The sequence below is a fragment of the Thermus igniterrae ATCC 700962 genome (assembly GCF_000376265.1).
Taxonomy (GTDB): Bacteria; Deinococcota; Deinococci; order Deinococcales; family Thermaceae; genus Thermus; species Thermus igniterrae.
On the sequence record NZ_AQWU01000056.1, the window covers coordinates 1 to 41,094 of the forward strand.

A 41,094-nucleotide genomic window follows, 5' to 3' on the forward strand; every position below is an offset into this window, starting at 1 on the left:
GAGGTGCGTACCGGAGGCTTTTGGGGCGGCGGTGGGAGCTGGAGACGGTCTTTGGTCTGCTGAAGGGGCCGATGGGGCTGGTGGGGGCGGTGGGGAGGGTACGGGGGCTGAAGGCGGTGGCCCTGCAAGTGGAAGCTTGGGTGATGGCCTGGAGCGTGGTGGCCCAGCTTCTTGGGCAGGCGGGTCTGCCCATCACCCGGGTGTTGCGGGCGGTGGCGTGAGGTGAGTACGCAGGTGAATATCCGAAAAGGGGGTAAAAGAAGTATAAAGGTCCCTCCAGAACCCCCTAGAGTTTGGCCAAGGCTTTCTCCAGCCGGTTTCTCGCCTCCTCGGCTACGGGTTTGAGCGCCTCCTGGGTTTCTGTAGGAAGGACCCGGAACATCTCCCTGGGATCCTGCAAGAGGACCTCCACGCCCTCTGGCCCCTCCTTGAGCACCGCATTGCAGGGGAGGAGGAGGCCGATATCGGGTTCGGCCTCGAGGGCCTTAGCGGCCAGGTTCGGGTTGCAGGCCCCCAGGATCAGGTAAGGGGGCCTTTCCAGGCCCAGGCGGGCTTTTAGGGTGGCGGCCACATCGATCTCCGTGAGGATGCCGAAGCCCTCTTCCTTTAGAGCGGCCTCCAGCCGGGCCCGGGCCTCGGCCAGGCTGGCTTTTAGGGTTTTCCTTAGGTCCGTCACGATACCCTCCTTACCTAAAGTGTAGCGGAACCTGAGGGAAAAGGCCTTTCGTGAAAGTTGTGTTGAGGGGTTTTGGGGGGTATAGGAAAGGCCCGGGCCCCGCCCAGGGCAGCTGCCCCGGGCAAGGGCCCTACCGGGATCACTCTCCCAGGAAGAAGCCGTGCCAGGTGTGGACCCAGACCTCCCCTGTGTAGGCGTTCACGGAAAGCATGCCCTCCACCTCCTTACGCCCGAAGTCAAAGGTGTAGTACCCGGGGAAAGCCCCGGCTTCCAGGACCCGGGCACCCGGGAGGTAGCCTTTCAGGAAGGTTTCGGCCAGCTTCCTGGCTTCCTCCACAGAGAAGCGGACAGGAGTCTGCACGGGCCCGCCCATCATGCTGTAGCGGGTGTTCCACATCATGTTGGGGCCAGGTTCCGGGGAGACTACCCCGGTGTAGCGGTCGGCGATGAGCTCAAAAAGCCCCTGCCCCTTCTCGTCCACCACCTGGGCATAGTAGTTTTGGCTGAAGACCATGAAGTCCTTAAGGCGTGCCCCCGGGTAGATGCGCTTGGCGTAGGCTTCCATCCGAGCCTTGGCCTCTTTCTGGGGGATGGGCTGGGCCTCCGGGGGGTAGACCGCCATCATGCCCATCATCCCGTGGCCGCCCATCATCCCGTAGCCCATCATCCCCGGGCCGTACTGGGGGCCGTAGCCCATCATCCCCGGGCCAAAGCCCCCCATCATGCCCTGGGTGAGGGCAAGGCCTAAAAGCGCGAGGGCCAGAACTCCTAAAGTTAAACCGTAGCGTTTCATGCTGCACCTCCCTTTTCCAGTTCCTTCCGCAACCTTTTGTAGGTTTCCTCGTCCAGCTCGCCCCTGGCGTACCGGAGGCGCAGGGCTTCCAGGGCCGCATCCTTTTTTGGCTCCCCGCTTCCCCGTTCCCAGGCCCGAAGGCCCAGGTACAGGAGAAGACCCAAGAGGGCCAGCACCAGGAGTATGCTGAGAAGCCCGAAGAACCACCCGAAACCCATACCGCCCCAACCCATCATGCCCACGATCCACCTCCACCTGTACCCTAGGCCGGTATTGTTAAGCTGGCATAAAGGGGCTTTACCGGCACTTAACGTTTGGCCCTTAAGCTGATGGGCATGCGAGGAGGGCTGCTGGTGCTGGGTCTTGCCGTCCTGGGCCTGGTGGGGTTGGCCCTGGGAAGCGGGCTACTGGAGGAGGTTTCCCGAAGCCTTTACCGAACGGCCAACACTCTTTACGCTCTCCTGGCCCCCTGGGTGGATGGGCTGAGGCGGGAAGTGGGGGTTCCTTGGCTTTCGGCTTTCCTTGTTGGGGTCTTGGCGGCCTTTGCTCCCTGCCAGATCACCACCGGGGCCAGCGCCCTGGCCTATCTGGCTCCTTCCGCTATTCAGGGAAGGGTCTGGCCCAGGTTTCTGGCCTTTCTCCTGGGGAAGGCCCTCACCTACCTGGTGCTTGCCGGAGTGGTCCTCTTCTTGCTGGGCGGGTCCCTGGACAACCCCGGGGCCATCTTCCGCCCGGTGCGGCTGGCCCTTGGGCCCTTCATGATCCTGGTGGGCTTGGGCCTTTTGGGGGTGGTGCGCTGGCCCCTGGCCTGGGGGGTGCCGGAGGGCGTGGGGGCCCGGGTGGGAACGTGGGGCGGGCTTCTTGGGCCCCTAGCCCTCGGGGGGGTTTACGGCCTGGCCTTCTGCCCCACCCTCTTCTGGCTTTTTTTCGGTCTTTTGCTTCCCCTGGCCCTGGCCTCGCCCCTGGGTTTCCTGCTCCCCGGTGTGTTTGCCCTGGGGACGGGCCTCCCCTTGGGTTTGCTGCTACTGCTCTTCGCCCGCCTGGGCCGGGGCCAAGCCCTTAAGGGGATGCGCCATCTGGGGAGCGCGCTTTTGAGGGGTGCAGGAGGGGTCTTCGTGGTGCTGGGGCTTTTGGATACGGTGCTTTACTGGAACCTCTAGCATGGGAGGCAAGGGCATGAAGAGGGGCTTAAGGGCTCGGTTTTTCGCGGCGCTTCTTCCCGCTCTTTCCCAGGGGCACGCCAGGGTAAGCGAGCCCTGGCGGAGGAAACTCCTGGGAGGCCTGGCGGGCACGGTGCTGGAGATCGGCCCGGGAACAGGGATTAACCTGGCCTACCTGCCGGATGGGGTCTACTGGCTGGGCCTCGAGCCCAATCCCCACCTGCACCCCTGGTTGGAAACGGCCTTGCGGCAGAGGGGAGTCTTGGGCGAGGTGCTGCTGGGCCAGGCGGAGGAGATTCCCCTGCCGCAGGAAAGCGTGGATGCCGTGGTGGCCACCTTGGTCCTCTGCTCGGTGGAGGACCCCAGGCGGGCGTTGGCGGAGATCCTCAGGGTGTTGAAGCCCGGGGGGCGTTTCGTCTTTTTGGAACATGTGGCCGCTCCCCGGGGTTCCGGCCTGCGCTGGGCCCAGGACCTCCTCTGCCCCCTATGGGCCTTCTTGGGGGATGGCTGCCACCCCAACCGGGAAACCCTGGCCCTTATCCGGGAGGCCGGGTTTGCCCGGGTGGAGGCAGCGTCCTTCGCTTTGCCCCTTCCCCTGGTGGCCCCCCATGTGGCCGGGGTGGCCTGGAAGGAATAGCCCTTAGCGCCCCCGCCAGAGGGTGCCCCTTCCGTCCACCCAGGCCAGCAGGCCCTCCTCCTGGGGGTGGGCGGCCAGGGCCAGCACCGTACCCTGCCAGAGCCTGCGCCAGCCCACTTCTGTTCGTTGCCATATTCCAAGCTGCCCTCCTAGGTACAGGGTGCCGGAGGGGGAGAGGGCCAAGGGTCCAGGGGCGGGGTCCGGGGTGGGGATGGGGCGGAAGCTCCTACCCCCGTCCTCGCTCAGGAAGAGCCCTCTTTCCATAAGGGAGGCCCAGATGCGGCCCTTTTGGTCCACCAGGAGAAAAGCCATCCCGGCCTTGGGCAGGCCCTGGGCAGGCAACTTCGTCCAGGTCTGCCCTCCATCCTGGCTCTGGAAGTAGCCGTAGGTGGCCTCGAGGGTGTAGTGGACCTCGGGCTTCTTGGGATTTACGGCATAGGCGTGGAGGTCCAAGGCGGGAAGGCCCTTGGGCTTTAGGTCGCGGAAGCGCTTGAGATCCTGGCTTTCCGCATAGATCCAGTGCCCGGCAACCAGGAGGCGCCTGCCGTCCCAGGCCAGGTTCATGGCGTCCCAGTCCCGCCGCCGCACCAGGTCCTGGGGGGTGCTGTTATTCCAGAGAACAATGCCGTCGTGGTGGCCCAGGAGCAAGGCTCCCGAGGGGTGCCATAAAAGGGCGTGGACGTCCCGGGTAGGCACCGGGCCCAAGGAGGTTTGGGCTAGGGCAAGGCCCAGGGTGAGAAGGAGGGCGAGAGGGCGCATGGCGTTCTACCGCGAGGCAAGGCGGAAGCCGGTCAGGCAGGTGGGGCTTTGGCTGAAGGTGGCCACGGAGCCGGTGGCCGCCAGGTTCCCCCAGCGGATCTCCAAGGTGTAGCGGCGGTTGCGGGGCAACCAGAGCTCAAAGAACCCGTCCTTCCCCGATCTGACCTGGGTCTTGAGCACCTCCTTTTCCCCCTCCAGCACCCGCACCAGAAATACCTCCTCCTGTAGCTCCCCGGTGCAGCTGGAAAAGTAGTGGACCTGGCAGGGGTGGGTGCGGCTGACATAGGGGGCCACCGCCAGGAGGAAGCGGTCCTTGAGGGCCACCTGGGCCTTGCGACCGTCCGGGAACTCGAAGAAGAAGGCCTCGGGGGTCACGTAGCTCACCACCCTTTGCCCTTCTTCCCGCCACCGCTTGGCCAGGGCCAGGGCCTCTTCGGGCCCCAGGCCCTTGAGGGCCTCAGGGCTAGGGGCCTGGGCCAGACCTAAAGCCACGCCGAGGGCAAGCGCCAGAAGCTTCTTCATGGCACCCACCCTAACCCTTCCCCGTTAAGCCTGTGTAAAGGGGGAGGGTGAAGCGGAAAACGCTTCCCTGGCCTAACCGGCTTTCCACCCAAATCCCCCCCCCCATGGCCTCCACCAGGCCCTTGGCGATGGTGAGGCCCACCCCTGTTCCCCCGTCTTGGCGGCTACGGGAGGGATCTATACGGTAAAACCGCTCGAATATGCGGGAAAGGTGCTCCTCGGGAATGCCAGGACCCGTGTCCTCCACGCTGAAGACCACCGCCTGGCCCATGGCCTCCGCCCCAAGCCTCACCTTTCCTCCCTCTGGGGTGTGGCGAAGGGCGTTGGAAAGCAGGTTGGCCAGCACCTGGAGGGTCCGTTCCTCGTCGGCCCAGACCAGGGGGAGGGAGTGGGCCACCACCTCCAGGGCCACCCCCTTGGCCTGGAAGGCGGGACGGAAGCGCTCCGCCGCCTGCTCCAGGAGGCCTTTGGGGTCGAGGGGCTGGGGATGAAGCTCCACCGCTCTTGCCTCCACCTGGGAAACCAGGGAGAGGTCCCGGACCAGCCGGCTCATGGCCCGCACTTCCTGCTGGATCCTTTCCGCTGCCTTTTCAGGCTCCATGACCCTGTCCGCCAGGGCCTCGGCGTAGGCCTGCAGGGCGGATAGGGGGGTCCTGAGCTCGTGGGCTACGGTGCCGATGAGCTCTACCCGGCTTTGTTCCACCTTTTCCAGGGCCTCGGCCAGGCGATTGAAGTGGAGGGCCACCTCGCCCAGCTCGTCCCGTTCTAGGGTAGGAAGGCGCACCCGGTACTCCCCCTGGGCCATGCGCCGGCTGCCCTCCGCCAGAAGCCTAGCGGTGCGGGAGAAACGCAGGCTGGCGAAGGAGGCGGAGAGGGCGGCCCCAAGCACGGATAGGGGGAGGGCGGAGAGGAGGGCGGCGGTGAGGGTGGAGCGCAGGCCCTCCTCGAGGTCCCGTCTCAAGGCCTCGCCCATCATGAGCCCCCCCATCATGGAGAGGGCGTGGTACATGCGCTCCACGTGTCCCCGGTAGAAGGAGGGAGCCAGGGCTTCGGCCAGGAGGAAGAACAGGAAAAGGGCCAGGAGGGCCACCAGGAGATGGCTGAGGAAGAGCTTAGCGAAGAGGCGCATCGGTTTCCCGGAAGCGGTATCCCACACCCCGCACCGTTTCAATGAACCGGGGGTTTTCCGGATCGTCCATAAGCTTTTTTCTCAAGGCGGCGATGTGCACGTCCACCACCCGGTCTATGCCCGGGAAATCCGGCCCCCATACCTTTTCCAAAAGCCTTTCCCGGGTGAAAACCATGCCCGGGTGCTGGGCCAGGGTGAGGAGCAGGTCAAACTCCAGCTGGGAGAGGGGAAGGGGTTTGCCCTCCAGGTAGGCCTGGCGCTCCTTGGGAAGGAGGCGCAAGGGGCCGTAGCTGAGCTCCTCCTTGAGGCCTGCCCGCCTGAGGAGGGCCTTGACCCGGGCCACCACCTCCTTGGGGCTAAAGGGCTTGACCACGTAGTCGTCGGCCCCGAGCTCCAGGCCTAGGACGCGGTCCTCCTCCTCCCCCTTGGCGGTGAGGATGAGGAGGGGAAGCTCGGGGCGCTCCCTTCGCAGGATGCGGGCCACCTCCAAGCCCCCCACCTTGGGGAGCATCAGGTCCAGGATGACGAGATCGGCGGTGGGGAAGAGCTCCAGGGCTTTCTCCCCGTCCTCCGCCACGAGGACCTCAAACCCGGCCCCCTCGAGGTAGGCCCCGAGGACCTCGAGGAGGGCCGGGTCGTCGTCCACCAGGAGGACCTTCATGAGAGGTCGCGCTTCATGCGCTCGAAGGTTTCCTTGTCAATCTCCCCCCGGGCGTAGCGCTCCTTGAGGATTTCCAGGGCCCGGTCCTCCTGCTTGGGGGCCAGGGTCCGCACCACCAGGTAGACCCCCAGGATCAGAAGGGCCAGGAAGAAGAGGGGATAAAGCCAGCCCAACCAGCCCAAGCCCCAGCCCATGTGGGGGCCGTAGCCGTACCATCCGTGTGCCCATGCCATCATGCCGCACCTCCTTTTCCCAGGTTAGGGGGTGGCGGTTAGTCCCCGGTAAGCCCGGAAGCCCCGAAGCCGCAGGGAGTTGGTGAGGACGAAGAGGCTGGAGAGGCTCATGGCCGCCGCCGCTAAGGCGGGGTGGAGGAGGAGCCCGGTGAGGGGGTAAAGGGCCCCCGCGGCCACGGGGATGAGGAGGACGTTGTAGGCATAGGCCCAGAAGAAGTTGAGGTGGATGGTGCGCAGGGTCCTGCGGGCCAGGAGGAGGGCGTCCACCAGCCCCCACAGGTTCCCCGACATCAGGACCACGTCCCCGGCCTCGAGGGCAATCTCCGTGCCCGTGGCCAGGGCCACCCCCACATCCGCCCGGGCCAAAGCGGCGGCGTCGTTGATGCCATCCCCCACGAAGACCACCCGGCGCCCTTCCTTCTGGAGCTTCTCTATGGCCGCCACCTTCCCCTCGGGCCGCACCCCGGCCAGCACATCCCCGATGCCCAGAGCCTCCGCCACCCTGCGGGCGGGAAGGGGGTGGTCCCCGGTGAGGAGGACGGGGGTGAGGCCTAGCCCCTTCAGGGCGCTCACCACGGCCCGGGCCTCGGGCTTGGGGGGGTCAAACACCTGGAAGGCCGCCAGCAACCCCCCCTCCTCCGCCAGGTAAAAGGGCGTGGACCCTTCCTCGGCCAGGGCCTGGGCCTCGGGGGGGAGGCTCAGGCCAAGCCGCTCCATGAGGGCCTGGTTGCCCAGGAAAAGCCGCCTCCCCGCCACCACCCCCTCCACCCCCTCCCCGGGGAGGGCCCGCACCTCCTTGGCCTCCGGCAGGGGAAGGCCAGAGGCGGCCTCCAGGATGGCCTTGGCGATGGGGTGGGTGCTTCCTGCTTCCAAGGCGGCGGCCAGGCGCAGGGCCTCCTCCTGGGGCAGGCCAAAGGGCAGGACCTGGGTGAGGGTGGGCTTGCCCAGGGTAAGGGTTCCCGTTTTGTCCAGCACCACGGTGTCCGCCCGGGCCAAGCCCTCCAGGGCCGTGCCCTTGCGGAAAAGGATCCCCATCTGCGCCGCCTTTCCCGTGGCCACGGCGATGGCCGCCGGGGTGGCCAGGCCCATGGCGCAGGGGCAGGCGATGAGGAGCACGGAAAGGAGGGCCACGAAGGCGTGGGAAAGCCCGGGCCCCCAAAGAAGCCAGAGGAGGAAGGTCAGAAGGGCCACCAGGAGGACCAGGGGAACGAAGACCGCGGCGATGCGGTCGGCCAGCTCCTGCACCTTGGGCTTGTGCCCCTGGGCCTCCTCCACCATGCGGGCCATCTGGGCCAGGACCGTGGCCTCCCCCACGCGGCTAACCCGCACCAGGAGGAGCCCTTCCCCGTTCACCGTGCCCCCCACCACCTCGTCCCCAGGGCCTTTGGCCTTGGGGATGGGCTCCCCGGTGAGCATGGCCTCGTCCACGTGGCTCTGGCCCTCCACCACCACCCCGTCCGCAGGGATGCGCTCCCCAGGCAGGACCCTGACCAGGTCCCCGGGGATGAGGGCCTCCGCGGGGATTTCTTTCTCCCCGGCTTCCTGCACCACCCGGGCCGTCTTGGGCCTCAGGGAGAGGAGCTTGCGGATGGCCTCCGAGGCCTTGCCCTTGGCGCTTTCCTCCAGGTGCTTTCCCAAGAGGATCAGGGCCAGGATGGCCGCCCCGGCCTCAAAGTAGAGGTGGCGGGCCGTCTCCGGGAGGAGGAAGGGGAAGAAGAGGGCAAGGAAGGAGTACAAGTAGGCCGACCCGGCCCCCAGGGCCACCAGGGTGCTCATCCCCAGGGCGCGGTGGCGCACCTCGGCCCAGGCCTGGCGGAAGAAGCGCCGGCCGGCGTAGAGCACGGGAAGGGCGGTGGCCGCCTGCAGGATGGGGGGGAGGTGGGGGAGGGGCAGGAGCATGGGCCCCATGGCCAGGAGGAGGGTGAGGAGGGCAAAGGGCAGGGCCAGGAGAAGGTCCTTGCGGTAGAGGGGTTCGGCCCTGGGGGCTTCTTCTTGGGCTTCCAGGGGCTCATACCCCGCCTCCCGGATGGCCTGGCGCAGGCGGGCCAGGCTCACCGTGTCGGGCAGGTACTCCACGAAGGCCTTTTCCGTGGCCAGGTTGACGCTGGCGGCAAGCACCCCGGGAAGCCTCTGGAGGGCCCTTTCCACCCGTGCCACGCAGGCGGCGCAGGTCATGCCCCGCACGGGGATTTCCGCCCGGGCCACCACGGGCTCGTACCCCGCCTCCTCCACCCGCCGCAGGACCTCCTTGAGGTCCACCCCCTCCCCCAGGCGCAAGAAGGCCTCCTCGGTGGTGAGGTTGACCAGGGCCTCCTCCACCCCCTCCGCCCGCTTCAGGGCCCTTTCCACCCGCGCCACGCAGGCGGCGCAGGTCATGCCCCTTACCCCAACCCTCACCTCAAGAGCCATAGCCTGAAGGCGTGCATCTCCTGGGCCTGGGCCAGGATGATGTCCCGGGCCAGGTCCAGCACCCGGCGGTCCTTGGCGGTGGGGAGGATGTTGAGGGCCATCTCCACCGCGCCCTTGTGGTGGAGGAGCATGAGCTCCACGAAGGCCCGGTCGGGGTCCTTGGCGGCTTTGAGCTCCTTGAGCATGGTGTTCATCTCCTGCTGCATGCCCCTATAGGCCGCCTGGTCCAGCCCGCCCAGGCTCACCAGCCAGCTCCGCATGAGGGCGATTTCCCGCTCCTGGTCCTTAAGGATGGCCTCGGCCCAGGCCCGCACCTGCTTGTCCTTGCCCACCTCCAGGACGTGGCGGGCCATGGCCAGGGCCCCCTCGTGGTGGGCGATCATGCCCGAGAGGAAGGCCCGCTCCCCCGTGTCCTGAGGGGTGTGATGGGCGTGCTGGGCAAGGCTTGGCACCAGGAAAAGGAGGATGAGGGTAAGCAACCGCATGGCTCTTGCACCTCCGAGGTCAGGATGGGGGGATAAAAGCTACCGGTACTTGAGGGCCTCCATCAGCTCCTCCACGATTTCCTCCACGTCCCCCCGTTCGTGGGCGGTGGCCACGTGGTCCCGCAGATGGGCCCTTAGGACCATCTCCCCCACCCGGTCCAGGGCCCCTTCCACCGCCTTAAGCTGCTTCAGTACGTCCACGCAGTAGACGTGGGGGTCTTCCAGCATGCGCAGGATGCCCTCCAGGTGGCCCTTGGCCGACAGGAGGCGTTTTTTGGCCTCCTCCCGCACCCTGGGGTCCAGGTGAAGGTGCCCGTGGGGCATGGCCCTAGCCGGCCACCTGGGCCCGGTACCCCTCCTCCGCCACCGCCTGGAGGAGGGCCTGCGGGTCGGCCTGGCCCTCCACCCAGGCTTCCCCCTTTTCCAGGCTCACCTCGGCCTTTTCCACCCCCGGCACCCGCAAGAGGGCCTTCTTGACCGCCATCACACAGTGGTTGCAGGTCATGCCTTCCACCTTGAGCTTGAGCATCGCCTTCACCTCCTATCCCACCCCACCTGGGGTGGGGTTTGGCCTCAACTTAGGCCTCCAGGTGGAGGGTGTCAAGGGGCGTGAGCCCAAAGGGGAGTTAGGCTAAGGGGGTGGGCGCCAAGGGCGGCCTTCAGGCCAGGATTTTCGCCGGCTTGCTTCCCGGCCTGGCCCGGGGGCATGCCCGCCTGAGCTGGGCCTGGCGCCAGAGGTTGCTGGCGGGCCTACGGGGCACGGTCCTGGAGATCGGCCCGGGGACGGGGGTGAACCTGGAGGCCTATCCCCAGGGGGTTCGCTGGTTGGGCCTAGAGCCCAACCCCTACCTGCACCCGGGGCTTGAGAGGGCCCTCGAGTCCCGGGGCTTCCCGGGCCAGGTGCTCCTGGGCCAGGCGGAGGCCATCCCCCTGGAGGCGGAAAGCGTGGACGCGGTGGTCTCCACCCTGGTGCTCTGCTCGGTGGCCGACCCCAGGCGGGCCCTTGCGGAGGTCCTGCGGGTCTTGAGGCCCGGTGGACGCCTGCTCTTTCTGGAGCACGTGGCGGCCCCCCGGGGTACGCCCCTCCGCGCCCTCCAGGACCTGGTGGTCCCGGTGTGGAGGGCCTTGGGGGATGGCTGCCACCCCAACCGGGAAACCCTCCGCCTCATCCAGGAGGCAGGCTTTGCCAGGGTGGAGGGGGAGGCCTTTCGCCTCCCCCTGCCGGTGGTGGCCCCCCACGTGGCGGGCGTGGCCTGGAAGGGCTAGAGGTCCAGGAGGACCGTATCCCCCTCCAGCCGGGCGGGGAAGACCCGGATGGGCCTGGGGGCGGGCAGGGTGCCCCGGCCCGTGCGCAGGTCAAACCGGGCCCCGTGGCGGGGGCAGACGATCCTCCCGTCCTCCACCTCCCCCTCGTGCAGGGGGCCGTCGTCGTGGGTGCAGACGTCCTCCAGGGCGAAGACCTCCTCCCCGGTGTGGAGGAGGAGGATGGGCTTCTTGTGCTCGGGCCGCCGCACCACCAGGCGGCCGTTGACGAACTCCTTAAGGGTGGCTACCGGGGTCCACATGGCCTCATGCTAAGGCAAGGCGCCGAACGGCTTCCCGTCCGGCGCCCCGGGGTCTAGGGCCTAGAGCCGCACCTTTTCCTCAATCACCGCCTCAATGTGGTTCCGCAGGGCCTTTAGGGGGATGCGGGTGAGGACGTCCGCTAGGTGGGCCTTCACCAGAAGCTCCTGGGCCAGGGTGCGGGGCAGGCCCCGGGACTGGAGGTAGAAGAGCTGCATCTCGTCCACGGGGGCGGTGGTGCTCCCGTGGGTGCAGCGCACGTCGTTGGCCCCGATCTCCAGCTGGGGGATGGAGTCCACCCGGGCGGTGGGGGAGAGGAGGAGGTTGCGGTTGGCCTGGTAGGCGTCGGTCTTCTGTGCGCCCCGCTCCAGGCGGATGAGGCCGGAGAAGACCGCCCGGGCCTCGTCCTTCACCGCCCCCTTGTAGAGGAGGTCGGAGCGGGTGTGGTGGTCCACGTGGTGCTGCAGGGTGTAGTGGTCAAAGTGCTGGCGCCCGTGGCCGAAGTAGAGGCCCAGCATCTCGCTTTCCGAGCCCGCTCCCAGGAGCTCGGAGGCCACCTCGCTCCGGGCGTAGCGCCCCCCCAGGTTCACCACCAGGTCGTTGAGGCCGGCGTCCCGCTCCAGGAGGGCCCGCTGCCGGTGGAAGTGCCAGACTCCCTCCCCGAAGGTCTGCACGTGGGCGTGGCGCAGGCGGGCCCCGGGCCTCAGCACCATCTCCGTGGCCGAGAGGTGCAGGGTGGGAGGGAGGTCGGGGGAGAGGTACTCCTCAATGTAGGCGGCCTTGGCGTTGTCCTCCAGGAAGAGGAGGCTCCGGCCCGCCGAGGCCTTTTCCCCTTCCAGGAGCACCTTGAAGACCCCCAGGGGCTTTTCCACCTCGAGGCCTGCCGGCACGTAGAGGAAGGCCCCGTGGGTGAAAAAGGCGGCGTTCTGCGCGGCGAACTTGTCCTCGGTGAACACCCCCTGGAAGAGGGCGTTTTCCACCTTGTTGGGATGGCGCTTCAGGGCCTCCGCCAGGGAGGTGAAGACCAGGCCCTTGGCCAGAAGCTCCTCGGGGACTTCCGCATAGACCAGGTCCGGCCCCACGAAGACCAGGAAGCCGGAGACATCGGTCTTCTCCAGGCGGCGCCGCACCAGCTCGGGCAGCTCGTCCCGGGAAAGCCTCAGGCCCCTGGGGGCCTCCACTTCCTGTTCCAGGGGGGCCTCGGAGAGGTCGGTGTAGCGCCAGGCCTCATCCTTCTTGGTGGGGTAGGGGAGGTGGTGGAAGGCCTCGAGGGCCTTAAGCCGCTTGGCCAGCACCCAGGCCGGTTCCCCCAGGGCCTGGGAGAGGGTTTCCACACGCGTCTTGTCCAGTACCTGCATTGGGCCTCCTTGCACAAGGGGGCGGCGAACGAGGGACGCCCGTCCGCCGCCCGGAGGGGGGTCTAGCCTACGGACCCCTCCATCTCCAGCTCAATGAGCCGGTTAAGCTCCACGGCGTACTCCAGGGGGAGCTCCTTGGCGATGGGCTCAATGAAGCCCCGCACGATGAGGGCAGCGGCCTCGTCCTCCTTCAGGCCGCGGGACTGGAGGTAGAAGATCTGCTCGTCGTTGATCTTGGAGACCGTGGCCTCGTGGCCCACGTGGGCGGTCTCCTCCTCAATCTCAATGTAGGGGTAGGTGTCCGTGCGGCTTTCCGGGTCAATGAGGAGGGCGTCGCACTCCACGTTGGCCTTGGCCCCCCGCGCCCCGTCCAGCACCTTGACCAAGCCGCGGTAGCTGGCCCGGCCCTCTCCCTTGGAGATGCTCTTGGACACGATGGTCCCCGAGGTGTGGGGGGCGGCCAGGACGATCTTGGCCCCGGTGTCCTGGTGCTGGCCCGTCTTGGCAAAGGCGATGGAGAGGATCTCCGTGCGGGCCCCGGGCTCCAGGAGGTAGCTGGAGGGGTACTTCATGGTGACCTTGGAGCCCAGGTTGCCGTCCAGCCACTCGTGGAAGGCCTCCCCGTAGACCAGGGCCCGCTGGGTCACCAGGTTGTACATGTTGGTGGACCAGTTCTGGATGGTGGTGTAGCGGCTCCGGGCCCCCCGCTTCACCACGATCTCAATCACCCCGGTGTGCAGGCTCTCCGTGGAGTACATGGGGGCGGTGCACCCCTCGATGTAGTGCACCTCGGCCCCCTCGTCCACGATGATCAGGGTGCGCTCAAACTGGCCGAACTCGGGGGTGTTCACCCGGAAGTAGGCCTGCAGGGGGAGTTCCACCTTCACCCCCGGGGGGATGTAGACGAAGGAGCCCCCGGACCAGGCGGCGGAGTTCAGGGCGGCGAACTTGTTGTCCTCGGGGGGCACCACCGTGGCGAAGTACTCCTTGAAGAGGTCCTCGTACTTCTTCATCCCCTCCTCAATGGCCACGAAGATGACCCCCTGCCGCTCCAGCTCCTCCTTGACCCGGTGGTAGACCATCTCCGAGTCGTACTGGGCCCCCACCCCGGCCAGCACCTTGCGCTCGGCCTCGGGGATGCCCAGCCGCTCGTAGGTGCGGCGGATCTCCTCGGGGATTTCCTCCCAGCTCCGGGCGTCCCGCACCTCGGCGGGCTTGACGTAGTAGACCAGGTTTTCCAGGTCCAGGCCGGAGAGGTCCGGGCCCCAGGTGGGCATGGGCTTCTTCTGGAAAATCTCCAGGGCCCGCAGGCGGAACTTCAGCATCCACTCGGGCTCGCCCTTGTGGTAGCTGATGGCCTCAATGACCCGCCGGGTGAGGCCCCGCTCGGCCACGAAGACCGGCCTGACCTCGTCCACGAAGTGGTACTTGTACTCCTCCCCCAGGGTCTTCAGGTCAACCTCGCTCATGCCCCCTCCTTTACCCTCTCCCGGAGCCACTCGTACCCCTTGGCCTCCAGCTCCAGGGCCAGCTCGGGGCCGCCCTCGGCCACCACCCTGCCGTCCATCATCACGTGCACCCGGTCGGGCACGATGTAGTTCAGGAGGCGCTGGTAGTGGGTGATGACCAGGGCGCCGAAGCCGGGCCCCCGCATGGCGTTCACCCCCCGGGCCACCACCTTGAGGGCGTCAATGTCCAGGCCGGAGTCCGTCTCGTCCAGGACGGCGTAGGTGGGCTCCAGGACCAAAAGCTGCAGGATCTCGTTGCGCTTCTTCTCCCCGCCGGAGAAGCCCTCGTTGAGGTAGCGGGAGAGGTAGCCCTCGTCCCAGTCCAACAGTTCCAGGGCCCGCTTGACCTTGCCCCAGAACTCCGCCACGCCCACCTCGCGCCCCAGGCGGGCCTGGAGGGCCAGGCGCAGGAAGTTGGCGATGGTGACCCCGGGGACCTCCACCGGGTACTGGAAGGCCAGGAAAAGCCCCTTGCGGGCCCGCTCATCGGGGGAGAGCTCCAGGATGTTCTCCCCGTCCAGGAGGATCTCCCCCCGCTCCACCGTGTACTCCGGGTCCCCGGCCAGAATCTTGCCCAGGGTGCTCTTGCCGGCCCCGTTGGGGCCCATGAGGGCGTGCACCTCCCCCTTGGGAACCACCAGGTTCACGCCCTTGAGGATGGTCTCGCCGTCAATGGAAGCCCAGAGGTCGCGGATTTCCAGCTGGTTCATGCTTTTGCCTCCTGGTGCCGGGCCGGATGCTTACTGCGACCCGTTCGCAGTAAGAGTATAGCCCCTGGCCCTCCAAAAGTATAGTGGTTTAGTCGGGATTTGCCAGGTGGAAGCCCAGGGCCTCGGGCAGGGCCAGGGGGCTTTGGGGAAGCCAGGCCTCCAGGTCGGGGCAGAAGCGCCCGAGGGCCCGGCCCAGCTGCAGGCGGAAGGGCCGGGGCAGGTGGCCCTGCCGCACCTCTTCCAGCTTGTGCCGGGCGGCCTCCCGTTCCCCCAGGCCCAGGAGGGCCAGCACCTCCACCGCCCGGGCCTGGGCCTGGAGGCCGGGGTCCTCCAGGGGGGGTAGGGCCACGGTCTGGGCCAGGGCCTCCCCAAAGGCCCCTTCCCGGGCCAGGGCCTCCGCGTAGGCCAGCCGGGCCTGGGCCCTGAGGTAGGGGTTTTCCAGCCCCAGGAGGGGCCTGAGGAGGGCCTTGCCCTCCCTGGGGGGGAGGAGGAGGGCAAGCAGGCTCACCGTGTCCAGCCTCAAGGCGGTGTAGCGGTCGGTGGCCTCCTCGGGGATTTTCTCCAGCAGGTTTTCCAAAATCCTCTGGGCATGGGGGGCGCTAAGCCCTCCCAGGAAGGGGGCGCGGTAGGGCTGGCCGGCCTCCAGGAGGAGGTAGGTGGCCCCCAGGCGGAACAGGGTGCGCAGGTGGCGGTAGCGGGCCTCCTTGGGCCGCTCCTGGGTGGTGCGGAAGTAGGCCTCGGCCCGCTCCAGGAGGCTCAGGGCCTCAAAGGGATGGCCCCGGGCGGCCTCGAGGATGCCCGCCTCGCTCTCTACCCGGGCGCGGGTAAAGGGGTCCTCGGCCTCGGCCAGGGCCTTGCGGATGGCCTCTTCCGCCTCCCCGTAAAGCCCAAGCCGCCGGAGCAGGGTGGCGTAGCGGGCCCGCACCCGGGCCACCTCGTCCTTGGGCGCCCCGGCCTCCTCCAGGGCCTTGAGGCCCTCCTCCATGCGTTCCTTGGCCTCGAGGCTCCCCAGGCGCATGAGGAGGTCCCCCATCTGGTAGCGGGCCCGCCCCAGAAGGAGGGGGTCGTGGCCCACCTGGGCCAAGGCGGTGAGGGCCTCGGCGTAGCGGCCCAGGTCCTTGGCCACCAGGCCGCGCCAGAGTTGCACCCGGTCCCGCAGGAAGGGGGCCACGGGGAGGCTTTCCGCCTCGGCCACGAAGCGGGCCGCCTTCTCGTAGTCCCCTTTCCAGCGCTCCACCGCGGCCATGACCAAAAGCCCCTCGGCCTGGGCGGTCTGGTCCAGGAGGCCCAGGTCCCCCTTGGGGGGTAGGAGCTCCTCGGCCTCCTTGTAGAGGGCAGCGTCCGCCTTGGCCTCCGCCGCCTTGATGCGGGCCCAGGTCCTCAGGGAGGGGTCTTGTGCCTGGGAGAGCACCCTGAGGGCCTCCTCCGCCTCGGGGTGGGCGTACTGGCCCAGGACCGCCCGGTAGCGCACCACCACCGAGGCCAGGGCCTCGAGGTCCTCCCGGGGCCAGCCCTGGGCCTCCTCCCAGAGGCCCGGCAGGAGGGCCAGGCGGGCCGGGTCTTCCTGGAGAAGCTCCAGGAGGGCCCGGCGCTCCCCGGCCTTGTGGGCGTGGTGGAGCCGGCGAAAGAGGTTCTCCTTGGGGAAGAACTCCAGGGCCAGGCGGTGGAGCTCCTTGGGGGCCTCCTCGGGGAGGAGGCTACGCAGGGAGGGCCGCACCAGGCCCTCCCCCACCCAGTCCAAGAGGGCCCGCTCCGCCTGGGAGAGCCTTTCCAGGGGCTTGCCCAGGGCCCTTTCCAGAAGCTCCAGGGGAAAGGCAGGGTCGGCCTCGGGGCTGAAGGCGGCCAGGGCCAGGAGGAGGGGCCTCAGGGCGGGATCGTCCTGCAGGGGGGTCTTGGGGTCGTGCTTGGCCGCCTCCAGAAGGACCAGCCGGGAGAGCTCCCCGAAGTTGCGCCCTGCCTGGTTGACCAGGGCCTCCAGCCGCTCGGGGGGCAGGTGGGGGAGCCTCTCCCGCACGAAGCGCCGGGCCTCTTCCCGGCTGGGAGGGGAGAGGGGCTGGTGGGCCAGGGTGGGCGGGGGTTCGCTTAAGGCGGCCAGGTAGGGAATGGAGAGCCCCTTGAGCAGGGGTTCCAGCCAGGCCGCCAGCCCCCGTTGCCCCCCGTCAGGGCCCCGCAGGGGGAGGCCTTCCAGGGTGCCCTCTGCCTCCGCCCGCAGGAGGAGGGGATGGCCCTCCCGGTTGAGCCCCCGGGCCAGGAGGGTGAGGACCTCCTGCTGCAGGGCCCCCTGGAGGATGTAGGGCTGGGTGGGGGAGAGCTGGGCCAGGAGGGCCCGCACCTCCTCCGCCACCCCCAGGCTTTCCGCCAGGGGTACCAGGGCCTGGGCCAGCTCCCCCCCCAGGTTCAGGACCAGGGGCTCGCGGCCGGGCAGGGCGGAGAGGGCCCGGGCCAGGGCGGAGAGGAGCACCCCCTTGCCCGTGGCCGGCCCCCCTACCACCACCATCTGCGGCCGCCCCCCCGCCTCCAGCTCCTTGAGGAAACGGCGGAAGATGCGCCGCTTGTCCCGGCCCAGGGCCTTGCGGGCGCTTTCCAGGAAGAGTTCCGCCGGGGGCGGTGGGGGGGTGAGGCCGGCCTCCTTGTACAGGTCGGCGATGACCCCATAGAGGCGTTCCTTCTCCTCGGGGCTTCCCAGGTCCTTGTAAAGGATGTTGCGCACGGTGCCCGAGCGCCCGCCCCGCTCGGCCATGAGGGCCTCCAGCCAGCGCAAGGAACCCCGCTTGCCCCGGTGGTCACGCCCCCCCAGGTGGGGGCGGAGGTCCTCGAGGTAGCGCAGCCAGGGTGTAGGAGCATCCGACATGGTGGCTACACTATAAGTCCTTGGTATAGGTTTTTCCATACCCCAACTTCGGTAAAGGATAAACGCAGGCGCCCCACCTGGGGGGCGGGGCGCCGGAAACCCTCTGGGGGCTAGTGGGCCACCTCGTTGAACTGGGCCTCCTCGGTGGAGCCCTTGAGGGCCAGGGTGGAGGCCTCCCCCTGGGTCAGGGCCAGGACCACCTCGTCAAAGTAGCCGGCCCCCACCTCCCGCTGGTGCTTCACCGCGGTGAAGCCCTGGGCCTGGGCCAGGAACTCCTTCTGCTGGAGCTCCACGAAGGCGGGCATGCCCCGGGCCTTGTAGCCCTTGGCCAGCTCCCAGATGTAGTAGTTCACCGTGTGCCAGCCGGCCAGGGTGATGAACTGGAACTTGTAGCCCATCTCCCCCAGCTCCCGGTTGAACTTGGCGATGGTCTCGTCGTCCAGGAACTTCTTCCAGTTGAAGGAGGGGGAGAGGTTGTAGGCCAGGAGCTTGTCGGGGAACTCCCGCTTCACCGCCTCGGCGAACTTGCGGGCCTCCTCCAGGTCGGGCTTGGAGGTCTCCATCCAGATGACGTCCGCGTAAGGGGCGTAGGCCAGGGCCCGGGCGATGCCCGCCTCAATGCCGTTGCGCACCCGGTAGAAGCCCTCAGGGGTCCGCTCCCCGGGGAGGATGAAGGGCCGGTCCCGCTCGTCAATGTCGCTGGTGATGAGGGTGGCGGCCTCCGCGTCGGTGCGGGCGATGATCACCGTGGGCACCCCCATGACGTCCGCCGCCAGGCGGGCGGCCTGCAGGGTGCGGATGTGCTGGGCGGTGGGCACCAGGACCTTGCCCCCCAGGTGGCCGCACTTCTTCTCCGAGGCCAGCTGGTCCTCGTAGTGGATGCCCGCGGCCCCGGCCTCAATCATGGCCTTGGTGAGCTCAAAGACGTTCAGGGCTCCGCCGAAGCCCGCCTCGGCGTCGGCCACGATGGGCACGTACCAGTCCCGGGTGACCTTGCCCTCGGAGCGCTCAATCTGGTCGGCCCGCATGAGGGCGTTGTTGAGGCGCTTCACGATCTGGGGCACGGAGTTGTAAGGGTAAAGGGACTGGTCGGGGTAGGTCTGCCAGGCCAGGTTGGCGTCCGCGGCCACCTGCCAGCCGGAGAGGTAGATGGCCTCGAGGCCCGCCCGCACCATCTCCACCGCCATGGCCCCGGTGTAGGCCCCGAAGGTGTGCACGTAGGGCCGTTCGTGGAGGAGTTGCCAGAGTTTTTCCGCTCCTCGCTTGGCCAGGGTGTACTCCACCTTCACGCTGGGCCGGAGGCGCACCACGTCCTCGGGGCGGTAGTCCCGCCGCACCCCCTTCCAGCGGGGGTTGGTCTCCCACTCCCTGCGAAGCTCCTCCGCCTCCTGCCGCATCTCCGGGGTCAGCATGCTGAGGGGTTCCATGCGCCACCTCCAGGGTTCAGTCTGGGGGTGGCGGCTTGGGCGGTGTAGTGTGTAAGCCCAGGAGCTTCACACGGAGGAGTGGTGTTTTGAGTGCAAAGGTACACCGCTTGGGCCCTACCGGGCCTGCTGGGCGGCGATGAGGAGGGGGTCCCAGACCGGGCTGTAGGGGGGGGCATAGGCCAGGTCCAGGCCCAGGAGGTCCTCCAGGGTGCCCTCCCGGTGGAGGAGGGCGGCCAGGGCGTTAATGCGCAGGGCCCCGTGGCCGTGGGCCACCACCGCCCCGCCCAGGAGCCTTTCCGTGCCCTCCTCGTACACCAGCTCCACCCAGAGGGGCTGGCTTCCCGGGTAGTAGTGGGCCCCATCGCGGCTTTGGATGAAGACCTTGCGGGCCCGGAAGCCCTCCCTTTGCGCCGCCTCCAGGGAGAGCCCGGTGGTGGCCACCGCCAGGCCGAAGGCCTTGAAGATGGCCGTGCCCACCACCCCGGCGAAGCGGGCCTCCTGGCCGGCGATGTTGCTTCCGGCCGTGCGCCCGTGCTTGTTGGCCACATCCCCCAGGGGAAGCCAGTAGGGGCGCTTCAGGACCCGGTGGAAGCTTTCCGCCACGTCCCCAGCGGCATAAACCCCTTCCAGGTTCGTCCGCATGCCCTCATCCGTGGCGATGGCCCCCGTGGGCCCCAGGGCCACCCCCATGGCCTGGGCCAGTCCGGTGTTGGGGCGGATGCCGGTGGCTAGGAGGACCAGATCCGCGGGGACCACCCCTTCCGAGGTCTCCACCGCCTCCACCCGCCCCGTTCCCCTGAGGGCCTCCACCCGCACCCCCGTCCAGACCTCCACCCCGTGGCGCTCCAGCTCCTCCCGCAGGAGGTCCCCCACCTCTGTGTCCCAGTGGGGCAGGGGGCGGTCCTTGGCCTCCAGGAGGGTCACCTCCAGGCCCCGCTTGCGGAAGGCCTCCGCCACCTCGAGGCCGATGTACCCCGCTCCCAGGATGGCGGCCCGCCGGGCCCCCGGCAGGGCCTTTAGGAGCCTTTCCCCGTCCTCCATGCTCCTTAAGGTGTAGACCCCCTCCTGCTCCGTGCCGGGAATGGGGGGAATGAGGGGCTTGGCCCCCGTGGCCAGGACCAGGTAGTCGTACCGGTCCTGGAAGGTCCGGCCTTCCCCGTGGTCAAAGACCGTGAGGACCCGGAGGTCCGGGTCCACGTCCACCACCTCGTGGCGGGTGTGGACGGCGATGCCCTGCCTGCGGAACTCCTCGGGGGTCCGGGCCAGGAGTTTTTCCAGCCCGGGGATCTCCCCGGAAAGCACGTAGGGCAGGCCACAGGCCCCGTAGGAGACGAAGCCCGACTTCTCGTAGACCACCACCTCCAGCTCCGGGTTCTCCCGCTTGGCCTTGGCGGCGGCGGAGGCCCCGCCCGCCACGCCCCCGATCACCACCATGCGCTTACCCATGGGGGCATTGTGCCACGCCCCCCCGGGGCAAGATGTCCCGCTACCCTGCGGGTTGGACCACCTCTTCCCGGGCCAGCCTTCCCCCCTTCAGGTACAGGATGCGCTCGGCCCGGGCGGCCAGCTCCAGGTCGTGGGTGACCAGGATGAGGGTCCTCTCCTTCCCCGCCTCAAAAAGGAGGGCCGCCACCTGCTCGCGGCTTTCCGCGTCCAGGTTCCCCGTGGGCTCGTCGGCGAAGAGGACCGGAGGGTCCAGGGCTAGGGCCCGGGCCAGGGCCACCCGTTGCTGCTCCCCTCCCGAGAGGCGGCTTGGCAGGTGGTGGAGGCGGTGGGCGAGCCCCACCCGCTCCAGGAGGGCGAAGGCCTGCTCCTGCCTCTCCTTGCGGGGCCGGCCCGCCAGGAGGAGGGGAAAGGCCACGTTCTCCCAGGCGGTGAGGGTGGGGATCAGGTTCCACTGCTGGAAGACGAAGCCCATGTGCTTGAGGCGTACCCGGGCCCGCTCGTCCTCGGGGAGCTGGTGGAGGGCGAGGCCGTCCAGGTAGACCCCGCCCTCGCTGGGCAGGTCAAAGCCCGCCAGAAGGTTGAGGAGGGTGGTCTTGCCGCTTCCTGAAGGCCCCACCACCGCGGTGGCTCCCCTGGGGAAGGCGTAGGTGAAGCCCAGGAGGGCCACCACCTCCTTTTCCCCTTGCCGGTAGCGTTTGCTGAGGTTTTCCGCGCGCAACATCGGGCCTCCTTGGGCTAGACCCGCCCCAGGGCCTCCACCACGGGGATGCGGCTAGCGTGGTAGGCGGGAAGGAGGCCAGCCAAAAGCCCCAGGAGGAGGGCCACCAGGAGGGCGAAGAGGGAGAGGCGGGGGGTCACGGCGGAGAGGGCCAGGCCCACCTGGTCCAGGGTGTAGAGGTTGATGGCGAAGGAAACGACGCCCCCCAGGGCCAGGCCCAAGGTACCCCCCAGGAGGGCGAGGAGGAGGGCCTCCAGCACCACCAGGCGGAAGATGAAGCCCCGCCTGGCCCCCAGGGCCCGCATGACCCCGAACTCCCGGATGCGCTCGTAGACGCTCATCATCACCGTGTTGGCCACCAGAAGCCCCCCCACGATGAGGGCCACCAGGCTGATGCCGAAACGCACCAGGTCGCTGATGCGCAGGGCGCGCTCGGCGAAGCGCATGACCTCCCCCGTGGTCTGGGCCTTGAGGCCGGGCACGGCCGCCTCCAGGGCCCGGGCTACCTCTTCCGCCTTCTGCCCGGGGTTCAGGGCCACTAGGACGGCGCTGTAGTTCTCCGTGCCCAGCACCTGCTGCAGGGGGGCCAGGGGAACGAAGATGAGGTTGTCCGCCAGGCCCCCGCTTTCCTCCAGGATGCCCACCACCTTAAGGCCCACCTGGGGAGACAGCCTTAAGGGGCTTCCTAGGGAGAGCTGGCTCCGCTTGGCCACCTTGCCCCCCACCACCGCCCCCCCTTCCGTGGGCACCAGGCGGCCCTCCCTGGCCCGCACCCCGGGGTAGAGGAGGTCCGGCCCCACCCCCGGGGGTAGGCCCTGGAAGAAGAAGCTGGTCTGGGGGTCAAACCCTCCGCGGGCCAGGAAGAGGGTGGGGACCAGGGCCCGCACCCCCAGGGCCTGCCCGGCCTCCTGGAGGGCGGCCAGCTGCCTGGGGGTGATCTCCGGGTAGCCGCCAAACCCCAGGCCCTCCGTGCCCTCGGGCACCACCTGGATGGCGGGGCCCACCCGGGAGAGTTCCTGGAAGAGGGAGCGCCGCAGGCCCTCGCCGAAGGAGAGGAAAAGGACCATGCTGGCGGTGGCGATCAGAACCCCCAGGAGGGTGAGGAGGCTCCGCACGGGACGGGCCAGGAGGTTGCGCAGGACCAGGTGGAGGATCTCCATGCCCCCTGAGCTTACCTTGCTCCCCTGCCATCGGGGTGGCGGGGGCTACAGGGCTAGAGCAGGCGCTCCACGAACTGGGTCTCCAGGGCCTCGAGGAACTGCCTGGGGTCCACCTTCTGCCGCTCGGGATGCTGGTAGTAGGCGGCCTCGGCCTGCTCAAAGTCCTCGTGGGCCACGAACCAGAGAAAGTCCCGCTCCGAAAGCCAGTAGGCCCCCAGGATCTGGAAGCCCGTGGCCTGCCTTAGGGGAACGATGGTCTCCAGGAAGACCCGCTGGAAGGCCTCCCTGGTCCCCTCCTTGAGCCGGTAGCGCCGCATCTGGACCTTCATCCCAATGGGGTCTAGGGCGGGAAACCCCAGGCCGCCCACGGGCGGCTACACCCCCTCACCTCCCTTGCGTAGTTTATTACGCTACTTTTGTGCAGACCCTCACCCTGCGCTGCACCCTCAAGCCCACCCCCGAGCAGGCCGCGGCCCTGGAGAAGACCGTGCACCTCTTCACCCAGGCCTGCAACCACACCCTGTGGGTGGCCAGGGAGAGGAGGGAGTTCCGCCGGTTCAAACTGCACCACCTGGTCTATAAAGACCTTCGGGGTATGGGCCTTTCCGCCAACCTGGCCGTGCAGGTGGTGGCCCGGGTGGGCCGGAGGCAGGGGAACCGGGCCAAGGCCTATCGGCCCACCTCCTGTGCCTTTGACCAGCGGACGCTTTCCCTCCGGGGGGAGGCGGTTTCCCTCTCCACCGTTTCCGGCCGGATGCGTGTCCCCATGAAGCTGGGGGAGTACCAGCGGCAGGTCCTTGGGAAGGCGGTGAGCGTGCAGGGGGGTGTTCTGGTCCGGGGATCCAAGGGGAGGTGGCATATCTACCTGACCCTCAGGGTAGAGGTCCCGGAGCCCCCCCAGGGTGGGGGGAAGGTGGTGGGGGTGGACCTAGGGCAGCGGGCCCTGGCCACCCTCTCCACGGGGGTGCAGTTCTCTGGAGGACCCCTCAAGGGGAAGCGTCTGCACTACCTGCGGAAGCGGGCCGAGATCCGCTCCAAACTGGACCGCCCTTCCCTACGCACCAGGGGGGTAAAGCGCCTCTGGGCACGGCTTGGGGGAAGGGAGGCCCGCTTCGTGAACCACACCCTGCATACCCTGGCGAGGCGCATCGTGGACAGCCTGGAGCCCGGGGACACCCTGGCCATTGAGGACCTCACCGGGCTCAGGGGCCGCACCAGGAGGCGAGGTCCTGAGGAGCGCTATCTGCACGAGCTCTGGCCCTACGCCCGCTTCCGCTCCTTCCTGGAGTACAAGGCCAGGCTGAGGGGGATACGGGTGGTGGCGGTGGACCCCAAGCACACCAGCCAGGAGTGCCCCCGTTGCGGGCACACCGCCCGAGAGAACCGGAAGACCCAGTCCCTCTTTCGCTGCGTGGCCTGTGGGTTTCAGCACAACGCCGACTGGGTAGCGGCTACCAACATTGCCCGAAGAGCTGGCTCTACGGGCATGGGCCGCTGTAAACCGGCCCCTATTCTGAGGGTGTCTTCTCCCCATCGTCCTCCTTCGGAAAGCCCTAGCCAGAACACGCTAGTGTTGGGTTAGGGTGGTTTACGCCGACATCCTATAATCAAAGGCATGCGCACGGCCGAGATCCGCGAGAAGTACCTGTCCTTCTTTGAGGGTAAGGGGCATTTGCGCCTGCCCTCCTTCAGCCTCATCCCCGAGAACGACCCCTCCCTCCTCTTCACCTCCGCGGGCATGGCCCCCCTGAAGCCCTACTTCCTGGGGGCCAGGCCCATCTTCGGCGGCCGGGAGTGGCGAAGGATCACCACCTGCCAGAAGTGCCTGCGGGTGGGGGACATAGAGAACGTGGGCCGCACTGCCCGGCACAACACCTTCTTTGAGATGCTGGGCAACTTCTCCTTCGGGGACTACTTCAAGAAGGAGGCCATCCTCTGGGCCTGGGAGTTTCTCACCGACCCCAACTGGCTGGGCCTGGACCCCGAGCGGCTTTGGGTTACGGTCTACGAGGACGACGACGAGGCCTACGCCATCTGGCGCGACCTGGTGGGGGTGCCGGAGGCGCGCATCGGCCGCTTCGGGGAGGACGAGAACTACTGGCCCGGCGGGGCCATTACCCACGGACCCAACGGGCCTTCCGGCCCCTGCTCCGAGATCTTCTACGACCGCGGGCCCGCCTACGGCACCCCGGACGAGACCGGCCCCAACACCGGCTCGGGAGACCGCTTCGTGGAGATCTGGAACCTGGTCTTCACCCAGTACGACCGCCAGGGGTCCATCCCCGGCCCCGGCATCCTCAAGCCCCTGCCCCAGAAGAACATTGACACCGGCATGGGCCTCTACCGGGTGGCGGCCATCCTGCAGGACGTGGAGGACTTCTACCGCACGGACACCTTCTACCCCATCATTGAGCGGGTGGCCCTTTATAGCGGCAAGCCCTACGAGGGCAAGGCCTCGGTGAGCCACCGGGTGATCGCCGACCACATCCGGGCGGTGGTGGCCGCCCTTTCCGATGGGGCCACCTTCGCCAACACCGGCCGGGGCTACGTGATCCGCCGCCTCCTGCGCCGGGCCCTGCGCCACGGCTACCTCCTGGGGCTAGGGGAGCCCTTCCTCCACCGCCTGGCCCCGGTGGTGGCCGAGGTCCTGGGGGACTTCTACCCGGAGATGCGGGAGAACCTGGAGGCGGTGGAGCGGCAGATCCGGCTGGAGGAGGAGCGCTTCCTGGAGACCCTGGAGGGGGGGCTGAAGCGCCTGGACGCCCTGCTTTCCGGCCTCAAGCCCGGGGAGGTCCTCCCTGGGGGGGAGGCCTTCCGGCTTTACGACACCTACGGCTTTCCCCTGGACCTCACGGTGGAGATCGCCGCCGAGCGGGGCTTTGGCGTGGACACCGAGGGCTTTCGCAAGGCCCTGGAGGCGCAGCAGGAGCGCTCCCGGGCGGCCATGGCCTTTGAGCGGGACATCTTCAAGAAGGGGGCCCAGGTCCTGGAGGAGCTCTACGCCGAGCGGGGGGCCACGGAGTTTTCGGGCTATGGGGCCCTCGAGGCCGAGGCCGAGGTCCTGGCCCTCCTGGCCGGGGACCAGAGCCTGGCGGAGGCGGGCCCCGGCACCGAGGTGCAGGTGGTCCTGGACAAGACCCCCTTCTACGCGGAAGGGGGCGGCCAGATCGGGGACTTCGGCCACCTGGAGTGGCCCGGGGGACGGGCCTGGGTGGAGACCACCCAAAAGACGGAGCGGGGCATCCACCTGCACCGGGCCAAGGTGGAGGAGGGCGTCCTGCGGGTGGGCGAAAGGGTGCGGGCGGTGGTGGACCCCAGGCGGCGGGACACCGAGCGCCACCACACCGCCACCCACCTCCTGCATGCCGCCCTCCGGGCGGTCCTGGGGCCCCACGTGCGCCAGGCGGGGAGCCTGGTGGCCCCAGACCGCCTGCGCTTTGACTTCACCCACCCCGAGGCCCTCAAGGAAGAGGAGCTGGAGCGGATTGAGCGCCTGGTGAACCGCTGGATCCAGGCGGACTTCCCCGTCACCTGGCGCTATCTGCCCCTGGAGGAGGCCAAGCGGGAGGGGGCCATGGCCCTCTTTGGGGAGAAGTACGGGGAGATCGTGCGGGTGGTGCGGGTGGAGGGAAGCCCCCTGCCCGGGGTGGAGTCCAAGGAGCTCTGCGGGGGCACCCACGTGCGGCGCACGGGGGAGATCGGGGCCTTCCTCATCCGCGCGGAGGAGGCGGTCTCCGCCGGGGTGCGGCGTATAGAGGCCGTGGCCGGGGAGGCGGCCATCGCCTTTGCCCGGGATACCCTGAACCGGGTCAGGGCCCTGGCCGGGCGGCTTTCCGTGGGGGAGGCCGCCCTGGAGGAGCGGCTGGAGAAGCTCCTGCAGGAACTCAAGGCCAAGGAGCGGGAGCTGGAGAGCCTGAAGGCCCGCCTGGTCCAGGCGGAGCTCCAGAAGGAGGTGGCCCTGGCCGAGAAGGGGGGCCTGCGCTACGGGGTGGCGGAGCTCTCCGGGGTGGACATGGCCGCCCTGCGCCAGGCGGCGGACGACCTGGTGCAACGGGGGGCGGACGTGGCCCTGGTGCTCTCCGGGGGGCAGGCGGTGCTCAAGCTTTCCAAGCGGGCCCAGGAGCGGGGCCTCGAGGCCGGCGCCCTCTTCCGCGCCCTCACGGAGCGGGCGGGGGGCCGGGGGGGTGGCAAGGGGGCCTTGGCCCAGGGGGCGGGCCTCGAGGGGGAGATGGCCCGCAGGGCCCTGCCAGAGCTCCTCCCCTGAGCCTGGCCAGGAGTAAAATACCCCCATGGCGCTCCTTTTTGCCCTTCTTGCCGTGGCCCTTTCCTGGGCCCTCTTCGCCCTCACCTTTGCCCGCTACCGGAAGCGGCCCAGCCTGCACAACGCCTTCTACAGCCTGGGCCTCCTCTTCTTCGCCCTGGGCGTTTCCGCCGAGCTCCTGGCCCGGCTCAAGGGGGCCTGGGACCCCTTTTCCTACCGGCTTTGGTACTTCACCGGGGCCATGCACGGGGTGACCTTCCTGGGCCTGGGGAGCCTGGCCCTTCTGAACCCCAAGGCGGCGCGGGGCCTCCTCTTGGCCCTTTCCCCCCTGATCCTCTTCGGGCTTTACCTGGTGGCCGCCGCTCCCCTGGACTTTGCCCAGCTCCCGGAGCCCTACGCCCCCCTGGGCAAGGCCTTCCCCGAGCCCAGCCTCACCTCCCCCAGGCTCTGGACCATCCCCTTCAACCTCCTGGGCACGGCCCTCATGGCCGGGGTGGCCTTCTACACCACCCTCCTCTTCTGGCGCAAGAACCCCCAGCGGGCCCAGGGCACGGCCCTCATCTTCCTGGCCGCCCTGGTCCTGGCCTCCACCAGCACCCTGAACCGCTTCGGCGTGGTGGGCCTTGAAGAGGCGGGCCGGGCCTTCGGGGTGGCCCTCCTCTACCTGGGGGTGCTCCTGGCGGACCGGAGCGCAGCCTATGCGGGTGGGCGCGCTTGACGTGGGGGAGGCCCGGATCGGCCTGGCGGTGGGGGAAGAGGGAAGCCCCTTCGCCTTCGGCCGGGGCTACCTGGTGCGCCGGGGGCTGGAGGCCGACGTGGCCGCCCTCCTGGAGTTCGTCCGGCGGGAGGGCCTGGGCAAGCTGGTGGTGGGCCTTCCCCTGCGCACGGACCTCAAGGAAAGCGCCCAGGCCCAGCGGGTCCTCCCCCTGGTGGAGGCCCTGAGGGCCCAGGGCCTGGAGGTGGAGCTTCTGGACGAGCGCTTCACCACCAAGGCCGCCCAGGAGCGGCTCAAGCATGCCCCCAAGCGCGTGCGCCAGGAAAAGGGCAAGCTGGACGAGCTGAGCGCCGTGGTCCTGCTGGAGGGGTACCTTGCCGGAAGGCCCTAGGCCCTGGCTCTGGCGTGGGGTGGTCCTGCTCTTCCTCACCTTCGCCGGGCTTTTGGCCTATGTCCTCTGGCTTTTGGGCCCCACGGGTAAGGAGGCCACGGTGCGCATCCCCCGGGGGGCCACGGGGGCGGAGGTGGCCCGGGCCCTGGAGGGGGCGGGCCTGTTGCGCTCGGGGTATCTCTTTTCCGCCTACCTGCGCTTTTCCGGCCGGGCCAAGCGCCTGGTGCCGGGGGTCTACCGCCTCAAGGGGGAAGGGGCCTTTCGCCTGGCCCGGGCCCTCACCGGGGGGGAGGAGCCCCTGAGGGTGAGCCTCACCTTCCCCGAGGGATTGCGGGCGGTGGACTATGGCCGCCGGCTTTCCCAGGCCGGCCTGGATGGGGAGGGGTTCTTGCGTCTGGTGGAGGACCCCGAGGGGCTGAAACCCCCTTACGTGGAGGGGAGGACCCTGGAGGGCTACCTCTTCCCCGCCACCTACACCTTTGACCTCCTGGCCACCCCGGAGGAGGTGGTGCGGGCCATGCTCCGGCGCTTTGAGGCCGAGCTCACCCCTCCCGTGCGCCAGCTTTTGCAGGCCCGCGGCCTTTCCGTCCACGCCTGGGTGACCCTGGCCTCCATCGTCCAGGTGGAGGCGGGGAGCGAGGCGGAGATGCCCCTCATCGCTGGGGTCTTCCTGAACCGGCTGGAGCGGGGCATGCCCCTGCAGGCGGACCCCACCGTGGCCTACGCCCTGGGGAAGCCCCTTCCCGAGCTTTCCCGCCCCGCGGGGGACTTCGCCGTGGACTCCCCCTACAACACCTACCGCTACGCCGGCCTGCCCCCGGGGCCCATCGGCAACCCGGGGCGGGCTGCCCTCCTGGCGGTGCTGAACCCGGTGCGCCTGGACGAGAAGGGCCGCCCCTACCTCTACTTTTTCCACGCCCAGGGGCGGATTTTCCTAAACCCGGATTTTGAGGGCCACCTCAAGGACCTGGCCCGCCACCGCTACTCCTCCCCGTGACGCAAAAGCCGCAGCTGGGCGTAGGCGAAGAGGAGGGTGAGGAGGAGGATGACCACGGTGACCGCCGCGGCGTAGCCCAGGCGGAAGTTCTCAAACCCCGACTCGTAGAGGTAGTAGCCCAGGACCCGGGTGGCCCCATAGGGCCCGCCCCGGGTGAGGAGGAAGACCGCGGAGTAGGACTGCAGGGAGAGGATGGTGCCCACCACCACCAAAAAGGCCACCGCCGGGCGCATCAGGGGCAGGACCACGTGGCGGAAGGCCTCCCAGGGGCCTGCTCCGTCCACGTAGGCCGCCTCCAGGAGGGTTTTGGGGATGGCCTTGAGCCGGGCCGAGGCCACCAGCACCCCGTAGCCCAGGTGGCGCCACAGGGTGAAGAGCACCACCATGGCCAGGGCCCAGAACCCCTCCCGGTCCCAGGGGGGGATGGGGAGGAACTGGGCCAGGGCCCCGTACTCCGGGGTGAAGAGGGTGTACCAGGAGAGGGTGGCCCCGCCCAGGGTGACCAGGCCGGGGAGGAAGAGGAGGCCTTTGGCGAAGCGCTCGTAAGGAGCCCCCTCCAGGGCCACCGCCAGCCCGATGGAGAGGAGCACGAAGAGGGGTAGGGCCAGGAGCATGAACTTCAGGGTCACCCAGAGGCTACCCCAGAAGGCGGGGTCCTGGATGAGGTCCTGGTAGTTCTTGAGGCCAATGGGCTTGGGCTCGGAAAGCCCCGACCAGTCCCAGGTGGAAAAGCGCAGGACGTCCAGGAAGGGGTAGAGGACGAAGAGGCCCAGGGTGAAGAGGGCGGGGAGGGAGAAGAGGAAGAGGGGCAGGCGGCGCACGGGGCTACCAGAGGTAGAGGAGGCTCAGGAGGAAGGGGTAGCGGTCCGAGGCGGAGACCTCGAGGGCCAGGGGCTCCAGGTAGAGCCGGAAGCCCGCCCCCCAGGCCAGGTGGAGGCCGTTTTGGTACCCGAGGCCCAGGGTGCCGGAAAGGGCCCCGCCCGGCACCTCCACGCTCAGCACCGGGCCCAGGTGGAGGCCAAAGGGGTAGCGCAGGTCCAGGCCGAGCCCCACCGAGGTGTAGAGGTCGGCCAGGACCAGGCCGGGGAAGAGGTTGGCCTTGAGGAGGAGCTGGGCCTCGAGGGGTTGGGCCAGGCGGAGCTGGAGGTCGGCCCCGGTGTCAATGCCCAGGGGGGAGAAGGGAAGGAAGGCGCTAGCCTGGAGGTGGAACCCCTTTTCCGGGCTGTAGCCGAGGCCCAGGGTGTTTTCCGGATAGGCGGGAGCCTGGGCCAGGGCAAGCCCCAGGGCCAGGCTGAGGAGGGTAAGGAGCCGCTTCATATCCCCGCCATCATAGCAAAAGCCCCTGGCTTGGGCCGGGGAAAGGCTTGCTTCTTTTTGCCTACAATGGCCTCCATGGCGGCTTTCTCCCTAGACCCTCTCCCCGGCCTGCTTCCCGTTTCTCAGACCTCCCTCCTGGTCCTGGTGGGCCTCACCGGGGTGGGCAAGAGCACCCTGGTGGAGGCCCTGGGCCTTCCCCGGCTTCCGGACCGCCGGGAGCTCGTGGACCTCTACGTCCTCCCCCGCTATGGGGCCAAGCCCCCCATCCCCCGGGAGGAGCGCTTCCGCCTCACCCGCCGCTTCCGGGAGGAGTTCCCCGGGGGGGTGGCGGAGGTGCTGGCCCGGGGGTTCGTGGAGGCCCACCCTCTCCTCCTCTTTGACGGCCTGAGGGGGGAGGCGGAGGTGGCCTATGCCCTGGCGCACCTCCCAAAGGCCCTCTTCGTGGTCCTCCACGCCCGGGACCTCACCCGGCTCAAGCGCCTCATCCGCCGCCAGGACGCCTTTGACCGGGTGGCCCTGCGCCCTGAAGAGATGGCGGAAATGGAGGCCCTGGCGGAGGGGGTCCTCTCCCCGGAGGAGCTGGCGGAGGTCCTGGCCCTGGCCCCGGCCGAGGAGGTCCTGGCCAAGCTGAAGATCGTGGCCGAGGAGAAGCGGAACTATGACCCCCAAGGCCCCTTGCGCCTCCTGGCCCACCACCCCCGGGCCCTGGTCCTGGACACCGAGGCCTTGACCCCGGAAGAGGAGGTGGGGGAAGTGCGGGCCTTCCTTTCCCGGCACGGGTTCTGACCGGGCCGGGGGGCATAAAATGGGCCTCATGGCCAGCCTTAAGGACATCCGCCTCATTCCCTTCCGCATCCCCCTGAAGGCCCCCCTGCGCTGGGGAAAATCCTCGGAGCTCCAGGCCCTGGAGCACGCCCTTCTGGAGGTGGAGCTTTCGGATGGTGCCCTGGGCCGGGCGGAGGTGGCCATCCGGCCCACCATCTACGGCGAGACCCTGGGGAGCGTGCAGGCGGGCCTGGAGTACCTGAAGCCTAAGCTTTTGGGCCTCGAGGCCGACGACCAGGAGGGAATCCGGGCCCTCCTGGAAGGCTTTCCCTGCAACCTGGGCCTCAAGGGAGCCCTGGACATGGCCATCTGGGAGGCCTGGGCCAGGAGCGAGGGGGAGGAGCTCCACCAGGTCCTCAAGCCCGCCAAGCACCGGGTGCGCGTGGCCTACCTCCTGGGTATGGCCTCAGAAGAGGCCATGCTGGAGGACGCCAGGATGGCCTACGCCGCCGGGGTCCGGGTCTTCAAGGTGAAGGTGGGCCGGGACCTCGAGGGGGACACCCAGAGGATCGCCCACCTCAAGGAGGCTTTGCCAGAGGCCCAGTTTTACGCCGACGCCAACGAAACCCTCTCCCCCAAGGAGGCTGTGCGTTACCTCATCGCCTGGAAGGAGCTCGGCCTCCTCTACGTGGAGGAACCCTTGCCCACGGAGGAGGTGGAGGCCAGAAGGGGGCTTCGGGAAAAGAAGATCCTCCCCCTCATCGCCGACGACTCGGCCATGACCCCCAAGGACCTTCGCCGGGAGCTCCTCCTGGACACCTTTGACATCCTGAACCTCAAGCCCGCCCGCACCGGCATCACCTGGACCCTGGAGATGCTGGCCCTGGCCCGGGAAAAGGGAAAGAGGGCCATGGTGGGAAGCCAGGCCCAAAGCAGCTTTGGAGCCTACCACTCGGCCCTTCTGGCCTTTCAGCAGGGGGTGACCGAGCCCAACGAGCTGGCCTTCCACCTGAAGGTGGAGGGCGGCTTCTTCCCCTTCCCCCCCTTCCGGGAGGGCTGGCTCTACTGGGACGACCTGGTGCGGGCCCGCTTTGATGAGGCAGCCTTCGCCCGGTACGCCCTATAGCAGGCCCAAGGCCTCCCTGAAGTCCCTCAGGACTTCCTTGGCCCCCGCGGCCAGGAGGGCCTCGGGGCTATGTCCCGTGGGGAGGGCGTAGGTGGGGATGCCCGCTCTCACGGCGCTTTGCACCCCCGCGGGGGAGTCCTCAAAGGCCAAAGCCTCCTCAGGGGGTATCCCTAGGCCCTCGAGGGCCACCCGGTAGGGGAGGGGGTCGGGCTTGCCCCGCCCCACCTCCTCCGCCAGGACCAGAAGGGGTGGGTTCAGGCCCAGGGCCTTGAGCACGTGGAGGGCGTTTTCCTTGGGGGCGTTGGTCACCACGCCCCACGTGAGCCCCCTGGCTTGAGCCTTTTGCAGGAGGGCATGGAGCCCCGGGGTGGGCTTCAGGTCCTGGGCCAGGTGGCGAAAGAGGGCCTCCTTGGCCTCTATGAGGGCCCGAGCCGCCTCTCCTTCCAGGCCCAGGAGGTCCCGCACGATCTCCGGGTTGAGCCTGCCCGAGATCCTTTCCCGGTAGAAGGCCGGGCTCACTGCCAGGCCATAGGGCCTGAGCACCTCCTGCCAGGCCCGGCGGTGCAGGGGGTCGGTGTCCGCCAGCGTACCGTCCAGGTCAAAGAGGAGGGCCTTAAGCACGGGCCTCCTCCCGTTCCAGCCCCTGCACCAGGAGGAAAAGGGCCAGCACCAGGCCAAGAAGGCCCAGGGGAATGCCCCCTGGGGGGAGGTGGGCGAAGAGGGCCGGCACCAGGGTGCTCCCCGCCGCCCCCGCGTAGAGGAGCCCCCCCAGGGCCCGGTGGCCAAAGCGGGCCTGGACCAGGGCGAAGAGGGTGGAGAAGAGGGGGCCCAGGAAGAAGCCCACCAGGGGGAAGAGGAGGGCGGTGGGGGGCAAGAGGTTGAGGAAGAGAAGCCCCAGGACGCCCACCAGGAGCCCTTTCAGGGCGAAGAGGGGCCTTTGGGCCACCTGGCGGGCGAGGAGAAGCCGGCCTAGGGCCAGGGCGAGCCAGTAGAAGGAGAGGAGGAGCCCCCCGGTGGCCGTGGCGTACCCCAGGTGCTCCAGCCACACCCGGTTCCAGGTGGCCAGGCTTCCCTCCAGCCCGGTGTAAAGGGCCACGGCCAGGAGGAAGGGCCAGAGCCTGCCCCCGTTGCCCCTCTGGCCGCGCTCCACCGGAGGGGCCTGCCAGAGGAGTCCGGCTCCCACCCAGGCCAGAAGGGCCCCCAGGCCCAGGACGGCGGCGTAGGGCAGGAGGGTGAGGGCGAAGGGGGTGAAGACCGCCCCCAGGCCGAAGGCCACGTTCACCCGGTTCAGGAGCTCCACCCGTTTCTGGGGGTAGAGCTCCCCCACCAGGCTGTTGCCGTGGACGTTCAGCACCCCCTGGGCGAGGCCCAGGAAGAAGGCCAGGGCCACCACCAGGGGAAACCCTGGGGCTAGGGCCACCCCCAGGAGGCCCAGGCCCAGGAGGAGGAGCGCGGCAGGGAGAAGGGGGTGGCGCCGCTCCCCCTGGGCCAGGCGCACCCCCAGAACGAGGCCCAGGAGGAGGGCGGTGAAGAACCAGGAGACCTCCTCCCCCACCCCGTAGCGCGCCCGCCACGCCGGCAGGGCCGCCCCCGGCAGGGCCACCACCACCCCCACCAGGAAGAGCGCCACAAAGGAGCCCCAGAAAAAACGCACGTGGGCCATTCTCCACCCCGCCTGACCCTTTGGTCAATAATGGGGGGGATGGAGGCACTGCTGGAAAAAGCCCTGGCGGGGGAGGGGTACTTTGCCTTCCCCGGCCTTCTGCTCCTCAGGGGGCCCGATGCCTTGGCCTTCCTCCAGGGGCAGTGTACCCGGGACCTCAGGCGGCTTTCCGGGCCGGCGGGGGCCCTTTTCCTCAACCACAAGGGCCAGATAGAGGAGGCGGCCACCCTGTTTCCCCATCCCGAGGGGTTTTTGCTGGCCCCTTGGGGGAGCCTCGAGGGCCTCGAGGCCCGGCTAAAGCGCTACATCGTCTTTGACCAGGTGGAGGTTTTGCCGGTGTCCCTTGTCCGCCTCCTGCACGCGGATGGGCGGGAGGAGGTGGCCGAGGCCGCCGAAGGGGCTCTGCCCCCGGAGCTTTACCCCCTGTACACCCTCCTCCGCGGGACGCCCCTCCTCTCCGATGTGCGGGGCGAACTGCCCCAGAGCGTGGGCCTGCTCCACCTGGTGGACTACGGCAAGGGGTGCTACGTGGGCCAGGAGATCATGGCCCGCACCGAGGGGAAGGAGGTGCCCTATGGCCTCCTGGGCCTCAGGGCCCTGGAGCCGGGGGCTGAGCCTCCCTTTCCCCTGTTCCTGGGGGAGAAGCGGGTAGGGGAGGCCAAGCGCCTGCTGGAGACCCCCTATGGCCTCCTGGGCCTGGCGGTGGTGCGCAAGGAGGTCCTCCCGGGGATGGTGGTGGAGGGGGGCGGGGGGCGTTTTCTGGTGGAGGCCCTCCCCTTCAAGGAGGCGGCATGGAGCGGGCAGAGATCCTCGGGGTAGGCACGGAGCTCCTCTACGGGGAGACCCTGGACACCAACACAGCGGAAATCGCCCAAAGCCTCAAGCCCTACGCCCTCAAGGTGGAGCGCACCCTGCGGGTGGCGGACGAGCTTCCCCCTCTGGTCCGCGAGGTGGGGGAGGCCTGGGAACGGGCCCGTCTGGTGGTCCTCTCGGGGGGGCTTGGCCCCACCCCGGACGACGTGACCCGGGAGGCGGTGGCCGAGGCCCTGGGGGAGCCTTTGGAGCTGGACGAGGGGATGCTGGCCCACATAGAGGGCCTCTTCCGGGCCCGGGGGCGCCCCATGCCCGAGGCCAACCGCAAGCAGGCCCTAAAAATCCCCTCCGCCACCTGGCTTCCCAACCCCCGGGGCACGGCCCCTGGCTGGTGGGTGCGCAAGGGCGGCAAAGACCTGGTGCTCCTTCCCGGGCCGCCCTCCGAGTGGCGGCCCATGTGGCAGGCACTTCTGCCCCAGCTGGGCCTTCCCCGCCGGGCCTATGGGGAGAGGGTCCTCAAGACCTGGGGCATCGGGGAGTCGGAGATCGTGGAGCGGCTGGGCGACCTCTTCCTGCGGGGGGAGGAGGTGGAGGTGGGCACCTACCCCAGGCCCCATGGGGTGGAGGTGGTGGTGCGGGGCCGGGAGGACCTGGTGGCGGACCTGACCGAGCGCATTAAGAAGAAGCTTTTCAAGGAGGTCTGGGGTGAGGGGGAGCTCACCCTGGCCGAGGCGGTGAAGCGCCGGCTGGAGCTGGAGGGGGCCACCCTGGCCACCATGGAGAGCCTGACCGGGGGGCTTTTGGGGGCGGAGATCACCCGGGTGCCGGGGGCGAGCCGGTTCTACCTGGGGGGCGTGGTATCCTATTCCCTAGGGGCCAAGGCCCGCTTCGGGGTGCCGGAGGAACTCCTCGCCAAGACGGTTTCCGCCGAGACGGCCAAGGCCATGGCGGAGGCCGCCCGGGCGCTTTTCGGGTCCACCTATGCCCTGGCCACCACCGGGGTGGCGGGGCCGGATCCGCTGGAAGGGGAGGCGGTGGGCACGGTGTACGTGGCCCTGGCGGGACCCAAGGGCGCGGAGGCGCGCCGCTACCGCTTCCCCGGCGACCGGGAGACCATCCGCCTGCGGAGCGTGTACGCCGCCTTGGCCCTCCTGCTGACATGAGGCTTTTCTACGCGGTTTTTCTGCCGGAGGAGGTACGGCAGGCCCTGGTGGAGGCCCAGGGCCAGGTGGCCCGTTTTAAGGGGTGGAAGGAGGTGGCCCCCCACCACCTCCACCTCACCCTCTTGTTCCTGGGGGAGCGACCGGAGGAGGACCTGCCGGACCTGCGGGCCCTGGGGCACCGCCTGGGGCGGCTGGTGCCCCCCTTTGCCGCCCGCATCCGGGGCACAGGCTACTTCCCCAACGAGGGCACGCCCCGGGTTTGGTTCGCCAAGGCCGAGGGGGAGGGGTTTTCCCTCCTGGCCGAGGGGCTTAGGGCGGGGGTGGCGGAGCTTCTGGGGGAAGAGGCCCTGCGGGCGGGGGGGGACAAGCCCTTCAAGCCCCACATCACCCTGGCCCGGCGCAAGGCCCCGGCCCCCCGGGTGCCCCCGGTGGTCTTCGGTCTGGAGTGGCCGGTTTCCGAGTTCGCCCTGGTGCGTTCGGAGCTTAAGCCCAAGGGGCCCGTCTACACCATTTTGGAGAAATTCCCTCTGCGAGGTGAGCATGGACGAGAACAAGAAGAAAGCCCTGGAAAACGCCCTAAAGACCATTGAGAAGGAGTTCGGCAAGGGCGCGGTGATGCGCCTGGGGGAGTTGCCCAAGTTCCAGGTGGACGTGATCCCCACGGGTTCCTTGGGCCTGGACCTGGCCTTGGGCATAGGGGGCATTCCCCGGGGGCGGGTCATTGAGATCTACGGGCCCGAGTCGGGGGGGAAGACCACTTTGGCCCTCACCATCATCGCCCAGGCCCAGAAGCAGGGGGGGGTGGCGGCCTTCGTGGACGCGGAGCACGCCCTGGACCCCCTTTACGCCCAGAAGCTGGGGGTGAAGGTGGAGGACCTCCTGGTCTCCCAGCCGGACACCGGGGAGCAGGCCCTGGAGATCGTGGAGCTCCTGGCCCGCTCCGGGGCGGTGGACGTGATCGTGGTGGACTCCGTGGCCGCCCTGGTGCCCAAGGCGGAGATTGAGGGGGAGATGGGGGACCAGCACGTGGGCCTCCAGGCCCGGCTTATGAGCCAGGCCCTGCGGAAGCTCACCGCGGTGCTCTCCAAGAGCAACACCGCCGCCATCTTCATCAACCAGGTGCGGGAGAAGGTGGGGGTGATGTACGGCAACCCCGAGACCACCCCCGGGGGGCGGGCCCTGAAGTTCTACGCCAGCGTGCGCCTGGACGTGCGCAAAAGCGGCCAGCCCATCAAGGTGGGCAACGAGGCGGTGGGCATCCGCGTCAAGGTAAAGGTGGTCAAGAACAAGCTGGCCCCCCCCTTCCGGGAGGCCGAGCTGGAGATTTACTTCGGCCGGGGGCTGGACCCGGTCATGGACCTGGTGAACGTGGCCGTGGCGGCCAACGTGATTGAGAAGGCGGGCTCCTGGTTCTCCTATGGGGAGGCCCGGCTGGGCCAGGGCAAGGAGAAGGCGGCGGACTACCTGCGGGAGCGGCCCGAGCTTCTGGAGGAGATCCGCGCCAAGGTCCTGGAACGGGCCGGGGAGGTGGTCCTGGCCGCCAGCGAGGAGGAGGAGTAGATGAGCCTGCTGGACCTGGTGCTCTTCCTCCTGGTCCTCCTCCTCCTTTTGGCGCTTTTCCTGAGGCGCCGGGGAGAGGAGCAGGCGGGCCGGGAGGCCCGGGAGCTTTTGGAGGCGGCCAAGGAGGAGGCCAGGGAGGCCCTCGAGGCCGCCCGCAAGGAGGCGCGGGAGATCCTGGAGGCCGCCCGCCAGGAGGCCAGGGCCCTGCGGGAGGCCGCCGAGGAGCGGGGGAGGGCCCTGCGCCAGGAGCTGGAGGCCGAGGCCAAAAGGCGGGTGGAGGCCCTGGAGGCCGAGGCCAAAAGGCGCCTGGCCGAGGCCGAGGAGCGGCTGAAGGCGGAACGGGAAGAGCTCCGCGCCGAGCGGGAGCGGCTTAGGGCCCTCCAGGAGGAGGTGCGGGGGGAACGGGAGCGCCTCAAGGAGGAGCGGGAGGAGCTCCGCCGCGAGGCGGAAAGGCTTTCCAAGCGGGGGGAGGCCCTGGACGCCCGGGCCCTCCGGCTGGACGCCCTGGAGGAGGCCCTGGCCAAGCGGGAGGAGGGCCTGAAGGAGCGGGAGGCCCAGCTTCAGGAGAGGGAGAAGGAGGTGGAGGCCAGGCTCTACCAGGTGGCTGGCCTTTCCCCGGAGGAGGCCAGGCGGCTCATCCTGGAGCGGCTGGACCAGGAGCTGGAGGAGGAGAAGGCCCAGCGGGTGCGGGCCGCCCTGGAGAAGGCCCGGCTGGAGGCAAGGCGGGAGGCCCAGAAGATCCTGGCCCAGGCCATGCAACGCCAGGCCTCCGAGACCGCGGCCCAGCTGGCGGTCTCCGTGGTGCCCATCCCCTCCGATGCCATGAAGGGGCGCATCATCGGGCGCGAGGGGCGGAACATCCGCACCTTTGAGGCCCTCACCGGGGTGGACCTGATCATTGACGACACCCCGGAGGCGGTCCTCCTTTCCTCCTTTAACCCCGTGCGCCGGGAGATTGCCCGCATGGCCCTGGAAGAGCTCCTCAAGGATGGCCGCATCCACCCAAGCCGCATTGAGGAAGTGGTGGAGAAGGCCAAGCAGGAGATGAAGACCTTCATCTACGAAAGGGGGGAGGAGGCGGCCCTCGAGGCCGGGGTGGTGGGCCTGAAGCCCGGGCTCATCCAGCTCTTAGGCCGGCTCCACTTCCGCTCCAGCTACGGGCAGAACGTCCTCAAGCACTCCATCCAGGTGGCCCACCTCACGGGCATCATGGCCGCGGAGCTGGGCCTGGATGCGGCCCTGGCCCGGCGGGCGGGGCTTTTGCACGACATCGGCAAGAGCGTGGACCGGGAGGTGGAGGGAAGCCATGTGGAGATCGGCATCGCCCTGGCCCGGCGTTTTGGGGAGCCCCCCGAGGTGATTGACGGCATCGCCCACCACCACGACCCCGAGAACGCCGAAACGGTGTATGCCGTGCTGGTGGCTGCCGCCGACGCCCTTTCCGCCGCCCGGCCCGGGGCCAGGCGGGAGTCCTTGGAGGAGTACCTGCAGCGCCTCGAGGCCCTGGAGCGCATTGCCCTCTCCTTCCCCGGGGTGGAGACGGCCTTCGCCGTGCAGGCGGGGCGGGAGGTGAGGGTCATCGTCAAGCCCGACAAGATCACCGACGCCAAGGCCACCCTCCTGGCCCGGGAGATCGCCAGCCGCATAGAGCGGGAGATGAACTACCCCGGCCAGGTGCAGGTCACGGTGGTGCGGGAGACCCGAGCGGTGGAGTACGCCCGCTAGCGGGTAGAATGGGGCGATATGCTTAGGGGCGAGGACATCGGGATTGACCTGGGGACGGCCAGCGTCCTCATCTACGTGCGGGGGAAGGGCATCGTCCTGCGCGAGCCCTCGGTGATTGCCGTGGTGCAGGGGAAGCGGGAGGTCAAGGCGGTGGGGGCCGAGGCCTACCGCATGCTGGGGCGCACCCCGGGGAACATCGTGGCGGTGCGGCCTCTCAAGGACGGGGTTATCGCCGACTACGCCCTCACCGAGCGCATGCTCCTCCTCTTCCTCCAGAAGGTGCTCTCCCCCATGAGCCGCTTCTTCAAGCCGCGGGTCATGGTGGGGGTGCCCTCCGGGGTTACGGATGTGGAGCGGCGGGCGGTGGTGCAGGCGGTCTCCGCCCTGGCCCAGAAGGTCTACCTCATCGAGGAGCCCCTGGCGGCGGCCATCGGCGCGGGGATCAACGTGGCCGAGCCCACGGGGAGCATGGTGGTGGACATCGGCGGCGGCTCCACCGACATCGCCGTCATCTCCCTGGGGGGGATTGTGCGCTCGGAGAGCCTGCGCATCGCCGGGAACGAGATGGACCAGGCCATCATCCGCTACGTCCGCCAGAAGTACAGCCTCCTCATCGGGGAGCGCACCGCCGAGGAGCTCAAGATCCAGCTGGGCCGGGCCAAGGTCCTCCCCGGGGAGGAGAAGGAGGTGGCCGAGGTGCGGGGCCGCGACCTCATCACGGGCCTCCCCCGCACGGCGGAGATCCCCGCCGAGGACGTGGCCGAGGCCCTCAAGGAGCCCCTGGAGAAGATCTTCCAGGGGGTGAAGGGGGTGCTGGAGACCACCCCGCCCGAGCTGGCCTCGGACATCTACGAGCGGGGCATCCTCCTCACCGGGGGCGGGGCCCTCCTCAAGAACCTGGACGTGGCCCTGGAGGAGGCCACCGGGGTGCCGGTGGTGGTGGCGGAAAACCCCATAGAGGCGGTGGCCCTAGGCACGGGGAAGGCCCTGGAGATGCTCCACGTCCTGGAGGACACCATCCTCTCCTCCGACGACGTGCTGAAGAGGTGAGGCCGTGGAGATTGGGGAGATCCTCCGGCTCCTCCCGCACCGCTACCCCTTTCTCCTCATTGACCGGGTGCTCCACGCGGACGAGCGCACCTTCCGCGCCCTGAAGAACGTCACCTTCAACGAGCCCCACTTCCAGGGCCACTTCCCCGGCTACCCCGTGATGCCGGGGGTGCTGATCCTCGAGGCCATGGCCCAGGCGGCGGTGGGCACCATCGCCCGGCAGCCGGGCTTCAAGCCCGGAGGGCTGGTCTTCCTGGTGGGGGTGGAGGAGGCCCGCTTCAAGAAGCCCGTGGTCCCTGGGGACACGATGGTCCTGGAGGGGGAGCTCCTCCTCTTCCGCCGCGGCCTGGGCAAGGTGGCGGTGCGGGCCCTGGTGGAGGGGGAAGAACGGGCCAGCGCCCGCCTGAGCTTCGTGGTGCGGGAGGAGGCCCCCTGACCGGGTAGGATGGGGAGCGTGGCGGACCTCCTTGCCTACCTCAAGCGGGCCCGGGGCGGCCGGGTGGTGCAGACGGGCTTCCTGGACCTCGAGGCCCAGGCCCTTTTGGAGGAGCAGGCCCGGGCCGAGGGCCTAAAGGTGGCCTTCTTCGGGGGCCTACCCCTGGCGGAGCGGAAGGTGGCCGTCCTCTACCCCCCTGAGGTCCCCTCGGTGCACGACCCCGTGGAGGTGGTCTTCCTGGAGAAGGAGCCCCCGGACCTGGGGGAGGCCATGGGGGACCTGGAGGAGGTGGAGGGGGGCTTCCTTCTGGCCCTCCTGCCCCAAGGCAAGAAGGCCCTCCTGGCGGCGGGCCACACCCCCCTGCCCCCCCCGGAGGGGGCCCTCAGGCCGGGCCGGGAGCGGGTGCGCACCCTGGTGGTGCCCTCCTTGCGGGTGGACGCCGTGGGGGCCAAGGGCTTTGGCGTCTCCCGGACCTACTTCGTCCAGGGGGTCAAGGCGGGCAAGGTGCGCCTACGGGGCAAGGTGGCCTCCCCCAAGGACGAGGTGGCCCCCGGGGACACCCTTTTGGCCGAGGGGCTTGGGGCCTTAAGGCTTCTTGAGGTGCTGGGCGAGACCCGGCGGGGAAACTATAAAATCAAGGTGGAGGTGGAGCGCTAGGGGACCTGGGGCTTGCGGCTGGGCTTGCCTTGCAAAGGTCAGGAGGACGGGTGTATATCTCTCTCCTGATGGGCAAGCGAGGCTTCCTTCGCAGGGAGGCAAGCCCCAAGGAGGTCTTGGAACACTGCCTGCGCCTGGCCCGGGAGGTGGCCCCTCCCACCCCCAAAGGCAAGCGGGGCCGCCCCTGGCGCTACAGCCACGCCCTTTACCTGGCCCTCCTTCTCTTCCGCGCCTTCTTCCACCTCACCTA

General features: G+C 69.0%; 44 protein-coding genes and 2 pseudogenes. 20 read left to right on the forward strand and 26 right to left on the reverse strand.

The features are described 5' to 3' along the window. A pseudogene (locus B128_RS12235) lies at positions 1-221 on the forward strand (transposase); the annotation flags it as partial. Between the two features lie 65 nt (positions 222-286). Here the strand turns inward: B128_RS12235 and B128_RS0104545 are convergent. The 3 genes from B128_RS0104545 to B128_RS0104555 form a co-directional block, all read right to left on the reverse strand. Next, entirely contained in the window at positions 287-676 is a 390-nt protein-coding gene (locus tag B128_RS0104545; protein WP_018111090.1) for a DUF302 domain-containing protein, read from the reverse strand. 139 nt (positions 677-815) lie between these two features. Further along, positions 816-1,469, reverse strand: a complete 654-nt coding sequence (locus B128_RS0104550) for a hypothetical protein (protein ID WP_018111091.1) — start codon at positions 1,467-1,469, stop codon at positions 816-818. Further along, a complete protein-coding gene (locus B128_RS0104555) occupies positions 1,466-1,705 on the reverse strand; it encodes an SHOCT domain-containing protein (protein WP_026175020.1) in 240 nt (79 codons plus the stop codon). The genes B128_RS0104550 and B128_RS0104555 overlap by 4 nt, the downstream gene beginning before the upstream one ends. A 93-nt stretch (positions 1,706-1,798) precedes the next feature. Between B128_RS0104555 and B128_RS0104560 the strand changes: the two genes are divergently transcribed. Both B128_RS0104560 and B128_RS0104565 read left to right on the forward strand, forming a co-directional pair. Then, a complete protein-coding gene (locus tag B128_RS0104560; protein ID WP_026175021.1) occupies positions 1,799-2,629 on the forward strand; it encodes an urease accessory protein UreH domain-containing protein in 831 nt (276 codons plus the stop codon). 16 nt (positions 2,630-2,645) lie between these two features. Beyond that, positions 2,646-3,266, forward strand: a complete 621-nt coding sequence (locus tag B128_RS0104565; RefSeq protein ID WP_018111094.1) for a class I SAM-dependent methyltransferase — start codon at positions 2,646-2,648, stop codon at positions 3,264-3,266. A gap of 3 nt (positions 3,267-3,269) precedes the next feature. Here the strand turns inward: B128_RS0104565 and B128_RS0104570 are convergent, their stop codons facing one another. From B128_RS0104570 to B128_RS0104610, 9 genes are read right to left on the reverse strand one after another with little or no spacing between them, the layout of a single operon-like run. Beyond that, entirely contained in the window at positions 3,270-4,025 is a 756-nt protein-coding gene (locus B128_RS0104570) for a WD40/YVTN/BNR-like repeat-containing protein (protein ID WP_018111095.1), read from the reverse strand. Positions 4,026-4,031: 6 nt separating this feature from the next. Beyond that, positions 4,032-4,547 carry a CueP family metal-binding protein gene (locus B128_RS0104575; protein ID WP_018111096.1) on the reverse strand — a complete coding sequence of 172 codons (516 nt, stop codon included), beginning with the start codon at positions 4,545-4,547 and terminating at the stop codon, positions 4,032-4,034. 10 nt (positions 4,548-4,557) lie between these two features. Continuing rightward, positions 4,558-5,676, reverse strand: a complete 1,119-nt coding sequence (locus B128_RS0104580; RefSeq protein WP_018111097.1) for a sensor histidine kinase — start codon at positions 5,674-5,676, stop codon at positions 4,558-4,560. Continuing rightward, positions 5,660-6,337 carry a response regulator transcription factor gene (locus tag B128_RS0104585; protein ID WP_018111098.1) on the reverse strand — a complete coding sequence of 226 codons (678 nt, stop codon included), beginning with the start codon at positions 6,335-6,337 and terminating at the stop codon, positions 5,660-5,662. Before B128_RS0104585 ends, B128_RS0104580 begins: the two co-directional genes overlap by 17 nt. Further along, positions 6,334-6,573, reverse strand: a complete 240-nt coding sequence (locus B128_RS0104590; RefSeq protein WP_018111099.1) for an SHOCT domain-containing protein — start codon at positions 6,571-6,573, stop codon at positions 6,334-6,336. Before B128_RS0104590 ends, B128_RS0104585 begins: the two co-directional genes overlap by 4 nt. A gap of 21 nt (positions 6,574-6,594) precedes the next feature. Next, entirely contained in the window at positions 6,595-8,979 is a 2,385-nt protein-coding gene (locus tag B128_RS0104595) for a heavy metal translocating P-type ATPase (RefSeq protein ID WP_026175022.1), read from the reverse strand. Then, positions 8,964-9,464, reverse strand: a complete 501-nt coding sequence (locus B128_RS0104600) for a DUF305 domain-containing protein (protein WP_018111101.1) — start codon at positions 9,462-9,464, stop codon at positions 8,964-8,966. The genes B128_RS0104595 and B128_RS0104600 overlap by 16 nt, the downstream gene beginning before the upstream one ends. A 39-nt stretch (positions 9,465-9,503) precedes the next feature. Beyond that, positions 9,504-9,788 carry a metal-sensitive transcriptional regulator gene (locus B128_RS0104605; RefSeq protein WP_018111102.1) on the reverse strand — a complete coding sequence of 95 codons (285 nt, stop codon included), beginning with the start codon at positions 9,786-9,788 and terminating at the stop codon, positions 9,504-9,506. Positions 9,789-9,792: 4 nt separating this feature from the next. After that, entirely contained in the window at positions 9,793-9,993 is a 201-nt protein-coding gene (locus B128_RS0104610) for a CopZ family metallochaperone (RefSeq protein WP_018111103.1), read from the reverse strand. Between the two features lie 110 nt (positions 9,994-10,103). On the opposite strand from B128_RS0104610, the gene B128_RS0104615 reads away from it, so the two are divergent. Then, positions 10,104-10,730, forward strand: a complete 627-nt coding sequence (locus tag B128_RS0104615; RefSeq protein ID WP_018111104.1) for a class I SAM-dependent methyltransferase — start codon at positions 10,104-10,106, stop codon at positions 10,728-10,730. Here the strand turns inward: B128_RS0104615 and B128_RS0104620 are convergent. From B128_RS0104620 to B128_RS0104665, 10 genes are all read right to left on the reverse strand, one after another. Further along, positions 10,727-11,029: a Rieske (2Fe-2S) protein gene (locus tag B128_RS0104620; protein WP_018111105.1), complete on the reverse strand. Its 303-nt coding sequence runs from the start codon at positions 11,027-11,029 to the stop codon at positions 10,727-10,729. The two genes, B128_RS0104615 and B128_RS0104620, sit on opposite strands and share 4 nt — an antisense overlap. A gap of 60 nt (positions 11,030-11,089) precedes the next feature. Next, positions 11,090-12,385, reverse strand: coding sequence for a Fe-S cluster assembly protein SufD (gene sufD, locus B128_RS0104625; RefSeq protein ID WP_018111106.1), 1,296 nt, complete (start codon positions 12,383-12,385; stop codon positions 11,090-11,092). A 62-nt stretch (positions 12,386-12,447) separates the two neighbouring features. Further along, positions 12,448-13,854, reverse strand: coding sequence for a Fe-S cluster assembly protein SufB (gene sufB / locus B128_RS0104630; RefSeq protein WP_018111107.1), 1,407 nt, complete (start codon positions 13,852-13,854; stop codon positions 12,448-12,450). Further along, the gene (sufC, locus tag B128_RS0104635; protein WP_018111108.1) at positions 13,851-14,603 is read right to left on the reverse strand and encodes a Fe-S cluster assembly ATPase SufC; all 753 of its coding nucleotides are present in this window, start codon (positions 14,601-14,603) and stop codon (positions 13,851-13,853) included. The genes sufB and sufC overlap by 4 nt, the downstream gene beginning before the upstream one ends. 88 nt (positions 14,604-14,691) lie before the next feature. Continuing rightward, positions 14,692-17,454: a hypothetical protein gene (locus tag B128_RS0104640; RefSeq protein ID WP_018111109.1), complete on the reverse strand. Its 2,763-nt coding sequence runs from the start codon at positions 17,452-17,454 to the stop codon at positions 14,692-14,694. Positions 17,455-17,564: 110 nt separating this feature from the next. Beyond that, positions 17,565-18,881, reverse strand: coding sequence for an isocitrate lyase (gene aceA, locus B128_RS0104645; protein WP_018111110.1), 1,317 nt, complete (start codon positions 18,879-18,881; stop codon positions 17,565-17,567). Between the two features lie 114 nt (positions 18,882-18,995). Further along, a complete protein-coding gene (locus tag B128_RS0104650) occupies positions 18,996-20,327 on the reverse strand; it encodes an FAD-dependent oxidoreductase (protein WP_018111111.1) in 1,332 nt (443 codons plus the stop codon). 40 nt (positions 20,328-20,367) lie between these two features. Beyond that, positions 20,368-21,048: an ABC transporter ATP-binding protein gene (locus B128_RS0104655; RefSeq protein ID WP_018111112.1), complete on the reverse strand. Its 681-nt coding sequence runs from the start codon at positions 21,046-21,048 to the stop codon at positions 20,368-20,370. Between the two features lie 14 nt (positions 21,049-21,062). After that, complete coding sequence (locus B128_RS0104660) at positions 21,063-22,205, reverse strand: ABC transporter permease (protein WP_018111113.1); 1,143 nt, start codon at positions 22,203-22,205, stop codon at positions 21,063-21,065. Between the two features lie 53 nt (positions 22,206-22,258). Then, positions 22,259-22,534 (reverse strand): NIPSNAP family protein, encoded by a 276-nt coding sequence (locus tag B128_RS0104665; RefSeq protein WP_040683573.1) that lies wholly within the window; start codon positions 22,532-22,534, stop codon positions 22,259-22,261. A gap of 89 nt (positions 22,535-22,623) precedes the next feature. On the opposite strand from B128_RS0104665, the gene B128_RS0104670 reads away from it, so the two are divergent. From B128_RS0104670 to mltG, 5 genes are read left to right on the forward strand one after another with little or no spacing between them, the layout of a single operon-like run. After that, on the forward strand, positions 22,624-23,787 hold the full coding sequence (locus tag B128_RS0104670; RefSeq protein ID WP_018111115.1) for an RNA-guided endonuclease InsQ/TnpB family protein: 1,164 nt from the start codon (positions 22,624-22,626) through the stop codon (positions 23,785-23,787). 33 nt (positions 23,788-23,820) lie between these two features. After that, on the forward strand, positions 23,821-26,469 hold the full coding sequence (gene alaS, locus B128_RS0104675; RefSeq protein WP_018111116.1) for an alanine--tRNA ligase: 2,649 nt from the start codon (positions 23,821-23,823) through the stop codon (positions 26,467-26,469). 25 nt (positions 26,470-26,494) lie between these two features. Continuing rightward, complete coding sequence (locus B128_RS0104680; protein ID WP_018111117.1) at positions 26,495-27,184, forward strand: hypothetical protein; 690 nt, start codon at positions 26,495-26,497, stop codon at positions 27,182-27,184. Further along, a complete protein-coding gene (gene ruvX, locus B128_RS0104685; protein ID WP_018111118.1) occupies positions 27,165-27,572 on the forward strand; it encodes a Holliday junction resolvase RuvX in 408 nt (135 codons plus the stop codon). The genes B128_RS0104680 and ruvX overlap by 20 nt, the downstream gene beginning before the upstream one ends. Continuing rightward, entirely contained in the window at positions 27,556-28,569 is a 1,014-nt protein-coding gene (mltG, locus tag B128_RS0104690; RefSeq protein WP_018111119.1) for an endolytic transglycosylase MltG, read from the forward strand. Before ruvX ends, mltG begins: the two co-directional genes overlap by 17 nt. Here the strand turns inward: mltG and B128_RS0104695 are convergent. Further along, positions 28,554-29,390 carry a carbohydrate ABC transporter permease gene (locus tag B128_RS0104695; protein ID WP_018111120.1) on the reverse strand — a complete coding sequence of 279 codons (837 nt, stop codon included), beginning with the start codon at positions 29,388-29,390 and terminating at the stop codon, positions 28,554-28,556. The two genes, mltG and B128_RS0104695, sit on opposite strands and share 16 nt — an antisense overlap. 4 nt (positions 29,391-29,394) lie before the next feature. Beyond that, positions 29,395-29,886, reverse strand: a complete 492-nt coding sequence (locus B128_RS0104700) for a hypothetical protein (RefSeq protein ID WP_018111121.1) — start codon at positions 29,884-29,886, stop codon at positions 29,395-29,397. Between the two features lie 66 nt (positions 29,887-29,952). Here B128_RS0104700 and B128_RS0104705 point away from each other — a divergent pair, with 66 nt between their 5' ends. Next, a complete protein-coding gene (locus tag B128_RS0104705; RefSeq protein WP_018111122.1) occupies positions 29,953-30,672 on the forward strand; it encodes a DEAD/DEAH box helicase family protein in 720 nt (239 codons plus the stop codon). 28 nt (positions 30,673-30,700) lie between these two features. Beyond that, positions 30,701-31,777: an enolase C-terminal domain-like protein gene (locus B128_RS0104710; protein WP_026175024.1), complete on the forward strand. Its 1,077-nt coding sequence runs from the start codon at positions 30,701-30,703 to the stop codon at positions 31,775-31,777. Here the strand turns inward: B128_RS0104710 and B128_RS0104715 are convergent. Both B128_RS0104715 and B128_RS0104720 read right to left on the reverse strand, forming a co-directional pair. Next, entirely contained in the window at positions 31,772-32,398 is a 627-nt protein-coding gene (locus B128_RS0104715; protein WP_018111124.1) for an HAD family hydrolase, read from the reverse strand. The two genes, B128_RS0104710 and B128_RS0104715, sit on opposite strands and share 6 nt — an antisense overlap. Continuing rightward, positions 32,391-33,440 carry an MFS transporter gene (locus B128_RS0104720; protein ID WP_018111125.1) on the reverse strand — a complete coding sequence of 350 codons (1,050 nt, stop codon included), beginning with the start codon at positions 33,438-33,440 and terminating at the stop codon, positions 32,391-32,393. The genes B128_RS0104715 and B128_RS0104720 overlap by 8 nt, the downstream gene beginning before the upstream one ends. 39 nt (positions 33,441-33,479) lie before the next feature. On the opposite strand from B128_RS0104720, the gene B128_RS0104725 reads away from it, so the two are divergent. From B128_RS0104725 to B128_RS12240, 9 genes and pseudogenes are all read left to right on the forward strand, one after another. Further along, on the forward strand, positions 33,480-34,259 hold the full coding sequence (locus tag B128_RS0104725; protein ID WP_018111126.1) for a YgfZ family protein: 780 nt from the start codon (positions 33,480-33,482) through the stop codon (positions 34,257-34,259). After that, the gene (locus B128_RS0104730; protein WP_018111127.1) at positions 34,232-35,416 is read left to right on the forward strand and encodes a CinA family nicotinamide mononucleotide deamidase-related protein; all 1,185 of its coding nucleotides are present in this window, start codon (positions 34,232-34,234) and stop codon (positions 35,414-35,416) included. The genes B128_RS0104725 and B128_RS0104730 overlap by 28 nt, the downstream gene beginning before the upstream one ends. Next, a complete protein-coding gene (thpR, locus tag B128_RS0104735; protein WP_018111128.1) occupies positions 35,413-36,006 on the forward strand; it encodes an RNA 2',3'-cyclic phosphodiesterase in 594 nt (197 codons plus the stop codon). Before B128_RS0104730 ends, thpR begins: the two co-directional genes overlap by 4 nt. Continuing rightward, complete coding sequence (gene recA, locus B128_RS0104740) at positions 35,957-36,976, forward strand: recombinase RecA (protein ID WP_018111129.1); 1,020 nt, start codon at positions 35,957-35,959, stop codon at positions 36,974-36,976. The genes thpR and recA overlap by 50 nt, the downstream gene beginning before the upstream one ends. Then, the gene (gene rny / locus B128_RS0104745) at positions 36,977-38,701 is read left to right on the forward strand and encodes a ribonuclease Y (protein ID WP_018111130.1); all 1,725 of its coding nucleotides are present in this window, start codon (positions 36,977-36,979) and stop codon (positions 38,699-38,701) included. Positions 38,702-38,719: 18 nt separating this feature from the next. After that, on the forward strand, positions 38,720-39,751 hold the full coding sequence (mreB, locus tag B128_RS0104750; RefSeq protein ID WP_018111131.1) for a rod shape-determining protein: 1,032 nt from the start codon (positions 38,720-38,722) through the stop codon (positions 39,749-39,751). Positions 39,752-39,755: 4 nt separating this feature from the next. Continuing rightward, positions 39,756-40,187, forward strand: coding sequence for a 3-hydroxyacyl-ACP dehydratase FabZ (gene fabZ / locus B128_RS0104755; RefSeq protein ID WP_018111132.1), 432 nt, complete (start codon positions 39,756-39,758; stop codon positions 40,185-40,187). An 18-nt stretch (positions 40,188-40,205) separates the two neighbouring features. After that, positions 40,206-40,844: a S4 domain-containing protein gene (locus B128_RS0104760; protein ID WP_026175025.1), complete on the forward strand. Its 639-nt coding sequence runs from the start codon at positions 40,206-40,208 to the stop codon at positions 40,842-40,844. A gap of 50 nt (positions 40,845-40,894) precedes the next feature. Beyond that, positions 40,895-41,094, forward strand: a pseudogene (locus tag B128_RS12240) (hypothetical protein); the annotation flags it as partial.

What these genes read in the sequence shown, in the direction of transcription:
- B128_RS0104550 (WP_018111091.1), bottom strand. Translation starts at nt 1,469, where the DNA reads ATGAAACGCTACGGTTTAACTTTAGGAGTTCTGGCCCTCGCGCTTTTA.
- B128_RS0104555 (WP_026175020.1), bottom strand. Translation starts at nt 1,705, where the DNA reads ATGATGGGTTGGGGCGGTATGGGTTTCGGGTGGTTCTTCGGGCTTCTC.
- B128_RS0104560 (WP_026175021.1), top strand. Translation starts at nt 1,799, where the DNA reads ATGGGCATGCGAGGAGGGCTGCTGGTGCTGGGTCTTGCCGTCCTGGGC.
- B128_RS0104565 (WP_018111094.1), top strand. Translation starts at nt 2,646, where the DNA reads ATGAAGAGGGGCTTAAGGGCTCGGTTTTTCGCGGCGCTTCTTCCCGCT.
- B128_RS0104570 (WP_018111095.1), bottom strand. Translation starts at nt 4,025, where the DNA reads ATGCGCCCTCTCGCCCTCCTTCTCACCCTGGGCCTTGCCCTAGCCCAA.
- B128_RS0104575 (WP_018111096.1), bottom strand. Translation starts at nt 4,547, where the DNA reads ATGAAGAAGCTTCTGGCGCTTGCCCTCGGCGTGGCTTTAGGTCTGGCC.
- B128_RS0104580 (WP_018111097.1), bottom strand. Translation starts at nt 5,676, where the DNA reads ATGCGCCTCTTCGCTAAGCTCTTCCTCAGCCATCTCCTGGTGGCCCTC.
- B128_RS0104585 (WP_018111098.1), bottom strand. Translation starts at nt 6,337, where the DNA reads ATGAAGGTCCTCCTGGTGGACGACGACCCGGCCCTCCTCGAGGTCCTC.
- B128_RS0104590 (WP_018111099.1), bottom strand. Translation starts at nt 6,573, where the DNA reads ATGATGGCATGGGCACACGGATGGTACGGCTACGGCCCCCACATGGGC.
- B128_RS0104595 (WP_026175022.1), bottom strand. Translation starts at nt 8,979, where the DNA reads ATGGCTCTTGAGGTGAGGGTTGGGGTAAGGGGCATGACCTGCGCCGCC.
- B128_RS0104600 (WP_018111101.1), bottom strand. Translation starts at nt 9,464, where the DNA reads ATGCGGTTGCTTACCCTCATCCTCCTTTTCCTGGTGCCAAGCCTTGCC.
- B128_RS0104605 (WP_018111102.1), bottom strand. Translation starts at nt 9,788, where the DNA reads ATGCCCCACGGGCACCTTCACCTGGACCCCAGGGTGCGGGAGGAGGCC.
- B128_RS0104610 (WP_018111103.1), bottom strand. Translation starts at nt 9,993, where the DNA reads ATGCTCAAGCTCAAGGTGGAAGGCATGACCTGCAACCACTGTGTGATG.
- B128_RS0104620 (WP_018111105.1), bottom strand. Translation starts at nt 11,029, where the DNA reads ATGTGGACCCCGGTAGCCACCCTTAAGGAGTTCGTCAACGGCCGCCTG.
- sufD (WP_018111106.1), bottom strand. Translation starts at nt 12,385, where the DNA reads ATGCAGGTACTGGACAAGACGCGTGTGGAAACCCTCTCCCAGGCCCTG.
- sufB (WP_018111107.1), bottom strand. Translation starts at nt 13,854, where the DNA reads ATGAGCGAGGTTGACCTGAAGACCCTGGGGGAGGAGTACAAGTACCAC.
- sufC (WP_018111108.1), bottom strand. Translation starts at nt 14,603, where the DNA reads ATGAACCAGCTGGAAATCCGCGACCTCTGGGCTTCCATTGACGGCGAG.
- B128_RS0104640 (WP_018111109.1), bottom strand. Translation starts at nt 17,454, where the DNA reads ATGTCGGATGCTCCTACACCCTGGCTGCGCTACCTCGAGGACCTCCGC.
- aceA (WP_018111110.1), bottom strand. Translation starts at nt 18,881, where the DNA reads ATGGAACCCCTCAGCATGCTGACCCCGGAGATGCGGCAGGAGGCGGAG.
- B128_RS0104650 (WP_018111111.1), bottom strand. Translation starts at nt 20,327, where the DNA reads ATGGGTAAGCGCATGGTGGTGATCGGGGGCGTGGCGGGCGGGGCCTCC.
- B128_RS0104655 (WP_018111112.1), bottom strand. Translation starts at nt 21,048, where the DNA reads ATGTTGCGCGCGGAAAACCTCAGCAAACGCTACCGGCAAGGGGAAAAG.
- B128_RS0104660 (WP_018111113.1), bottom strand. Translation starts at nt 22,205, where the DNA reads ATGGAGATCCTCCACCTGGTCCTGCGCAACCTCCTGGCCCGTCCCGTG.
- B128_RS0104665 (WP_040683573.1), bottom strand. Translation starts at nt 22,534, where the DNA reads ATGAAGGTCCAGATGCGGCGCTACCGGCTCAAGGAGGGGACCAGGGAG.
- alaS (WP_018111116.1), top strand. Translation starts at nt 23,821, where the DNA reads ATGCGCACGGCCGAGATCCGCGAGAAGTACCTGTCCTTCTTTGAGGGT.
- B128_RS0104680 (WP_018111117.1), top strand. Translation starts at nt 26,495, where the DNA reads ATGGCGCTCCTTTTTGCCCTTCTTGCCGTGGCCCTTTCCTGGGCCCTC.
- ruvX (WP_018111118.1), top strand. Translation starts at nt 27,165, where the DNA reads ATGCGGGTGGGCGCGCTTGACGTGGGGGAGGCCCGGATCGGCCTGGCG.
- B128_RS0104700 (WP_018111121.1), bottom strand. Translation starts at nt 29,886, where the DNA reads ATGAAGCGGCTCCTTACCCTCCTCAGCCTGGCCCTGGGGCTTGCCCTG.
- B128_RS0104705 (WP_018111122.1), top strand. Translation starts at nt 29,953, where the DNA reads ATGGCCTCCATGGCGGCTTTCTCCCTAGACCCTCTCCCCGGCCTGCTT.
- B128_RS0104710 (WP_026175024.1), top strand. Translation starts at nt 30,701, where the DNA reads ATGGCCAGCCTTAAGGACATCCGCCTCATTCCCTTCCGCATCCCCCTG.
- B128_RS0104720 (WP_018111125.1), bottom strand. Translation starts at nt 33,440, where the DNA reads ATGGCCCACGTGCGTTTTTTCTGGGGCTCCTTTGTGGCGCTCTTCCTG.
- B128_RS0104725 (WP_018111126.1), top strand. Translation starts at nt 33,480, where the DNA reads ATGGAGGCACTGCTGGAAAAAGCCCTGGCGGGGGAGGGGTACTTTGCC.
- B128_RS0104730 (WP_018111127.1), top strand. Translation starts at nt 34,232, where the DNA reads ATGGAGCGGGCAGAGATCCTCGGGGTAGGCACGGAGCTCCTCTACGGG.
- thpR (WP_018111128.1), top strand. Translation starts at nt 35,413, where the DNA reads ATGAGGCTTTTCTACGCGGTTTTTCTGCCGGAGGAGGTACGGCAGGCC.
- recA (WP_018111129.1), top strand. Translation starts at nt 35,957, where the DNA reads ATGGACGAGAACAAGAAGAAAGCCCTGGAAAACGCCCTAAAGACCATT.
- rny (WP_018111130.1), top strand. Translation starts at nt 36,977, where the DNA reads ATGAGCCTGCTGGACCTGGTGCTCTTCCTCCTGGTCCTCCTCCTCCTT.
- mreB (WP_018111131.1), top strand. Translation starts at nt 38,720, where the DNA reads ATGCTTAGGGGCGAGGACATCGGGATTGACCTGGGGACGGCCAGCGTC.